We start from the raw sequence: 57,671 nt of genomic DNA, 5'->3' as shown, positions 1-57,671 counted from the left end.
CAGCGCAACCTAAACTAGGTGAATGATTATGTTAGAAATTTTCATAAACGGCGGCCCGGTCATGTACCCCTTGCTGGTATGTTCCATTTTATCCCTCACCGTCATTATTGAACGATCCATCTTTTGGTTACGGGTGGACATAAAAAAAAGCCTTCCGATGGCCGATGAAGTGCTTGATCTTTGCCGACACGGTGATTGGGAAGGAATTCGGGCCATTGTGACCGGATCGAAAAACAGCGTCATCCGGATTCTGGTAAGCGGGATTTTACATCGGGAGTTTTCCATGACAAAAGCCATGGAAGCCTCTGCCGGCGATGAAATTCAACGCATGCGGCGGTTCATGGGGGTTCTCGACACCCTCATCACGGTTGCCCCGTTGCTGGGAATCTTGGGAACCGTCGTGGGCATTATCATGTCTTTTCAAGCGCTCGGAACGAGCGGCATCGAACATCCGCAGGCGGTGACCGCGGGCATTGCTCAGGCCCTCATCACAACGGCAGCTGGTCTCAGCATCGCCATTTTGACCTTATTCCCCTATAATTATTTTAATTCGTCCATTGATAACGCTGTTTTTATCATTGAAAAATACACGACCAGTCTTGAGATTGTATATGAGAAGCGCGTCCAGGGCCGTAATGGGCAGGAAGGGAAAAACGAATGAAAATCAAAATGCCGGCCGCAAAAAAGCCTCGCATTGAGATGGTGCCCATGATTGACATTATTTTTCTGCTGCTTGTTTTTTTTATCTATGCCATGCTGTCCATGGCGGTGCATCGGGGGGTTTCGCTGAGCCTGCCGAGTTCGGATTGCACCGTGATCGATCAAAAGCTTGTTCTATCCGTATCCATTAAAGCAGACGGAAAAATTTTCCTGGACAAGATGCCGATCACGATGACGAACCTGGCTGAGGCGTTGAAAGCGAAGGCAACGGCACAACAAGACACCGGGGTGCTCCTGTTTGCGGATAAAAGCATCTCCTACCAGCAATTATTCAATGTGTTGGATCTGATTCAACAAGCCGGGCTCGAAAGAATTTCACTTCAGGCAAAGGTTTCGGACGAACCGTGAAACGACTGCTGCCGGCAGCGCTCATTGCGATCGCGATTCATGCGGTTCTATTATGCGTGAACATTTCTTGGAATAAAATAACGCCGGAAAAAGTTCTCGATCTGAAAACCATCGATGTGACGCTGACACGAGAAATCACAGTGTCTCAACAACCGCCGGTTCCCCAGACCAAAGCCATTCAACCGGCGCCAACAAAACCGGAACCCATTGCAGCACCGATTCCAAAGCCGCCCGTGAAAAAGGTGGATAAACAGCCGATTCTTAAAAAACCGGTTTTATATAAGAAAAAAATACTAACAACCGATTCAACGTCTGTAATAACACCGAAACCGGCGCCGGTGTTGACGGAAACACTTCAAAGTATATCCTCAGTTTCAAATGGACCGTCGAATTCAAAAAACGCCCAAGCGGTTTCTGCTGCTGCGAACAGCGAGCAGACCCTTCGAGTTAATGACGGCATCTCACCATCCCCGAACCCCCCCGAGGAACTATCGAATGCCACCCCCTTGTATAAAAAAAACCCGCACCCGCATTATCCACAAGTGGCCAGAAAGAGAAATTTACAAGGAACGGTGATCATTCTGGCAATAGTGAATGAAAAGGGGGAAGTGGTGAATGCCCGAGTGGATTTGTCCAGCGGGCATGCCATATTGGACAACGCAGCGCTTTCCGCAGTGAAATCCTGGGAGTTTGAACCGGGAAAGCACGGAAACACCCCCGTAAAAAGCATTGTAAGGCTGCCGATAACCTTTCAGTTAAAATAGCATGTTCGTTGATCAACAACCGCCTGGCGAGGGTGGCCACGGATGGGCACCTATCTTATCCTGACCGAATACTTCTTGAGATATTCGGATGGATGGTAAGAAAGCTTTGCCTTTCGAAGCCCGGGGTCGTCAATGTCCTGTTCCCGGTTAACGGTTAAGAACCGATTCCCCTGGCTTTTCAGAAACATCTGATTAATTGCCTGATAAATGCCCGTTATATCGGGGCTGCCTTTTTCAAAATGAATCACCACTGAGGTTTCCGTCAACGGTTCAGCAACGGTGTAAGCTGCTAATTTTGTATCGATAACAATGGCGCCGCCGATCAGTCCATTCAGTGCGTCCCAATGGGTCAGGATTCGCTCGATCGCTCTGTTTTCAGCTGCCAGGGTTTCGGAAGATTCGCAATCCCGCCACTCGCACCAATCGGTTTGCATGGAAAGCGCCTGCGTAACCAACGCTGAATCAAACGCGCTGAACGAATAATCAAACTTCTTTATAAACTGGTTCAACAGGTTCTTTTTTTTATGAAATCGATTTCCTTTTAGCGCTACCAGATCGGGAACGGAATAAATATAATCCCAATGCCCGCGCGCTTCCCCGATCTCAAGCTGAAGACCGAAAGTCCGAGTCCAAATATTTAAAAGCTGATCGGGGACTCTAGTGAAATCGGCACCATTCGGGAAGAGGGCGCTCAGTGTAGCGTACCAGTTCGCAACTTTGTCCCAAGGACCGATAGGCGCCCAATACCTTGTTTCAGGCAACGTTTGCCGAAGCCATACAAACTCTTTTCCCCATGCCCATTCCAACCCATAGGCTTCGGCCCATCCCCAAATGTTGATGAAGCTGTAATCCGAAGCGATTTGCGGGCACGCGGAGAGAATCTTCCTGTAATCATGTTGTAGGTCAAAATTCCCTTGATCTGAAACTGGTGAAAACGTCAATGGCATTTATTTTCTCCATATGAATATTCACATTCTCGCTTGTTTACCATAGCGTTTGTTACTATCGTCAACAGGGTCTGTCAAAGGATCATTTTTTTCACTATCCGGTGTGTCGGCGTTTTCAATCATAAAAACGGTCATGAAATTCAAGAATATTATGTAGTGGTTGTCTCACGGACGGCTTTATAGTATATAAACAACACCTGCAACTTTAACCAAACAATAAGATTGGAGCGCCCCGAGGAAATAATGATAAAAAACCAATTGGAATCCATAAAATCACTGATCCTGAAAGCCGCTGAAGAAGCGCGGGAGGAAACCGCTCATGAGCCTGAACCTGAATCTCCCAAAAAACAAAAATGGCCGATAAAATGCACGGTCGGCCCCGGGCTTGAGGGTGCCATCGCCTGCGAGAGCAAGGTGGGTTACGTCAACGGCGCAAAAGGGTGGTTGGTCTATCGTGGCTACAACATTTTCGATCTTTGCGCTTATTCCACTTATGAGGAAACTGCCTATCTGCTCATTCACGGCAAAATGCCCTCGATGACGGAATTAAAAGAATTCAAGGCGGATCTTTTCAACTACACGCGGATCAATGATGTTCTCAGGCAGTTAATGGGATTTCCGATCGAAAGAATGAGCGTCATGGGTGCGTTGCGGCTCGGGAGCAATTTGCTTCGCAGCCAATACAGTGACTTTGATTTGGTTGTTGCTCGCCCTTCGTCGGCAGATGCGATTGGTGCGGATGAAGATTCCATCGCGATGGAAACCAGCCCGATCGGTGAAAATCACGCCGTCTTTGAATTCAAGATGCCAACCAGACGTAAAACCGATCAGGGAAATCGTGGTTTTAATAAGATGTCCGGCATTGAAAGCAGTTATCATTTGATTGCCGGTATTTCATGTATTGCCGCCGCGACATCTCGTATTCATAATAATAAGCTTCCCTTGGAGCCTCAACCGGGTCTAAGTCATGCCGGAAACCTGATTTATATGATTACCGGCCGCGAACCCACACCCATCGAAGAACGGGTTTTGGATATCTCCTTAATCCTTCACGCGGATCATGGCTTGAATGCCAGCACCTTTGCGACCATGGTGGTTGCCTCCACACTCGCGGATATTTATTTCAGCGTCGGCGCAGGAATCGCCGCTCTTAGCGGTCCTTTGCACGGCGGCGCCAATGAAGAGGTCATGCGAAACCTCCGGCAAATCGGCGATGCATCGAATGTAACGGGCTGGCTTGAAAAAAAGTTGGCCCAAAAAAACAAGGTCAGCGGATTTGGCCATCGGGTTTATAAGGCCTATGACCCGCGGGCGCGCATATTAGGGCCTTTGGCAGGGGTACTTATTGAGGGAAAGCCTGAATTAAAGGCGTTGTATGGCATTGCTAAAACGCTTGAGAGTACCGTACTCAATACGCTTGGCAAAACGAAAAAAATTTTCCCGAATGTTGATTTTTATTCCGGCTTGGTATATAGCGCCCTCGGATTTGATGATGAACTTTTCACCCCCATGTTTGCTGCCAGTCGTGTGGCCGGGTGGACCGCAAGGGTTTTGGAATACATGGCGAACAACCGCATTTTCCGGCCCCGCGGGCTTTGTCTCGGTGATTTTAATAAAACATATGTGCCTATTGAGGCGCGATAGTGTTTTTAAGGGTGAAAGTTACAAATTCTTGCATATAAAAAAAAAAGAGGGGAGGGGTATCGTGTTACAACATACCATGTACTTGTTGCAGCAATTCATCCAGTTGATCGCCTCTAAAACAATAGTTCATTTTTAAGAACCGTTTTCGAAAACCGGCCACCTTGTCCTTTAACGGCAAGTCCTTTACGATAACATCATACATCCATTCGGCAAGCTGCTTGAAATCCGCAGGCGCCATGCCGAATCGAGTCATTTCCGCAACACCCATTCGCAAGGCACCGGACACGGTAAACCCCTCTTCCTCCGGGGTGGCCTGGTAGTTGAGAATAATGTTATTTTCTTCAAGGCGCTTGGCGATTTCAGGCGCCTTGGCATACCCCACGTTTACGACAACCTGGTGAGTCTGCGTAAAACCGATATCGGGATCACCCGCCACGTTTAGCCCGCAGGCCTTCAGGGCCTTAGCAAAGGCTTTGGCGTTTGATATAACATTTTGTTGATACTCGTCTTTAAATGCGTTCATCTCATAGGCGGCCATCAACAACCCCAATAAGGTTCCCAGATGATGATTGCTGGTGCTGCCGGGAAAGGACCGTCGTTGAATGGCTTCCCACAACTGCCAACCCAGCATATCTTTTTGGTAATTTGCGGCGATCATGCCGCGTTGCGTGCCGAAAAAGGTTTTATGGGTCGAGCCGGTGACGATATGCGCGCCTTCCTGAAAGGGCTGCTGAAAATAAGGGCCGACCAGTCCCAGTACATGGGCCATATCATACATGAGAAGGCAATCTATTTCCATGTCGGTGATAAAATCCCTGATTTCGGAAACCGGCTCCTTGTGAAGCACCATGCTTTTTCCGAAAATAATGAGTTCAGGCTTGTATCTGTCGATGAGCATGCGGGTGGCAGCGATATCCGTTTGATAGGGATTATCCGGCAATACCGGAAAATTAACAACAGCCGGCCTTTCCGTTTCGGGATCTCTGGCAACAAAATCCCGCAAAGCCCCCATGGGTTGCGAACTCAAATGCCCGCCTTTAATGATGTGATGGTTCATTATGCTGCGAATGCGGCGTTGCTCGCTCTTTCTGTCTGACCGATTTAAAAAATCGACTATCGCGCTAAATACGGTGGCATTGGCCATTTGGCCGGAGAGCACTCGGGGTTCCACTTCTGCACATTCTAAATATTTTCGAAATTCTTTAATTAAAAGCGCCTCGATTTCAGCTATAAAATCAGTTCCCTGGTAATAAAACACCTCCGCATCACAAAAAGCCTTTAACGGTTTGTGCTCCGCATACCGGCCGGCCGGATCCATGATGGACAACATTCGCACGCAATCGGATGACGTCATTTCAGACGGAATCAGGTTGATGCAGTCCTGCTGCCGCCAACGCGTGTTTTCAATGGCTTTTCGCATCAGCGCGGTGACGGTACCAGGCAAGGGGGTTGCTTTGGAATAACCGACGGGACCGATAGGGGAAAAATCATGACAGGTGATAGGCCGGGCGTAAGGCGGCGCTTCGGTTCTCAAGTGAAAGGGCACGATTCGCGCGCCAATGCGCTTTCCCCTGACTTCGACTTGGATTTCATCACCATCCTGCAATTGACTGCTCACCAAGGCAAGGCCTATGGCCCGTTTGGCTTGTTGCGGAAGCGGACGTCCGTAAATCCCCTGCTTATCGAACATCCAATAGGGCACCATGGTGCCGCTGGTAATGTATCCAGCCAAGCTTTTTCCGGCAAAGACCTTGTCCCCTGCTCGTGCGATCCCCTTGCCGGTAATTTCAACGGGTCGAATCATTTTGGGAAGATCATTTACAGATGTATAGTCCCGGTTAATTATTTTTTGCATGGCATGAAACTGACGGGTCAACGCATTTTTACCTATAAATTCAAACTTTAACGGGGACAGGCTGACTGCAACTCTGGCTATTGAGAGCGCAAAAACAGGAATCTCCCGGTTTTCAGCATCCATTCCGAGTTCATGGCCATAGAGAGGAAGGGCTGCTTCTAAGCGCAGGGTGTCTCTAGCGCCCAATCCAACCGGCGTCGCCCCTAGTGTCTCAAGTAGATTCCAGATGCGTACCGCATTGCCGGCGGGAAAGAAGAGTTCAAATCCAATCGGCTCCCCGGTATATCCGGTTCGCGCAATACGAACTTCAGTGCCGGCGATGGTCGCTATGGATAGCTGATTTCGCAATGGCTCAGGCAAGTCGCCGTCCTCCAGAATGTTGCGTAACATGTCCTTGGACGCCGGCCCCTGAAGGCTGAGCATGGCGATATCCTTCGTTTGATCGACCAAGTTCAGATTCGGGAATTGCGTGCTGAAACCTTGAAAATGAACCCAATCCTTTTCCCGATTGCCTGCGTTTACTACCAGAAAATACTCCTCTTCTATAAACCGGTATAGATAGGCGTCATCCACGGCGCCACCGGATTCAGTCGGAATAAACGTATATTGGGATTCAAGAACTTGAAGGGCCGCCGCGTTGTTTGAAAGCACATGTTGTAAAAACGCAAGCGAATCCTGTCCGGACACGGTAAATCTGCCCATATGGGATACGTCAAAAAGTCCGGCTGTTTTGCGCGTGGCCAAATGTTCCTGTAAAATGCCGGTGGCATAATGAACCGGCATTTCCCATCCCCCAAAAGAGACCATCGTTGCCCCGGCCCCTTTGTGTAACTCGTATAAAGGCGTTTTATTGAGGTTCATGAATGTCACCCCCTTCATTCTCAAAAACGGCGGGCATCAACGACATGCCCGGTTGTCATCAACCCATCGCGACAATAACGCATTGATTTATAAATTTTATTTTGCGGATTCAATGAAGTTATTATATATAACGGATAAATACAACCAAAGTCGATAAGGAATTCTTGCCGTTATGAAACTTGATGAGAACAGCATTGCGATTATCCGGCATCTTCGAGAAGGAAGAAAGTCCTTTAAGAAAATCGCGGATGAATTGTCCGTCACGGAAAATACGGTTCGGGCCCGGGTGAGAAAAATGGAGGAAGACGGCTTGTTGGAGATCGCGGGGCTAGTAGATCCGGAGACCGTACCGCGCCACCAGGTGGTCTTTGTGGGTGTCAAACTCGATACCATGGAACTGGTTAAGAAAGGGGCTGAATTCAGCAAACTCAAGGGGGTGGTTTCCGTTGGGGTCGTAACCGGCCGCTTTGATTTATTATTAACGGTTCTTTTTAAGGAAGGCTTTGGCCTTCTTGAGTTTTACACACAGGAGATGTCCAAGATTAAAGATGTGCAATCCGTGGAAACCTTCGTTGTGTACAAAGGCTATAATTTAAAGGTGCCCTACATCCATTGAATCCTACAAAACAAGCCGACAGTCGCAACGAACTCAACAGAACTAAAAGAACCCAAGGACCGCCCCATGCGATATTTACCCCATACCGATGAAGATATTGATGCGATGCTTAAAGCCATCGGCGCAAAGCACCTGGATGATCTATTTTCCTTGATTCCCGAAGACTGCAAACGACTCACCCCCGTAGATCTGCCGGCGCCTTTTTCCGAATGGGAATTAAATGATCACATGAATCGTCTGGCAAGCATGAATGCCACTTCATCCGGCTATAAGATTTTTGCCGGTGCCGGTTCCTATCATCATTTTATTCCCGAGACGGTGACCACTTTAATCGGTCGCGGTGAGTTCTCAACCGCGTACACCCCTTATCAGCCCGAAATCAGTCAAGGAACATTGCAAGCCATTTATGAATATCAAACCTATGTCACGCGCTTACTCGGAATGGATGTCGCCAATGCCTCCATGTATGACGGGGCTTCCGCGCTTGCAGAAGCACTGCTCATGGCGATTCGCATCACCAAACGACAAGCGGTCGCCATCTCCGATGCGATTCATCCCCTCTACCGGCAAGTCGTTCAAACTTATTTGGCGCCTGCTGGTTATCATATCGTGAGGCTGCCCTATCAACCGGATGGCCGAACGGATCTTTCCGCGCTAACGAATCTGTACGCCCTGGCTGCCGTTGCAATTCAGTCTCCCAACTTTTTCGGATGCATCGAGGACTTAACACAAATAGGCGTCTGTATTCATACAGACCCTCAGACCCTTTTTGTGACCGCCTTTGCCGAGCCTTTGGCATACGGCCTGATCAAAAATCCAGGTGATTCGGGCGCGGACATTGCCTGCGGGGAAGGGCAAAGCCTTGGGATTCCGCAATGCTTCGGGGGGCCTGGCCTCGGCATGTTCGCCACGAAAACGGCGAATATACGAAATTTGCCGGGAAGACTCGTCGGCAAAACAACGGACCGGAATGGACAACGCGGATTTGTTCTGACACTGGCCACTCGGGAGCAACATATTCGCCGCGAGCGGGCCACCTCCAACATTTGCTCCAATCAGGGATTATGTGCGACGGCTTCGGTCATGTACATGGCGTCTCTCGGGGGCTCCGGTATTCGCGAACTGGCGCATTTAAATTATGACAAGGCGGCGTATCTTAAAAATGCGTTCAGAAAAATCGGAGTTGGCATCGCTTTTGACAGCCCCACGTTTAATGAATTCGTGGCATTATTTCCGAGTGGCTTTGAGGCGACCTATAATGCGCTGCTTCACAAAAAAATTGTTGCCGGCATTCCGTTGAAACGATTTTATCCCGAATTGACTAATCACTATTTGTTTTGCGTCACGGAAACAACGAGTCGCGAGGATATGGATTTATTGGTTAGAGAGGTGCAATCATGAAAACGCGCATCGGCACTATCGGATTGCAATTCAACGAGCCGCTGCTCTGGGAACAAGGGGCGAAAGGCAGATGCGCTTTTTCCCTGCCGGCAAGCGATGTGGAGAGACACGTTTTGGATGAGACGCTCGCCGGAAAAGGACCGGATTTCCCCGATTTGAGTGAACTCGAAGTGGTTCGGCATTTTACCCGGCTGTCTCAATGGAATATCAGTGTGGATAGCAGCATGTACCCGTTGGGTTCCTGCACCATGAAATACAACCCCAAAACCAACGACCGTCAAGCCGCGCTTTCCGGTTTTAGCAGCGCACACCCCTTATTGCCGGCCAGCTTGTCCCAGGGAGCGCTTCATATTCTCTATTATCTGGAGCGATATCTGTCCACCATCACGGGAATGCCTGCGGTGAGTCTTCAACCGGCGGCAGGCGCTCACGGAGAATTGACGGGAATGCTTATCTTTCATGCTTATCATGCGAAAAAAGGCCGGGTGCGGCATAAGATCATCATTCCGGACACAGCTCACGGCACCAATCCGGCCAGTGCGGCCCTTTGCGGCTTTAAACCGATAACGGTAAAGTCCGACCATCGCGGCATATTGCCGGCTGAAGCCGTGGCGGCGCTTATGGATGAAGATACGGCCGGCATCATGATCACAAACCCCAACACGCTGGGTTTTTTTGAAACAGAAATTAAAAAAATCACCGGAATCGTCCATGAAAAAGGCGGGCTGGTCTACGGGGACGGTGCCAACATGAATGCGGTGATGGGAATCGTTGATATCGCCAGAATCGGCATCGATATTCTTCATCTCAATCTTCATAAAACGTTTTCCACGCCTCACGGCGGCGGCGGGCCGGGCAGCGGACCGGTTTGTGTTAGCAACGAATTGGCCCCTTTTCTGCCCAATCCGCGCGTGATCAAACAAGAGGATGGCTCCTTTTGCCTGAGTGAAAATAATTCGAGCGCGATTGGGAAGGTTCATGCCTTTTACGGTAATTTCGGAATACTGGTTCGCGCCTATAGTTATATCCGCAGCATGGGCGCGGAACATCTTAAAAAAGCAAGTCAATTGGCCGTGTTAAATGCCAACTACATTAAAGAAAACCTTAAATCGGAATACGATCTGCCGTATGACAGCGCCTGTATGCATGAATGCGTTTTTTCAGACAAACTCCAATCAGCCCATAAGGTTACCACGCTCGATATCGTCAAACGCCTGATGGAATACGGGTTTCACCCGCCGACCATATATTTTCCGCAGGTGGTGCCGGGTGCTATCATGGTGGAACCGACGGAAACGGAAAACAAAGAAACCATAGACCAGTTTATCGATGCCATGCGGTGTATTGCAGCCGAGGCCCGTGAAACCCCGGCCCGGCTTCATCAGGCACCGGAAATCACAAAGGTTCGAAGGCTGGATGAAACCGGAGCCGCGCGAAAACCGTGCTTATGCGGGTGAGCGGCAGGGGGGTCAGATAGACCAAAGGAGGCAATCATGGAGAGTCTGTGGCAAGGCAGCTTCAAAGGGCATTTGCTGATGGCCATGCCGGGAATGATGGATTTTAATTTCTCGCAATCGCTCACATTGATTTGCGAACATAACGCATCCGGTGCCATGGGCGTCATTCTCGATCGTGTCCATATCGGGTTGTATGCGAGCGATATTTTTGAAGAACTCAATATTCCGCATGAACCGCTCATGTCGAAAATACCGATCCATCACGGGGGTCCGGTTCATGTTGATGAAATCTTTGTCGTCCATGGCCCGCCTTTTTTTTGGGAAGGATGCCTGATGGTCACGCCTTCCATAGCGCTGAGCAACACGATGGATTTATTGACGGCAATTGCCGGCGAGGCCGGCCCCAGAGCCTTTCAAATTTCATTGGGGTGCGCCGGATGGGGCGAAGGCCAATTGGAAGCCGAGCTAAGGCATAATGCCTGGTTGACGTGTCCTGCCACGCCGCAGCTTGTATTTGAGATTCCAGCGGAAAAGCGGTGGGAAACCGCGATGAACAAAATGGGGGTTGATCCGAATTTGCTTTCCAATAAGCCGGGGCATGCGTAGAAGTGAGAATCACATGTTAAACATAGGGGACGGCGAATACAAAAAAACGCTTTGCCACTGATGCGTTATCCTGTTTTCTCCAGTTGGGTGTTCAATTCGTCCTTTTCTTTTGCTTTCGGCTTTTTCTTTTTAAGGCATATCTTATCCTTTCGAACAAAGGCGCAGAGCTTTGGATTGTAGTACTCTTTGCAGTTTGAGGGATTATATAAGGGACATTCAGGATGTTTTTCAGACATAACGCTCTTTTCCTCTTCAGATTTTTTTATCGGCGAAAAACGAAGATTCATGCAAATAATGCAAGCACTCAAGGCACCGGTTTGCGAAAAGTCACCTCGCATTTAGATAGAAAATAATCGGCCTTGCTTCGATAAAAAAACGTATGCGGTTACGGTATCATAAAACCCTTGCTTTTACAAGGCATTATGTAATATCTTTTTCTGAGGAGGCAATTTACAACGCCCCTTTCCCCCGCAAGTGTCGAACCTCATGGGATAACAGTGTGTTTCCGATTCGGGTGTATCGCATCTATTCCCCTGAAATTATGGATGTTCGAAGATATGTCTCTCCCATTATGGTTTTGACATTCCCGCGGGAACATGTAATAAAAACCGTCCGGTCAATGTTATCCAGTGAGGGAACTATTTATTGGATAAAGCAAAAACCCGTATCCACCGGCAAGCTCGGTACAGAATCAATCAATTGACATGACACCTAATCACACAAAGATTAAAAAAGGATTACTGGAAGCCATTCGGCAACTTTCTTTACTTTTTGCTCTGCCGCAGCAGCTCAGGGGCATTACTGTAAATGCTTTTTCCGAATGGAAAAACGTCTGTGAAATGATTTCCTGCCAACTCACCGAGGAGTTGATTCGTGTGGCGGTTGTCGGCGCCATCAAATCCGGCAAAAGTACCTTTATCAACTCCTTGCTTTTCGGAGATTATCTCAAACGCGGTGCGGGGGTGGTGACCTCCATTGTCACTAGAACCAGACCCGGCAATGCCCTGAAAGCGACGCTTTTTTTCAAGTCTTGGGACCAGGTGAATCAGGATATAGCGGAGGCGCTGGTATTATTGCCCAACTTTATGCTTTCACAGAAAGATGACAGGTTTGATATTCGTCGCAGCGCCGATCGAAAAGCGCTTTGCGGCGCCCTTGAAACCTTGGGCCCGGAACAATTGATTACACACGATAGCAGAAACGCAAACTCGGTATTGCTGAATTCCTATTTAAAAGGCTACGATCAGATTCATCAGCTTATTTCCGCTGATCCGGTGACACAGGTCTATGACGCGGACGCGTTTAATACGCATCGGGCCTTTGTGGGCGATGATGCGCTTGCCGTCTATTTGACGGATATTGAGTTAGAAATCAAATCGGATTTCATGGATGAACAGCTTGAAATAGCGGATTGTCAAGGCAGTGATTCGTCGAATCCGCTTCATTTGGCGATGATTCAGGATTATTTAAATCAGACCCATCTGATTATTTATGTAATCAGCAGCCGCACCGGCGTGAGACGGGCGGACATTCGTTTTCTGTCCATGATCAAGAAGATGGGCATTATGGACAATATTCTGTTTGTCATCAACTTCGATTTCAACGAGCATGGCTCGCTTGACGATCTATCGGCGCTCGTCAACAAAACAGTAGGGGAACTTGCTTTAATCAAGCCGAATCCGAAGGTTTTTGCGCTATCGGCATTATTCAATCTGTTTATGAAAATTGAGACAACGCTGCCTGAAAAAGATAAATATCGGCTCTCCCAATGGCAATCTGAAAAGGAGATGAGGGAATATTCCGATAGAAATAGTAACGATTTTATTTCAACCTTTCGATCCATTATAACGGAAGAACGGCAATCCGTTTTATGGAGAAATCATCTGGAGAGGTTGGAGCGTATCGTTTCCGGTATGAAACACTGGCTGAATATCAACGGAAAAATGATCTCACAGGATGAACAGAGCGCCTCTCAAATCGCGGATAGGATTCAACAATATCAGGCACGAATGAATCAAATCCGCGCCATGATGAATAACACGCTGGATGGGGCGCTCAATCAGATTAAAAAAGAAATAAAATCTCGAGCGGATCAATTTTTCGGCGGGAAATCCGATGGTGTCATCGCTGCGGTGATTCACTATATTAAATCCTATGATGTCGGGGTGAACCGCTATGTTGACGATCTGTCCACACGGGGCTTCAACGCTGCAATGTATCAGATTTTTCAGGATTTCAGACAAGCGATCGACACCTTTATGGCGGAGAGCATCACGCCTCAAATTCTCGGTTATGTCCGCGAAATGGAAAAATACATTGAAAAGGAACTGTTTTCGGTTTCCAACCCCTATGATGTGATGATTCAAGACGCCATGGCTGAATTCAGTCGCAGCATGGCGGAATTGGACATTTCCCCCCCCGGAAGCAACATGACCTCCATTGTCTTGCTCCCTGACGCCGGCACAACAAAGCGTGTCGCCGGCATATCCTTTCCTTCCGCGATGGTCACCTTGCATTATTCGGCCAAAATAAAAACGGAGGCGATTTTTCGTCTCGGTTTTTATACGGTGTTGACATTCGTGAAACAGGTTTTGAAAAAACCGCTGCGTAGCGAAAAGGAAAAAGAACTCAGCGCCCTTTCAGATGGCGTTCGGCGAATGCGGTCCGAGACCGAAAAAACGATTTCTTATCATTTCATTGATTATAAGGAAAATTTAAAGTTTCAATATCTCATCAAATTGGCGGACGCGATGTCCCGTTCGGTCAAGGAAACCCTGCTAAATCGCTTTCAATCCTATATGGACAGCTTGCTGCAAATGCGGTCGCTTGTGAGCAATAAGCAACTGGACGAGGTGCATGCAGCCAGCATTCTGGCTGAAATGTCGGTTCGTACGGAAGAAATAGAAGCCGGACTGTTTACGATGCGGGAACAACTTGGCCCAGCCGTTACGGCTGTGGGCAAAGGAGGGGTGGCATGAATCGTAAGTGCAGAATTATAGCCGTGGCAAACGAAAAAGGCGGCGTGGGGAAAACCGTAACGGTGATCAATCTCGGGGCCGCCTTGGCGCGAACGGGGAAAAAGGTGTTGATTGTGGATATGGATCCGCAATTTAACGCCACCCAGGGACTGGGCGTAACAGTTGGAGAAGGAATGCTCACAACCTATGACCTGCTTCAAAACGGGAAACCGTCTGCCACCATGGCTGTCATTCATACCGGATGGGAAGGTCTTGATCTGATCCCCGCCCATGTCGACCTGGCTGGCGCCGAACTGGAGCTGGTGGAAGAAGAGGGGCGTGAAAATCGGCTTAAAGAAGGTCTTGCCGAGCTCAACGGTGCTTATGATTTTATTTTGCTGGATACTCCGCCCACCTTATCACTGCTTACTGTCAACGTGTTCGCCTATGCCGATGAAGTGGTGGTTCCTTGTCAAACACAGCCGTACGCCTATGAGGCCTTGGCGGATCTTTTCGAAACCATTTCCGCCATTCGGGAAGATATAAACCCGGCCTTATCCATAACGGGTATTGTGGCCACTTTTTACGACCAACGCACCCGAATCAGCCGGAAAATAGCTGAAAGACTGAAGGAGACACCTCCCTACCAAGCGCTCATGTTTGACACCGTCATTCGAAATAATGTCACCATCGCAGAAAGTGCGGATGTGCGCAAACCGGTGGTGTTTTATCGACCATCCAGTATCGGATCACAGGATTATCATTGCCTGGCGGAGGAGATTCTTAAAAAAACGAGGGCATAAAAAAATAACCGCCACCAACTTCCGTCCCCATTGGAACCGGGCGGGATTATTTCTTTTTGTATAACAATAAACTATTTGTGACAACGGAAACACTGCTGAATGCCATGGCCAGTGCGGCCAGTATCGGGTGAAGCTGTCTTAAAAAAAGCGGCAATCCTTCAAAAGGATTCAACACACCGGCAGCCAGGGGAATCAGCAACAGATTATAAAAAAAAGCCCAGAAAAGATTTTGTCGAATGGTTCGCATGGTTGCGTGACTCAACGAGATAACTTTGGTTACATTCATCAAGCTGCCGCTTGACAGGATAACATCGGCCGTATCCATAGCGATATCCGTTCCGGTGCCGATGGCAATTCCGACATCCGCCTGTGCAAGGGCGGGTGCATCATTAATGCCGTCGCCCACCATCGCGACTTTTCGGCCTGTATTCTGCAAGGTTTTTATTTGGAGTGCTTTTTGATCCGGCCTTATTTCCGCGAAGACCTGATCAACGCCGATTTCCTTTCCGATCGCCTGCGCTGCGGCCATATTGTCACCGGTCAGCATGAGAACCTGTAACCCGTATCGCTTGTATTCTTTCACCGCTTCTTGGGAATCGGGTTTCAATACATCCGAAACCGCGATCAGGCCGGCAAGGGCATTCTCCCGAACCACGACCATGACGGTTTTTCCCTGATGCTGAAGGGTATCAATTTGCTCGTTAAGAGAACCTAAAGAAATCGCCGTCTCATCAAACCAGCCGGGCCGGCCGATTCGAATATGACTTCCTTCTATCCAGCCTTCCACACCGAATCCGCCATGGGCCTTAAAGTCCGTAACCGGTAAAAGCCCATCGCCGGCATCTTCGGCTTCGGCGGTAATCGCTTTTCCCAAGGGATGCTCGGAGCCTTTCTCAACTGAAGCCGACAGAATGATCAGGGCTTCTTTTGAAATGCCGGATGACGGAACGGTAACCACATCGGTGACCTTGGGTTTTCCGACGGTAAGGGTTCCTGTTTTATCCAGCACGATGGTGTCAATGCCGGCCGCAAGCTCAAGCGCCCGAGCGTTCTTAAACAGTATGCCCATTTCCGCTGCCTTCCCGGTGCCGGCCATGATGGCGGTGGGGGTGGCAAGCCCGAGGGCACAGGGACACGCGATGACCAGCACCGCCACAAAACGAATCATGGCGGGAACCAAAAGGCCGCCGGCGACCCACCAAATACCAAAGGTAGCCAAGGCGATCAGAATGATGACGGGCACAAAAATCGATGCCACGCGATCCGCGATGGATTGAATCGGGGCCTTACTGCCCTGGGCATCCTGGACCAATTGAATAATTTGTGCCAAGACGGTATCCCGGCCGATCCGGGTCGCTGTCACGGTGAGCGCGCCGTTAAGGTTCATGGTGCCGCCAACCACCGAATCTCCCCTCATTTTATCGATCGGCATCGATTCTCCGGTCAGCATGGATTCATCCACCGCGGATGATCCGGCCGATACGACGGCATCTACCGGAATTCTTTCGCCGGGTCGAATAAAAAGAAAATCCCCTTTTTGGATTTGTTCAACCGGCACCTCTTTTTCTTTTCCGTCCACCAGCCTTCGGGCTGTTTTGGGCGCGAGATCCATCAGGTTGCGAATCGCCTGACCGGTTTTCCCCTTGGTTCTGACCTCCAGAAGTTTGCCAAGCTTGATCAGCGTGATGATAACGGCGGATGTTTCAAAATAGACATGGGTTCCCATTGCCGGGAAAATCAAAACGGTCATCGAATAAAAATAGGCGGCGGATGAGCCCATTGCCACCAATACATCCATATTGGCGCCGGCATTTCGCAGGCTTTTAAATCCGTTAACATAATAATCCCATCCCGTATAAAACTGGACCGGTGTGGCAAGAATCCAGAAGAGCCAGTTGACCCAGGCGGCGTGCGCCCAGATACCGGTCAGGCCGAAATCCCGCCCCATGCTCAGCAAAAAAAGGGGAAGGGTAAACACGATACCGACCGTCAATTTAATGGTCTGCTCGCGAATCTCCGCTTTTTTGTAAAGTGCTTCGTCATTGTCCGTCCCTGCGACGGCGCCCTCCCTTGGTATATGGGCGCCAAAACCGGCGCGTTGAATGACGGCCACAATTTCTTCCGGTGTCGTGAGGGACGATATATATCTTACGGTCGCTGTTTCAACGGCGAAATTAACCGTCGCGGCCGTTATGCCTGGCAACTTATGGATGTTCCGCTCAATATTGGCGGCACAATTCGCGCATGTCATGCCGCTGATCGGTAGGGTAAGTTTTTGATCCGCCATAGGTACCTGCCTGGAAAATTCCGTATCGCCTTAATCCGGCAAAGCCGGAAGCTGGGCGGCTGGAATGCTGGGACGCTTGGAAGCTAAGAACCTTCTCCGATGAAGCACGCGCTTTCATGCGTGTTTCTGATAGCGGGTCTAATCAGCTGCCGCCGGGTAGTTTATTTTTTTAAGCAGCATTTTAATCGCCTCTAAGGAGGCCGGCGCGGACCATTGCACCTCAATCTTTTTGTTCGCAGGATCACCGGATACGCTGATGATTCCCTTCATTTCAACGAGCTCGCTTTGAATGGCATGAACACAGTGTCCGCAAGAAATATTGGGAATGGTGATAATTGATTTGGTCATGGCATTTTCCTTTCACCGTGCTTGCCCCTTAAGATAATACTAAAAGCCACGCGGTCAAACGAATGTCTTTTGGCCCCTCAATTTTTCCAGATTGATGCGGGCGAAATCAATTCCCGCATCCAATTCCAGCGCAAGTTCATAATACTGGATGGCATTGTCGGTATGGCCCATATCCCGGTAATTTGAGGCAATGTTGGCGTAATCAATGGCCGAGGAGGGGTTCAGCGCGAGCACCTTCTTGAAATTTAAAATAGCCGCCTCATGTTCTTTGAGCATGAAATGACAAAAACCCATGAGATTATATATGTCGGTACGTTCCTGATCAAAAGTTTCTCCCTGTTGAAGCACGCTGATGGCTTCCCGGTACAGGCCCATTTCTTTCAAACAAACACCAATATAAGAATATATACTGGGGATATCCTGCTCGTTCGGTTGGAGCGAAAGCGCTTTTTTAAAATAGGGCAGGGCGGCCCGCGGATCACCCAGGTTCAGCAGGCAACTTCCCATATAAAATTGAATGAAATATTTTCCCGGTAATTTGTTATCCATTTCCCTGAGCGTTTTTAATGCGAGCGCCGGCTGAGCGTTTTCATGGACAATTTTAGCACAAAACATGCCGACACTGGTACCCCGTGCCCGTTCCCTGAAATGAGCGCCGGGAATAATGGTGTAAAAGGCCGGCACCTTCAATTCCGAATGCATGGTATCTATCACGATAATCTCCATGCCGTTATCGGCCAGGGCCGCAATGCAGTTTTCAATCTCTATCCGAATATTGGGGTTTGAGATATCGGGAAGGTCTTGAATATCGACTTCTTTTCCGGGATTCATGACATAATCGGCTTCCGCAAGGGTTGAAAACTTGGGCAAGCCCGAAGCCACGTAATTGGCGGCGGTATTAAAGTCCCCGGCCAACTGGGCGACCTCCGTCAATGCCCGGCTAAGCGCTTTTTGTGGATCAGGGGTTGTTCCGGCAGTCCAGACGATTTCACTTGATTTTGGAAAGGTGGCCGGATCATACGCCAGAACCCCCACCGTAGGGATGCCGGTATCGAGCGAAAAATCCGATAGAAAGAGTTGAATTCCGGCTTGCCGATATTTACGGAACATGTCAAGCACGATCGGATCGGTAACCGATTCGGGCCGAATGGATGGCACCCTCAGCCGGTTTTGACTGATAAGGGATGAGACATGGCGCTCCATAACTTCAGATATCCCCTGCATCAATGCTTCTTCCCGGCAATTACCGGCGGACGGGCCATTGAATTCGTTGATGGCATAAAACCAGGTAAAAGGGATAAGCACTTCTTCTTGTTTGGTTAAATTATATGCCCGGGTCCATTGAAGGGGCAGGGTTTCAAAAAAACCACGGGTGATGTCAAGCTCGCCGGTGTCGTCATGAACGGATCGGGCGATAAGGTCAAAAGAAATGGCCTTGTCCCTGATAGCTTTATAGCATGCTGTAACGAAATTATTTGGCTGCTTGCAAAAACTGAAAAAGCTGAAGCGCTCGGCCAGCTCCATTACCGCACTGGCTTCTGCTTGCTGCAGGGTTGCGCCTTTTCCCATCTGCTTTTTGGTTCCGATAATGGAAAGCGCGTCTTTCCCGCATACACTGAAATAGACCGGAATGTCCAAGCGCCCGTTGTCGATTCGTTCAGCGCGGTCGAGAATATCGAGATTTAGTTGCGATAATTTGGTTTTGAGCCTTCGGACGGTTTCTTCGGGGGTTATGATCTTGTCCTGATCTAATGTAAAACCTTTGATTGCATCATTTAATATTAAGATATTGTTCATATAAAAACCTTTTCAAAATAATTTGCTTTTATCAACCGTTGACACGTTTTTAAATTGACCCCGTCCGAACAATTTGCTATATACCGGCTCACTTCGTGGGGATGTAGCTCAGTTGGGAGAGCGCAGCGTTCGCAATGCTGAGGTCAGGGGTTCGATCCCCCTCATCTCCACCACCATCCTTACCATAAACCTGCCGAACCCTTGGCAGGTTTTTTTTGTTTAAATCCATCCATTCGATTGCCTGCTTGGGGAAATGCCTCATAAGTGAAATAACGGCATTATTCGAGGGACAAGGATCTTTAGCAAGGTCACCGGAAGCGCACTGGTGAAATCGTAAGCAGCCACGTTGGGCCCGTCCACATAAGCCAAAACAACCCCGAAAAATCGATCTCCCAGAAAAAACACAAAGGTGGAAGAACGGTTTAACACCTTTGATGAAATAATATTTCCACCGCGCCCGAATTTTTCGTATCGGTTATCCCCCGTTCCGGTTTTGCCGCCAAGGGGAATGACGGTGCCGTCCGGATCCACAAATGATCTGAAGGCTCTTTGTGCCGTGCCGCTTTCAACGACCTGGCTAAGCGCATCTTTCAGCACATCGGCGATATCGGGTTCCAAGATTTTCTCCGGCGCCACCGGTGCGCCGCGCTCGAAGTGAACCTCATAAGGCGTCCCGGCCGCGAACACTAATGTTTCAATCCGGTAAAGCGGCATGCGAATTCCCCGGTTGACGATAACCCCCATCAGCTCCGCCAGCGCGGCAGGCCGGTCTCCGGAGGAACCGATCGCGGTCGCCAGGGAGGGAACCAGGCTTCCGAAGGGATAGCCGACTTGTTTCCAGGCTTGATGAATCTGAACAAAGGCTTCAATTTCCAGCATGGTGTAGATGCGCTGGTCTTGGGCTCTTTTTTGAGAAGATCGGAACAGCCATTTATATACTTCCTGCCGGACCGATGCGTTTTCCGTTAGAATTTCCTGCAAGCTTGCCTCGCGTTTATTTCGCAGAAAGTCCGCCACCCAGAGTTCAAGCGGATGCATTCTGGAAAGATACCCACGGTCTGACAGGGTAAAACGGTCCGGGTCGGATTGCCAGTAAAGCTTTTGAACCAAGTCGTCGGTTAAGGTGAACTTGGGAAGATGGGCCTTTACCTCTTCCGCAAATTCATCCAATTCCATTTCCGGCGCCAAAAAACGGCACACATAGGCGAGGCGCGCGGGGACCGGTGAAACCGACTGAAGCGCTGTGGATAAAATTTGCGACTGAGATTTTCCGGCGTATTTCCGATAAAACATTCTGACGAATTTGGTTCCCTCAAGATCGGCAAACTTTTCAAGGTAGGCCCGCCGCTGCGGATTGAGGGGGTCACGCAGATGCGCGCCAGGGCCATTTACCGGATTGTAAATATAGTACCGCACGATATCGCGCATCAAGCGGATAAAAACCATGTTGATGGAATATCGAAGCCCTTCGATAACGGTCACAGTACGATAATTGTCTTGCGGGTTAAAGTTTTCAAAGCTGTGCAGCCCGCCGCCGGTGAAAAATCCCTCAGCCGGGGAGGCCGAGTAGGTGCGCTGCATGGCGGCATTGAGCATGTGCAGCCGATTTCGCTCCTGAGTACCGATCAGATATGAAATAGCCCAGGCGGTCAGGGTGTCTCTTGGCGGTATTTCCACGGCGAGTAAATCATAGCGCGCCATTTGGCTGTAACGGTCAAACAGGGTGGACACAATCTCTAGATAGGTGACCAGGGTTCTCAGCTTGGCGGTCGAGCCCAGCTCCATTTTAACCCCTTCATTAATATTCAAGGCTTGATCATAATTGTCGGTTTGGACCCGCAGGACATTTCCCCGCGGTGTTTTTTCGTACAAGGTGAAACCGTAGGTGATTTTTTTGGGGTCACCTTTTCCCAACAGGCGATACCCGTAAAGCCCTTTTTCCGTCAAATAGGCGGGGTCATGCAGGCGCATGATTTCTTCGCTCACCGCAGTCTGAACAGTTAAATCAAGGGTACTTTTGGCTGTCAAATCCATGCGGTCAAGCTCATAGAGTTTTTTCACCCCGAGAAGCGAAAGAAGTTGAATTCGATTGGTATTCGATGCTTTTTTTTCGACCTGAGTCATGGCAGGAGATGGCGGTGGGCTCGAACGCCACGGCAGCGACTGGCCATAAGCCGAACTGCAAATAGCTTTTGAAAGAATCCCTTGACTGGAAAGAAGATCAAGGTATGTCTCGCAAAGCGCTTCCAAATCATCTCGCTTTCCGATCAGATAGTGGCTGGGACGCCTATGGGCCAAAAAGAGGCTCAACACCTGCTTGACCGCCAAGGCTTTTTTGTTGATCGAGTATCCGTTTGAAGTGGCATCGAGATCCCTGAACAGTGTCGCCACTCGGTTTAAGTCGGCCCCGAACCAGGCCCACAAACCATCTCCCAACCCGTTGACTTCCCCATAATCCGGCTGAGCGGCCAGCGGAATGGAATTAATATAATTAAGGACGATATTCTTGCGGGCTTGAAGTGTATTTTCACCATCCAGATAGCCTCTGAGTGAGGCGGAGGCCATCTGGTAAAGCTTATCCCTTGCTGTATGCGTAACGCCTTCAGGGGAATGCCTGAACTTTTCAGTTTGAGTGGCAAGTGTACTTCCACCCGCCGCGGAATGGCTGGGAACAATAAGCTGAAGGGCGTTATCAAATAACGCCTTTGCCAACCTTTCCCATGCCACTGCGGGATTCATCAAGGGCTTTTGCGGATCGAGAAGATCTCTATTTTCGATAAAAAGAAGCATCTCCACCAGCACCGGCGGAATTTCGGAAAACGATGAAAAGGTGTTCCGGGGGTACTTTCTGGCATAGATTTCCTCCCCCATCCGATCCAATAGCGTCAGCCCTGATACTGTTTTTTCATGAAAAATCGGGAAGCCCCCCCATTGGCTCCATTTCAGCATGGAATCAGACGGTCGAACCTCTCTTGAAATGACATAGCCGCTTTTTTCCATTCTGCTTTTTATATCGGGTAAGCGCGTATACCCAAAGCGCATATCGTACGGGCCAGCAGGCGCTGAAAGCGGGCGGGAAGAGGGGCCATCGGCAAGTTCAAATTGCATCCGCGAGGCCATTTGCGATAAAATGCGCGCCTGGCCCTTATAGGTATTAATCTCATCGAGGGCAAGGACCCCGCCCCAAACGCATAGACCGACGACCAGCAAAAAGAGCAAGACTATGGGCCATATTCTCCTTGTCTTTGTTTTGATTCTCTTTACCGGGCACATAGGCATTTTCTGATTTACTAAGGATAAAGGGACATTTAATCGAAACCGACCCGCCTGAGAACCTTGGTGAAGAAACCGGCCTCTCCTATGCGCGCCGGAGAAATGAGATCCACTTTGCCTAACATCTCTTTTTCCAGCATAAAGACAATTTCCCCAAGTTTTTGACCCGCCTCAACGCCCCCTTCAATTTCTTTGGGCAAATGAATTTCCTTTTTAATATCGGCTATTTTTTCCTTTATAACGGGATAGGAAAAATCAGAAGCGGTGACGGCCTGTATTGATTGCGTTTCGCCATCGGGAAGAGAAACAGCGTCTCCAAGATCCTGGCCTTTTTTAACAAGTGCCGCCATACGGTATTTTGCCATGTATTTTTTAAACTTTTCAATAGCCACGGCGTCTCTGATTTTGGCGCTCGGACCGCCCAAAACCACGACGATCAGCCTGAGTCCGTCTTTTTGAGCGGTTGCCACGACATTAAATCCTGCTTTTGAATAGAATCCCGTCTTAAACCCGTCCGTACCGGGCAGTTTGGCAATGATCTTATTGTGGTTGTGCATGATAAAAGCGCCGTCTCTGAACGGTTCGCTCCGAACGGCGGTCCATTCAAGAAGCTTCGGATAGTTGAGCAGATCCCTTGCCAACAGCACCAGATCGTGGCAGGAACTGATGTCTTCACTTTGACCGGGACCGGGCGGCAATCCATGGGCGCTGTGAAACTCGGAATCATTCATACCCAGCTTTTGCGCCTTTTTATTCATTTCTTCCGCAAAAGCCTCTTGCGTACCGGAAATGTGTTCGGCGACCGCATGAGCCGCATCGTTGCCGGAAGCAATCATGACGGCCTTCATCATTTCTTCAAGTGTGAAGCGCTCGCCCTCTTTTAAATATACCTGACTGCCGCCCATTCGGGCGGATTCCGCTGAGGTAGTAACGATCTCTGTAAGCTGAATCGCTCCGGATTGCAGTTTTTCCATGACGACACTGGCAAGCATCAGTTTGGTGACGCTGGCTAAAGGATGTTTCAGATGCGGATTAATTTCTTCAAGCACCTTGCCGGTGCTCGCCTCCATTACCATTAAGGCCTTAAAAGGAGGTTGATTTTGAGGCGACGCTTTTTGTGCTGAAGCGGCCTTTTGAGGAGTTGTTTTCCGGGGCTTTCTAGTCTCTCTCGCTAGTGTTTGCGATGCCATAACCAAAACAAGGAATAAGCAAATAAGCACTTTTTTCAAGATGTGTCATCCTTTCCGTGATCGTTTACTCTTAGTCTTTTTTTAGCAGCCTGTTTGACTGCAGCAGCATAATTCAGACCATCTTGGGTGTCAACCGATATATAGCCACAAGATAGTGTATGTTCTTATAAATAAAAAAAAGCCGCTATCAACGGCTGTGATAGGGCCTTTTTTTAATGAATTCGGTCAATTTTATGTCAACATCTTATTCTCTGCTGCCACCGAAAATACGAAGGAGCATCAAGAAAAGATTGATAAAATCAAGATATAGTGAAAGCGCGCCCAAAATAGCAGCTTTCCGTATAACCCCGGCCTCAGCGCCAACCGGTTGGCTCATGGCCATGGTTTTGATTTTCTGTGTATCATAAGCAGTTAAGCCGACAAAGACCAGCACACCGATATAGCTAATAATCATGGCCATTCCGCTGCTTTGTAAAAACATATTGACCACGGAGGCAATGATGATGCCGATCAAGCCCATGGTCATAAATCCACCCATCGATGTCAGATCCCGTTTGGTCATCCATCCATAAATGCTACATGCGCCGAAGGTGGCTGCACAGATAAAAAAAGTTGAGGTGATGGATGAACTCGTATAAACAAGAAAAATAAACGAGAGGGTCAACCCGTTTAACGCGGAATAGAGCACAAAAAGCCCCGTGGCTGTAGAGGCGGCCAATCGATTGATTCGAGCGCTGATATAAAATACCAATCCGAGTTCTGCGATGATCAGCGCAAAAAACACGAGACGATTTTGATAAATCAACTGTAGCAAGGATTCGTTATGGGCTGTAAAATACGCTACAAATCCGGTCAACGCCAATCCGACCATCATCCAGTTATAAACACTGCGGACAAATTCATTGACCCGAACCTGCGCCTGAGTGCCTTGGTAAGATACCGTCTGCATTTTTTCCTCCTGAAAGTTTTAAGTTTTAAGTTTTAAGTGTTAAGGAATGGGTGTGTTCCCGTTTTTGCAATCTTAACACTTAACACTGAGAACTTATATAAACTGAGAACTTATATAACTTGATGAATTCGATTTCATTTTAACATAATACGTATCGGGTAAATATCAAGAGAGCCCCAAACTGTCAACGAAAAGCGAACCGGCCATGAATCCCGAACAATTATTTCAGCAATTAAAGGACCTGGCTGAAAAGTTGGATATTAAGATATCCGAACAGAATTTCAAGGCCACCGGAATTCATGTTAAAAGCGGCTTTTGCAAAGTTAACGGCCAGCAACGATTCATTATTGATAAACATTTGCCCATTTCAAAAAAGAATCAGGTTCTGGCGGCGTTTCTGGGCCAGCTTCCCATCGACACCATTTTTGTCGTACCGAAGGTCAGGGAATATATCGCCAGCCAAAATTTAAAGTTTACATAATATATCTTATCAGACGTCATATCATCTAAGATTAACGGGGCGTATTAGCGGTTTGTTGGGGCGCATTACCGGTTTGTTAATGAAAACAACATCCATGGCGTCGCAATCACCGTAGGGGCGGACACACAGGTCCGCCCCTACAACGGCAATAGGCGCGCGCACAGGTTCGCCCCTACTGTTGATTCAGCCACTCTCGGCAATAAATCCACTTGGCTAAGGCCAGCATGACCGCGCCGGTTCCATCGGGAATCACTTTCTTGCGGCATTGTTCCGCTACCGTAGCCAGAATCTCTTGCCACTGCCGTGTCTGCGATTCCGGTAACATCGAATTAAAAAAAGTCATCAGCATGCCCATGCGCTCGATGGCGCGTCCGGCAGCGGCAAGATGGGCCGGATTCCCGGAATACTGAAAATATTCAAGCCGTTGAACCCAAACCCCGAATGACCAGGTCATTTCGTCGAAAAAGCCGGTTTCAACCGGCGCATTCATCAGCGGCAACCTGTCAGGATACTCATCCTTCGAAAACCGTTGCGCCCCCAGCAACCGGTACCCCCGCTCGGCCTTGCTGATATCGCAGGGCTGAACCGGAAAACCAGCAGTGAGGAGCAACGCGAGATCAAAAAGCGTCTCTGGCTTCCCGAGCATTAATTCCATCTCGATTTCAAAAATCTTATCCGTGCGCTTTTCGTCTGATATGATGGCCCGCACCAGCCCGCGGTCAAAGGCCAGTTCTATTTTCGCCTCGGCCTGATTCGATGTCAACGCACCGGCAGGTATGTACAGCAATTGCCTTGACCGCTCAAAGTCCGTGTGAAACAAAGGAATCGGTATGTCCGCACCACCCTTTACCACCCCCGGGGGCCATAACTGATGCGGAATTAAATCCGGTTGCAGGGTGTCATTCGGCAACGGCCATTCCCATTCGCCGCGATGGCTCATTCCCCCGACGACCTCGCCTGCGGTCTTCAGGGTTTGGACAAGTTGCCCCCCCTCTTCTTTTCGAACGCGCAGGGCCATTCCCCGGGAATACAGCTGAAAATCGGGCGTATCATAATAAATATTGAACAGCTGGTGCCAGCTCGCTTTTCCCACGGCAAAGCGCTTTACCAGCGGATGATTTGATATCCGGTCCTTCCAATCGTCATGGACCAACAGTTTTAATTCAATTTCCCGTCCCAACCTGGTTCCTTTCCACTACCGGCCTGCGTATCCCTGCTTTTTTTTACAAATTGAGGGCTTGTTACCCAATTTGCAAATATAATTTTGAATGGCGGGATATTCGCAACCTGACTTAGTGGCCCCTACCCTGCCTTCTCAATCGCATCTGCTGATTCGTAATTATCAGACTCGCCGCTATGTTCAAGAAAATCCGTCAATGAGTGACATCTTCGCTGTAAGGGGCACAATATCAAGCCGTCTCAACCTTTTTATGAGAATGTTATTTCGTAACTGCTCAGTAGCCAGGAGACAGAATCCAGAATTCAGAATTAAAACAACTGAAAGCAGCTGGATTAATATAGTTGAATGAAGATTCAGGTGGTTAGTGCATTATTTCGAATTCTGGCTCCTGAATTCTGTATTCCTGAGTAGTTACGTTATTTCTTGAAAAAAACCGCTAAAGAAAACCAGGCCGACTCCGATAAGGGGATTAAACGTGAAAAACTCGAATCGGAAAGGAGGTCGGGACAAAAAAAGAAAAAGCAGCAAAGATTCGGTTCAGCGTAATAACAACTAACCCACGGCAAGGACGCCGAAACCAAACACATCTTAATTTCATGGAGGAAAAACATTATGACACTATCAGTCAATACCAACATCGCTTCATTGAACGCACAGAGAAACCTCAACAGTTCCCAGGGCATGCTAAACACTTCACTGAAGCGGTTATCTTCCGGTCTTCGCATCAACAGCGCTAAAGACGACGCTGCCGGCCTTGCGATCACAAACCGGATGACCTCTCAGGTCCGCGGCTTGAATCAGGCTGCCAGAAATGCCAATGACGGCATTTCTCTTGCCCAGACGGCGGAAGGCGCCCTGCAGGAAACCACCAATATTCTGCAACGATTACGCGAATTGTCGATCCAGTCCGCAAACGACACCAACAGCTCCTCTGACCGCCAGGCGCTACAGGCAGAAGCGAGCCAGTTGATTTCAGAGATGGACCGAATCGCTGAAACCACGAAGTTCAACGGCAAGGGCCTTCTGAACGGCTCCTTTTCGACCGCCCAGTTCCAGGTCGGTGCCGATGCAAATCAAACCATTTCCTTTGGAATCACGGGGGCGAGAACAAGTGATCTCGGTTCTTATCAGGCCACGGGAACGGCGGTAACTGCGTCTGCATTTGATGGCGATGGATTTACCATCAATGGGGTAGAAGTGGGCGTCTCGGCGGCTACGAGTGCCGCAGGTGTCACCGCCGGCAGCGCCACCGCGAAAGCCACTGCCATCAATAGTGTTTTCGACCAGACCGGTGTCACCGCCACAGCAAGTAACTCACTAACCGGTGCCGCCCCGAATGCAGGGATCGGCCTGGCTAATGGGGATCTGCTAATTAATGGTATCGCGGTGGGATCCATCGCCAAAAGTACCAGTGCCGTCACCCAGGGCCGCACGGCTGCCGATGCCATCAACGCCATCTCCAATCAGACGGGCGTTACGGCAACCGCCAGCGCATCAACCGGCGCATTGACCCTGTCCACTTCAGATGGCCGCGATATTGCTTTGACAGCAGGCACCGTGGATTCTGCCACCGCTCAGAAGATTCAGAATGCGATCGGTCTGGATGTTTCTGCTGCTGGGAATGCCAGTGGAAATGAATCTAGTACGTTAACCTTTGATGCCGCTGTCGAAGGCTCAGGGACCGGTCTCACAATAACCGACCAGGTCAAAATTGACAACCTCACATACGAATTTACTGACGCTGCAGGCCAAGCTGCTGTCGAAGCCGCCGGGAACGTCGCTGTAGTGATTGTCGCCGGCGGAGCTGCGGCAGATTCGATAACCGCATTGGAAGGGGCAATTGATACCCAGAGAGCAGCGGGAAATACCACGGTGGATACCGGAGCAAAAACCGCAACTACCCTTGTCCTGACATCAACGCTTGTAGGAACAGGCACTTTGGGAATTAGCGAACCTGCAGCAACCAACGCCGGCGCACTTGCAGCTGGAGCAGCCGCTGGAGGCACTGCCGCGGCAGATGGCGACGGCGTAACCACCCGCGGCACACTGACCCTGAGCTCCGCGGAAAACTACACGCTGGGTGGTGCGGATCTGGCCTATGGTGGCGTAAGCAGCGTTTCTCCCGCCCTGAGTCAGATGAACTCAGTTGATATCTCCACGGTCGAAGGTTCCAATGCCGCCATTTCCGTCATTGACGGGGCGATTAGCCAGGTAGGCAGCATCCGTGGCGATCTTGGTGCCATTCAGAGCCGTTTTGAATCCACCATCGCCAATCTGCAAAGCGTCTCGGAGAACATCTCCGCTGCCCGTTCCCGGGTTCTGGATGCGGACTTTGCACTTGAAACCGCAAACCTGACCAAAGGGCAAATCCTGCAACAGGCAGGTATTGCCATGCTGGCACAGGCCAACCAACTGCCCCAGGCCGCGTTGAGTCTGCTTCAGTAATCGAAAGAGAATCGTGTTTCAGGGGAGTAGGAATTTTATTCCTACTCCCCACCCGATTTGAGCAAGCATCGGGAATCAGAAACCGCGATGGGAAAAAAGTTGTGCGTGGCGAATCGTAAGCCTCTATAAAAAGCCAGGAAAAGAAAGTCGCAATCAACATTAACTTGGCACACATATTGCTTAATTTTTATAGAAACAAATTAAGTTTATTGCGTTAATCGAGTTCAACGGATTTTGTTGATAAATAAGACAAGATCATCGCAATAAACCCGGGACTCACGATTGGTCACTCACAACCTTTTTTAAGAGGAGTTTTCGTCATGTCGATTTCCGTTGGCGGTCTGATGTCGGGCCTGGACACCGACAGCATTATCGAGCAGCTCGTAACCATAGAACGCCGCCCGATTCTTCAGCTTCAGAGCAAAGAAGCAGACTTTCAGCTCAAGCTTTCCGCCTACGGGAGCCTTCGGAGTGCATTGAGCAGTCTCGACTCGGCCCTTAACGGACTCGATAAGGCAGAAGATTTCACGAAATTTTCAGCGTCTTCCGCGAACACCGACATCTTCACGGTTTCAGCCTCCAGCGATGCGATTACCGGTTCTTTCAACATCACCGTCCACAACCTGGCCCAGGTGCATAAACTGACCAGCACCGGCTTTGAAGAGGAAGAAAGCGTCGGTGAGGGAACACTGACCATCCAAGTGGGCGCCGGCGCCGAAATGATGGTTGATGTGGCAGACGGCAGCACCATCCAGGATGTGGCCGATGCCGTCAATGCCAAAGAAGGAGACGTGACGGCCGGCGTTATTTATGACGGCACCCATTATTTTCTTTCGCTGACGACTGCCAAAACCGGCGAAGCGAATGTGATCAAGGTAACCGTTGATGACACCGGCGACAGCAACCATACGAACGATAGCGGCCTGTCGCGATTAGCCTATGAAAAGGGCGTGACGGAAAATCTCATTGAAAACCAGGCGGCCCTTGATGCCACCATTGATGTGGACGGGGTTTCCGGTATCAAGCGGGCTTCCAATACGCTGAATGACGTGATTACCGGCGTTACGATCGAGCTGGTAAACGCCCACGACGACCCGGACACCGAATCAACGCAACTCTCGATCGGCCGTAATAGTGCTGCTGTTGTGTCGTCGGTTGACGCCTTTATTTCGGCCTATAACGAATTGGTCGATTTTTTTACGACAAACCAGCGCTTTGATAAAACCAGCGGCACCGGCGGACCGCTATTGGGGGACGCGACGGCCAAGCTGATCCAGAGACGCCTCAGTGCCGTTCTCAATTCGAATAGCACCGGCATGGATTCGGTCGGCAGGCTTGCAGATCTGGGCATCAGCCGGGACGTGGATGGTAAACTGAAAATGACCACCGCTACGTTGACTGGCGCATTGAAAGAAAATTTTAACGGCGTTGTCCAGTTTTTCTCCCATACCAGCGATGGTGAGGAAGGCTTTTCGGTACGAATGCGTGACGAGCTGGATTCGATGCTCAATTCCATTAATGGGTCCATAACGGCCCGGCAAAAAGGAATCCAGAACAGTATCGATGGGATTCAGGAGGACGTTGATCGGATAGAAACGCGTGTTACCGCTTCAGAATCGCGTATCCGGGCGCAGTTCAACGCACTTGAATTGCTGCTGAGCGAGTATCAGACGACCGGCAACTATCTGACCCAACAGATCACCAGCCTGCAAAACCTGAACACGTCCATTGCGAATAGATAGTCTGAAATACAGTCGCCAGTCGGCAGGCCGACATAAAACAAGCGGGACTTTGATAGTAAGTGGCATTTGATAGCATATAGAAAGGGAGGGGTTTGATGTACCAGACGGGATGCAACGCATACAGGCAATCAGCAGGCAATACGATCGAAGATAACCGCGTGGTCCTTTTAAAATTGTATAACGGTACGCTTAAATTTATCGCCAACGCCAAGCGGGGACTTATTGAAAACTCTCCCAAAATTCGCGGTGAAAATATCTCCAAAGTCATGGCGATTATTACCGAACTCGATTGCGCACTGGACATGGACAAGGGCGGCGCACTATCCCTGCAATTAAGAGGCTTATACCGGTATGTGATGGCGCAGCTCACAAGCGGAAACATTCATAATGATTTGAAGTCGTTGGACCGTGCGGAAACTATTCTGCTGACCTTGAAAGAGGGGTTTGAAGCAGCCCTTCAACAGCAAAAAAATACGATCAGCGCGTCGGTGCAAACGCCCGGGCTTGAAATGCATCGTCCCATGGAGAGGGTTAGCTGTGCCATCTGACATTCATGAAACACTTTTTCTTCGGCTTAATGACATAACCACGCAGATGATGACGGCGCTGAGTGGCGAGATCGATGATGGCGCCGTGGCTTCCATGATGGCGGTGCATCAAGAGATTATGAATCAACTCGCCGGCGCTGGTGACTGCCATGACCCGTCACTGCTGCCGTTGCTGCAAAAGATCAAGTCCGGCGTGGATACCGTCGTTCAGGAACTTGAACTTAAAAAAGAGCATTATATTGAAAAAATACAAGTTTCAAAAAATAAACGAAAATTGGCAACGGCCTATGGGCCGCGGTAATCAAAACCGAGGTGCAAGATGATTAACCGAATCGACGGTGCCGGCGATATTCAAAAGGCTTTTCCGCTCCAAGAACCGGAAAAAGGAAAAATCAACAGCGCCAAATCAAACCTCCAGTCAGACTATTCCGTGTCTTTTCAAGAAGAAACATTGGCAGCTGTCACCTATACGCGTTCCGGTAAAATCGACAACGATTCGGATATTACCGGCGTAACCGACCTGCGGGATCTGGTGGTAAGGCTTCTTGAACGCCAGGGGGTCACCTGGGAAGCGGCAATGGCTGGAGCGCCGGTTGAAATAGACGATGAAACACAGGCCGAAGCCCAAGCGTTAATTGCCGATGACGGCTTTTGGGGGGTTGATCAAACATCAGACCGTATCGTTACCTTTGCGATTGCCTCAGCCGGAAGGGACGCCGGCACGCTGGATCGGATAAAGGAAGCCGTTTCAAAAGGATTTGATCAGGCCAGGGAAGCATTGGGCGGCACGCTGCCGGAAATTTCCGGAAAAACCTTTGATGCGGTCATGACAAGGTTGGATGAATGGGCCGCTAACGCTTAATACGGTTTAGTATGACAAGGAAAGTGGGGTGATACCATGTTTGAAACCATCACGCAGACTGCGTCGAAAGTGCAAAACGGAGGGGAGTTGCCCCCCCCCCACGTTGTTCCGGTAAAAGCCGCAGCAACGGCCGAAATGCCGAGCACGAACAGTTCCGCGAAACTCCCTCCAGAGCAGGCGATTCCCGTTGAGGCAGAGGAGAAGGCAAGCAAAGTTACACAGAAAATGCTGGCAGCGCTTGAGCAGGACATCGAATCCATTCATAATATCAGGATTCAGTTTTCAATGCATGATAAAACCGGCCGGACCATGATCAAAATTATGGATAAAACCACCGAAAAATTGATACGGGAAATTCCGTCCGAAGAGGTGCTGAACCTGGCCGCTAAAATTGAAGAGATGATCGGCATCTTGTTCGATAAAAAGGTGTAGACGTTATCGTGTTTCAAAAATCGGGTGCTGGTGAGAATAGTTGCTGTCGTGAAGGACGAGTTGCACCGCTTCGAACCGCTTGATATGGATCAAAAGCGGCCCAAGAAGATTGGCGGTTATCTTTTCCGGAACCCCGGCGGACGTATTAACGATCACGTAGAGTTTAATGGCTTCCAAATCCCCTTCCCAGCCGGCCTCTTTGGCCGTTTGGGACAAATTGATGGCATAATCCGCTTTAAACAAAATGGGGTCCATAATATAAAAACACAATTCCGAATCATCGATACATTGCAAACAGTAAAACGGCCATATCTCCTCTCGCTTGAGGATCACAAACCGCTTCATGCCCGGAAACCCCGGCATGCCCCCCGGCATGGTGTATATTTTTTCCGGCTCAATGACCATCGTACCGAACTGCCTTGTTTCAATCTTCAATGGTTTTCCCCTTTATTTTTTTTCCAAAGATCAGCCACCCGTTGAATATCCATAGCGGCTTTTGGGCTAGCAGCCTTCACATTCTCTTCCCGGATTCGTTCGTACACCTCAAAGCGCATGATGGAAACGTGTCCCGGCGCTTCAATACCGAGGCGAATGTTCCCGCGATTCACCTCTATCACCTGAACGATGATATCATCGCCGATCAGCAATTTCTCACCGACCTTCCGTGTCAGTACCAGCATGTGCCCTCCGTGGCAATAATGCGTTAACGTTCTTAAAAAACAAAAAAAGCCTCCCCTTAAAACAGAGGAGGCTTTGACTTTAAACCGGAAACCGATTAAATATCAAGCCATGAATCGGAGTACAGGGCTTTCCCCGTAATAATATTGACGGTTTTGGCAAAATCCTGCATTTCCTTGGTCAGGCCGGCCATATTCGGATCCACGCCATCCATCATGCCGTAGATAAGATCCACGATGTCCTGACGTTGGCCTTTTGCGATGGCGATCAGACGGTCATCGAGCGGATCGGCAATCACCGACTGCATGCCGTGCTTTTGCAGCATGACCATGTAGGTCTGGTTGATAATCGGGCGCAGGTGATCCGGCGCGCCGTTGGAAATATTGGAGAGTCCACAGGTGCTGCGCGCGCCCGGAGCCATCTCCGGAATCATCGACTGAAAGTTCATCAGACTGATAGCCTGGGGTTGCTGAATGTTAACGGGGGTAACGATACCGTCCACCCAGATTTTTTCATTGGGAATGCCGGCTTCATTGGCAAAATAGAGCAATTCGACACAGAGCGCGGCCCGCTCGTTTTCATCCCGGGGCAAGCCCTCGGGGCCCCACATCAGGGCGATAAAATCGGCATTGTATTCCGCAGCCATGGGAACCATTTTCTCATAGCGTTCCGGACGACACATAATGGAGTTGATCATGTGCGGGGTGCCACAGGGCTTGACAACTTTCAGCGCCGCTTCGATGGCAGCGATATTGGAAGTATCCAGGACCAACGGAATATCGGAAACGACTTCCTGCACCACCTGCACCACCCAGGGCATCAATTCATGGCCGTCTTTTTTGGCCGGCCCCAGGTTGATGTCAATGTAATCCATCCCTTTTTGTTTTTGAAACAGTGCTTCTTCCTGGATCGGTTTCGGATCTCTTTCTTTGAACGCCTTCCCTATTTTCTTTGAAATTACGTTCAAACTTTCGCCGATGAGTAACATATTTCCTCCTTCAATGAACATTAAGCGCCTCGGCAGGTGCCCCCACCGATCGAAAGGTTCTCAGGACCTCTTGCATTGAAAAAAGAGGCCCTGAAAAACGAGATTACAGCAAGCTCAGCGCTTATCTTGATTTAAGAAATGCCGGAAGATGCGCGGCTTCGCGCGGTCCGACCGTGATAGTCCATCCGGGGAGTTCTTCTTCCACATCGCCGGCGATCGCCGCTGCATAGCCCGGAATAATCAGCTCTTTATGTTTAACCTTGTCCATGATGCCGGACTTTTTCACAAACGCACCCACATCATCGCCGGAAAATTTGCCGGCCGCCCACGCCGTCAAAACGCTCAGCCCCTCGGAATCCTTTATGAGCAACCATGCGGGAACTTTGCTGCCTTCAATTTCACCGGAAACGATAAAATACGTCAAGGCGAAATTCGTGGTGACAAGCACCGGTGAGTTCTCATTCGGATTCCCGATCTCGTAAATGCCTTCCGTTACGGTCATGGGCCGCTGAGGATCGGTGAAAATATTGAGCCGTTCCAGAAGCAACGGGAAAACCCCTTCCGCTGCGAAATCGGACATGACGATAATGCCGCCGTACTTGGCAATCTGCATGCTGGCGATGAGCGTTTCCATGTCCAAGTTGGAGGCCATTTCACTTGCGAAATTAATGGTCGGAAAGCCCAGTGCACGATTTGCCGATTTAAGGGCCGCCCGTCGAATGACAATATTGTCTTCCAGGTTTTTCTTGATTTCTCTAGCACCTGAATCAATGACGAGATCTTTTAGCCCCAGGCCGGTCAGTTTATCGGTCAGCGGAATGAGCGCTTCCACACTGTCCGCTTTGACAGCCAACGGCAGATTATTTTCTTTGGCCAGGGCGCCGAACGCATCCACGTTGGCTGCGGTGGCTGTATACATCAACGGTTTCTTAAAGCCGGCTGCTTCAATACCGGCCTTCATTACGGCAGCGTCCTGAGTCATCAGAATCACATTGAATTCCGAGGTCTCCGCCACTGTTTTGGCTGTTTTGGCAAAGGCCGCGGCATCGCCGTTCACATCCTTTACCGCCACGAGTTCGGGTCTCAGGTTGAGCCCCACGCGCTCATACTGCAACGCGTTCCATGCGGTAAGTTTTGCTTTCAGCGCATCGGCCGCAATGTCGGAGGGTACCGTAGCAGCCAAAGCCGTCGGGTTGAAAAAGGTTTTTTCATGGCGATATAATACGGTTTCTCCGCCGGCGGTAAACGCCCGAACCCCTTTTCCGATTGCAACGGGTCGGATCGGCGGGGCGGCGGCTTCCGCCAGTTGAGCCCGGGCCTCGTCAGATACGTAAGGGCAGCTGTCCAGCTCCGCCTTGCCGGATGCCAGGTTCATGGCAAAGGCCAGACATGTGGGAACGCCGCATTCCTTGCAATTTGTTTTCGGCAGGAGTTTGAATATCTGAATTCCGGTTAATGCCATTTTTGTCTCCTTATATTGTTACGCGCAGCGTATCACCGCCGGACCGGTAAGCGCATCCGGCGGTGTTTTTTATATGCCCGCGTTTGTTGTTAAGTCCTTATACATCATCCGTCAATTTCCACGCAGTGGGCTGGCGCGAAGGACCGTCCGCTTGCCCGTGCCGGCCGATTAACCGATGATCGAAGGCATGGAAAGTGCGGGATGTCCCTTTTCCTGCAGGAACGCCAACACTTCTTCCTCTGTCGTTCCGACCGTTTCATCCGCAATTTTGTCGAACAGATCCGGAACACCCATTTCTTCTCCGCGTTTAATCAAGCGGTCTTTAAGCTCGTCTTTAAGGATTTTGGGCATCCAGACCATGCGCAGCAATCCGCCGTCTCCGATGATAAACTTCCGCTGCGTGATATTGTATTTTGAGTGGCCCACGAACCCGGGAGAAGAGGCCCCGCCGCCCATAACACCGGCCAGCGTCGTAAACTTCATCCCGCAGGGCGTTTCGCCGGCATAATCACGGCTGACGGTCATAACGCCATTACAGGACGGCAGCATGGCCGCGATACATTCACAACACCCACAGGTCGTCATGGGATCAACAACCATGGAGTAGAAATTATAATGCGTAACAGCGCCGCGGGAGGCTTTTTGAATAAAGTCATTAACACCTTTCCACTGGCCGAGTTTCGGATCGATACATTCACCCTTTTCAATGGGCTGGTTCGGGCCGGTCGGATTGATTTCGAAAGAGGCCTTGCAGTCCATCCAGTTATAGGCACCGCAAAGACCGGTCCGCTCGGGACTGACCGAACAAACATGGCTCGGCGCAAAGGACTGGCACAGCGTACAAGAATAATAAGTCTCGACATCCTCGTCCGTCATCTTTTCCACCCGCTCATCCCGCAGCTTATATTCCCCGCGGGCCCTGGCGGTTAGTTTGTCCACATCCTCTTGTTTTGTGAAGAGCGTGACCTGTACTTTGTCGACGATCTTCTGGAAATCCTGATGGAATTTGGCATGCAGCACCTTACCGATATGTTTCAGGCTGAATCCTTTTTCCATGGCAGATTTACTAATCCGAATCCAGGAGATATCGCGCTGACCGGCATGCATGACGCCCTGAATGTAGTTGACCAGGTGGTGAATCTGACGTTCGAGAATCGGTTCGAAATCCGTCTGAAATTCCCGGCCCGCGATCTGAACGTAGATACCCATCGGGAAGGTGGCGCCCTCTTTAAGTTCCGTAACATCGGGTCCGATGATCTCCACCTTGCCGTCCTCGATTTCATTCATTTCGGCCATCTTCGCAAGCTCCGTACACTGGGTCTTGCTGCCGCATTGCGCATACAGATCCTTGCCGCGAACCCGTTCCCCTTCATAGGCGGGGCCGAACGCCAGCGGAATGTCGATCTGAGATACCGTGACCTTTAGACCGCGAACCTCGACCGAGCGCTGGCACATTTCAGCATGCGGAACATTGGCGACCACATGTTCATAGGTACAGATACCCGTAGGAAGAATCTCGGGAATATCCGTATCCGCGAGCGTCGGAAAGCCCCAGTTCACACAACCGGCTGCCGCAGCGCCCCATTCGGTGCCTACATCACCCAACGCGTTTACAAAGGCAAAGATTCTGTCCTTATTATATAGCAGCATTTTTTTGTAATCACCCGGCTGCACACCACCAAAGGCCATGGCGGCGCGGTTGGCGAACCCGAGCGCGAAAATGGCGGAGGAGATATCCGGGCCAAAGGGAACAATACGGGTATTCCAGCCGATTTGAACGCCGGCTTCCAGCAACTGCTGAGCAACTGTGGTGCCGTTATGATTGGCTGCCAGAAAGATGTAAAGGCTTCGTTTCTGATAGTCTTCAACAATCAATTTGGCGATTTCGGGATTCGGTGCTGCTCCAACAATCGCGGCAAACCCGGGGGCCGAGCCATCGACAAATTCCACGCCGCGTTTACGGAAAACCGTATCGTCCGCAGCGCCCAGCCAGATTTTGCCGGCGTCTTCATCGATATCTTCCGAGTGGAGATAAAAATCCGGTTGGTTCAGATACCGGATGGCTTCCTTGATTTCAAAAGCCAGCAATGCCGCCATACCGGCATCCAAAAGGGGGCCGAGGTACGGCAGGTGATTGGCGCCTTTAACATGGGGCGGTAACAGCTTGCGGGCAAATTCCAACGGCTTTTTCATGTCTTCCAGGGTTTCAACTTTAATTCCCAGAAGGGAGTAAATCACCGGCAGATAATAAGCGGTGTTGGGAAACCCGACTTTTGTGGAGGCGTCAAAGGTCTCCAGGGCTTTCTGGTATTCTCCTTCGACTTTGGAAACGATATTGTAGCCACCTTGTATAGCGGCAAATGCGACTAATTTGGACATTTTTTCCTCCTTCGTTGAGGATTGATGATTCAGTGTTCAGTCAAAGACAATTAACGGCTTCCAGCCGAAATTATATTGCCTCCAATTTTTGCCGGTCGGCCATATCCATCAGAACGCGCTCTCTGGCTTTGTCGATGCCGAGGGCTTTACGCTTTTTGTCGATATGGGCGATCATCTTGTGTGCATGTTTGATCGGGTCAATTTCAAAATCCCACATGCCGCCATAAGTCTTTTCCAGGTCTTTGAACAGATAGTTTTCAAAGACGGGAGCGCCGCTACTCGGGAAGGTGACGCCGAATACGGTATAGACGCCTGAGGTGACAAAATAATGTCCGATGGAAATGGCTTTTTCACTCATCCACTCCGGCGCGCTGCCGGCCACCGGTAGATCGGATATGTCTTTTCCAAGACCGCCCGCCTTCACCACTTCGGTTGCCGCCAGCAGAATTCGGCTGTTATCCACACAGGAGCCCATGTGCAGAACCGGCGGAATGCCGACGGTCTCGCAGACTTCTCTCAGACCAGGGCCACAGAATACCGCAGCGGTTTCCGGCGTCAACAGTCCTTCCATGGCGCAGGCAATGCCGTTGCATCCCGTGGTGAGAACAACGACGTCATTTTTGATCAATTCCTTGACCACCAGAATATGCCCCTCATTATGACGGGTTCTGGCGTTGTTGCAACCGACAACACCGGCAATGCCGCGAATCCGGCCGTTGATAATATTGTCATTGAGCGTGTAATAGCTACCCCTGAAGGTGCCACCCAGATGGTATTTAATGGATTCAACCCCAAACCCAGCAATCTGTGTCGCTTTCTGGCGGGGAATCATGACCTCTGTGCGGCGGTTTTTAAAATTTTCGATGGACATGCGGACGATCCGCTTGGCGTCATCCATGGCATGATGCTCATCAAATTCAATATGAATCACATTGTCCTGCTCCATACGGGCAATGGGATGCGTGGTGATCAATTTGGTGTGGAAGCATTTAGCGACATTGGCCAGGTTCTGAAAAATACACTGAATATCGACCACCATGGCATCGCAGGCGCCGGTGATGATGGCAAGTTCCTGCTGAAGGAAGGTGCCTGCCGGCGGCACGCCGTGGCGCTGCAACATTTCGTTTCCAGTACAACAGATGCCGCCCAACTGAATGCCCTTGGCCCCCATGCTCTTGGCGTAATCAACCATTTCCTTGGATTGAGCAGCAGCCACGATCATCTCGGAAAGAACCGGCTCATGACCATGAATGATAATGTTGACATGATCTTCCTTCATGATGCCCAGGTTCGCTTCGGACTGTATCGGATACGGGGTTCCGAACAAAACATCCTGAAGGTCGGTCGCCAGCATGGAGCCACCCCATCCATCCGCCAGCGCGGCGCGCGTACACTGCTTGACGATATTCTTATAATCCTGATCAACCCCCATATGGGTGCGATGCATGATTTCAACGATTTCCCGATCGATATTTCGGGGAAGAACGCCGGCTTTTTTCCATTTTTCGTAAAGCGGTTGCGGTGCCCGTTTCATATAAAGCAACTCGCCTTCCGGTTTGCCCCATTCGGCCAGCGCTATTTCGGCTACTTCCAAAGCGATCTCATCCATATCCCGATCCGCTTCGGTACCGTCATCAGTTTTCACTGTGATGGCAACGCCCAAGGCCTCAGCTACCGCCAGAAGTTTCTGCGTGTCTTTGATCTTATAATCCGCGGACTCTTTTCGCGCCACAGCCATAAATACTTCGGCCACGCAACGGCCATGATCCGAGTGTGCGGAGGCGCCGCCGGCCACCATGCGGGCAAAGTTTCTTGCGGCAATGGTGTTCGCTGTTGCGCCGCAGAGGCCTTTGCGTTCATCCGGCCCGTCTCCGACGGATTTGGTTAAGGGCAACCGGCAGGGACCCATTGAACAATTTTTGCAGCAGGTGCCCTGAACCCCAATGTTACAGGGCTTCATGCTTTCAGCTCTGTCAAAAACGGTTTCAACACCGAGTTCCTGAGCGCGTGCGATCATAATCTGGGTCGCAAGATCCATAGAAGCCTTTACCGGATCGGCTTTCTTGGCTTCTTTTTCAGCCTTTTTTTCAATTTTATCTGTCACTTGTGGTTCCTCCACATGTTTGTGTGTCATTATCTCATATCATAAATGTCGCAAAGGCGGCCCGGCTATTACCGGCTGTCGTCTTTGCCACATGGGGTCCATAAGCCCTATGCAACGCGTCGGTGAACGCGATCGAGCCTGGCAAGAATTTTATCCAGTTCTGATTGTTGCTGCGCTGCAGCCGTCAAGGACACAGCCTTCTTCTCGCCGGGTTGCCGTTGAGCCATCCGTTCATCACGTTCTTTGGCGCGTTTTTCGCGGACGGCATTTTCTTCGGCGTCCAATTTGGCCTTAACGTCTGCGGCGGCTTTGGCTTCCGCCTCCGCTTTGGCTTTTGCCTCGGCAGCCGCTTTTGCCTTGGCATCCGCTTCGGCTTTGGCTTTGGCGTCCGCCTCCGCTTTTGCCTTGGCATCAGCGGCAGCTTTGGCGGCGGCCTCTTCAGCGGCCTTGTCGACGACAGGAACAGCAGCAGGCTTGGCTTCCACGACTGGCGCGGGTGCTGCCTTTACTTCCGCTTTAGGTGCCGGGGCTGCAGCCTTGGGGGCTTCCTTCTTGGGCGCTTCGGCTGCTTTGGGTGCCGCCGGGGCTTCTTTTTTAGCAGGCGCCGCCTTTTTATCTTCGGCAATCGTCAAATCCGGCGCCGGTGCCAATACGGCAAAGTCGATATCCACATCATCCAACTGTTTTTTGGCCCCTGCCACGCTCAACGCACTGCCACCATCCGATACCAGGTCGATGAATGAACGGACCATCCGAATCGCTTCCGGATGACGCATAATCAAAATATTGGATCCGGCCATCAGGTAACTGACCGCCGCAACGGACTCCATCAGAATACCTCGTTTTTCCGGGTCACCCAGGGACGGGGCGTCTTGCACGGTCTGTTTGACTTCCTTGCACTTCCAAACCTCGTTGGCCACGTTATTGATCAGCGGCAGCTGCAACTTGTCGTCCCCTTGTGCCAGTGCCGCCATTCTGAGTCGTTCCATGACCGAATAGGAATACTCAAGGCCATAACCCAAACCGCCGGTCGTGGGATCGACAATCATACGATCCAGCGGCATACCGAGGTTTTCCAACAGAATATTCACCTGTTTGGCAAGGTTTACATCGATCGGTGAGGAGGAAATGACCGTGTGGCCATAGCCCATGGCCGCAGCACCGATGGCTTTGTGGTTTTTGTCTTCCACCGGTCCCAGCACCAATTTTTTTCCATCAAACTTCTCGGCAAGTGCTTTTAAAACGACTTCATCTTTTTTGGTGTTCGCAGACCCCCAGATGATCAACGGCACCTTGACGGCGGCTAAGACTTTTTGAATCGTTGCCGCGGCGTCATCAGCGCTGGCGTCTTTGCCGTTCGGGTCCGTGCTTTTGAGTTGTAAAACGATCATTTGTGCGCCGTACTGATCCACGCATTTTTTAGCCCAGGCAGCCGCATCGCCCAGCACGTCCTTAAAAGGCGCCTTGGCGGATTCCGGCCATTCTTCCCCGGGGTCCATGTCCCAAACTTCCATAGCGATTCTGGGTTTATTCGGCATGCTCCCTTCAAATTGATAAAAGGGGTAGCATGACTCGCCGCCAATCGTGACGGCTTTTTCCCCTTGTCCGATGGATATCTCCTTTATGCCGCCCGCATAGGATTCCTTGAAAATTTCAAAGCCCAATTTTACCTCCTTTGAATAAAACCCGTTAATAAGCTGAGGTGTCAGAAATAAACCGCCGGCATTCCCCAACAAAAAAGGGGGCCGGCCTGTATCCCCTAAAGATGATCAATCCCTCCCTTCTGATATGTTTTTTTATAATCTTCTACCGCAGTAGTTTGCTCACTTGGTGTCATCAGCTGCCTCCGCGCAGCAAATCTGATAGAATCATTAATCTTTTGAACCGAAACGGGGCATCGGCCGCCGGGTTCTCCCGGCAAGGCCAAATGACCGGGATGTGCGTATATTAGCAGAAAAAAAATCCTTATCTGATCAAACTGGCTTTGTCAATAGATGAGAACCTAAAAAAAATAGCCAGCTTAGGTGCTAAATAGGAATGACGAAGGCAAAGTGGTCATTTCGCCCGAACCGGTTCGGCTTACCGAATCCGATTCATTGTAATAACAAATGGATATATGCTATTGCCAACCGAAGGGGTGCCCCTTGTAAAACAACACCGCCTCCGCGCATGCACCTTTTTGGATGGTCTCGGTCGCAAGAGGCGGATACTATTCTAAAAAGGTAGGAATCGAATCAGCTTTGAAAGGATCGTCGCAAATCCAGCCGTTTTTTCAATCTGGGGAAAAGATTGATATCCGTATGCGGCAAAAAAAGCGCCGCAATATAGTGATCCATGAAGGACCGTGTTTCCGACAATTCAAAATTGGTCATCTTGTTTCGCACGCCGGAAACATCCTTGCGGATTCGATTGGTCAATGAACTCATACGGGCCCCCATGAGCGAGCCGTTGCCGATGAAGGTCACTTTCTCCGGGTCCGTTTCGGGCAACAAGCCGATGGTCATGGCTTTTTCCAAATCCACATAACTGCCGAAGCCACCGGCGAGAATAATATGATCAATATCCTCCATTCGCAGCCCGACCTCCTCCAATAATGTCTGGCACCCCGAGTACATGGCGCCTTTGGCGCGAATCAGGTTATCAATATCCGGCTCGGTCAGCACCACATCCCGGTCAATCTGGCTTTCAGCCGCCCATGCCAGCACATATTCATAAATCCCCTCTTTTTCGCGTATTCTCGGCGTATTCAGATCGCGGTTGAATTTCCCCCGGTTGTCGATAACCCCGACTTCAAAAAGGGTAGCGACAATGATAATCAACCCCGAGCCGCAGATGCCCTTGGGCCGCACGCGACCAATGGTAATGTTCATGGGCTCCAGGGTGACCGGATCAATGGAAAAGTCTTCGATAGCCCCTTTTGTCGCCCGCATACCGAGTTTGATCCCCCCCCCTTCAAAGGCCGGGCCGGCCGAGCAGGCAGCACAGGCTAACCAGTCCTTGTTTCCAATCACAATCTCGGCATTGGTTCCGATATCCATATAGAGGGTAATGGCATCGGATAAGTACATGCCCGAACCCATCACGCCGGCCACGATATCACCGCCCACATAACTGGAAACCTGAGGATAGACAAGTGCCGTGACATGATCTCCCAGGTCAAGGCCCAATTCCGAAGCATTGAAAGGCGGGTATAGCGCCGTCGCCGGAACATAGGGTGAGCGCCGTATATACCGAGTATCCACCTTTAACCACAACTGCGTCATGGTCGTATTGCCGGATAGCGTGATGGTGGAAATATCGTCCTTGTCCACCTTTGCCTTTCTGACAATTTTATAAATCACATTATTCATGGTTTCATTAACGACATCGCTCAATTTTTCCAACCCGCCCGGCTTTTCGGCAAAAACCATTCGGCTGATGACATCCTCGCCATAACTGATCTGGCCGTTAAAATCGCCGTATTCGGCCAGAACCTCTCCGGAAACCAGATCAATTAACTGGCCATAGATGGTGGTTGTTCCGATATCCATGGCGATGGCGTAGTTGCGTTCGGTGGTATCCCCTGCCTGCACATTGATGATGCGGCTTTTGCCGACTTCCCGGACCGGCCTGGCTAGAGTGACAGTCACTTTGAAATCGGCCTCTCTGATAATTTGGGGTATTTTCCTAATGACCGAAAGATCAACCTCCAGCCGATGCTCGCCATGCTCGATGTTTAAAAAATTAACGATGCGCGAAATATCGGATTGGTTATCCTGTGCGTCGGGCGCGGGAAGCACCAGATATCTTTTTTCGACGGGAGGAACAAACAGCCCCCGCTCTTTCAGGTCATCAAAATTCGGCTGCTTGATGCGAGCGGTTTTTCTTGGTGTGCTTTGCATATTCAGCACACTGGCATCAATCTCCGACTCGATGGGAATTCTAACGACCAGATCACTCTTAACCGTTGCCAGACAAGCCTGACGATATCCTTTTTCCTGGTCCTCCGGGGACAGATGCGCGGTAATACCGCCTGCCACCTCTCCGGATTCAATAATAACGCGACATTTTCCACAAACGCCTTCGCCGCCGCAGGACGCATTGATGTGGACGCCGGCTTCCATGGCGGCGCGAATCAAATTTTCCCCGTCGGGTACTTCAACTGTTTTGTTGTGCGGTAAAAATAAAATATGGTGCATATTCATGATCGGCTCCTGTATCATCTTCCGCGCCGCTAATCGATCGCCAGCAAAAACGCACTAAAGTTTAATTTAAAAAAACAACACCGACGTACAAAATATTGGGTGTCATCATATGCGAAGACAAAATGGGAATCAAGCGATAGCCATATTTTAAAACATAAAAAATCATTCCTTTTATAATGGACGTCCCCCCGCTTGCAGTGAACGTTCTTTTTATATGTTCTTTTTATATCGACAAATTATTTCCAATCATATAATCTGCAACCAAATTTCATGTCAGTCATTTTATTTCCGGCCCTTTTTAACCATCAATCGGAGGTTTCGGTGTTACGTCTACGATCCTTGCTAGTTCTTATACTGATAATCATGTCATACTGTTTTTCACCCTTTTCTCCGCTCTACGCGCAGGATTCGTCAGAAGATGATGTCGAGGAAACGGCTCAAGTAGTTGAAGAAACGGATGACGCTTCATATCTGCTTAATATTTTCGAAAATAAATATAATGAGATGACAGAGAAGGTCCATCAGGGGCAGCTACCAGCCACCGTATCGGAAGAAGCCGCACGAATTCGAATGGATTTAAAAAAGTTTATCATCAGCAGAAATGCCGAACTGGAAATTCTGAAGCTGGAAGTTCTCGAAGGATCTAAGCAAAACAGCAAGGCCGCGCTGGAACAGATGAGCAACCTCGTCGCCGACACGGAACGAAATAAAATGCTCTATATTCAAAAGCTCTCCGCACTATCCCCCGGATCCGGATCGGAGCATGTCGCGACGATGCCAGCTCAAGGCGCTCAATCCGGCGAATCGCTTTTGAGCACATCCAAAAAATCGTCTGCCACCCGAAAGAAATCCAAGAAAAAACAGGAGGAAGACTCCATTTGGGAAACGAAAGACTTTAACAAACGAATGCAGATCGCTCCCGAGGATCTTTCAATGGGTAGAATACAATAGGCGGTTACCGTTTTCAGTTGAGCCAGTTTCAAAACGCCCCATTTCGGCCGATCTCTGCGTTGCGCTCAAATTTCAATCCTCAAAATACTTAATGTATTCCTCCGGTTGAAATTTTCGCGCGCCTTGACCTCGACCGAACTGAAACGTTTTGAAAATAGCTCAGTTATTTAAAGCTTTGCCTCAACGGTTCGCACCTTTTCCGTCATTCGGCCGCCCTGCCCTCTTTTGCAGTCCATTTTCAAATTGATTAAAATCCGGCCGCAATCGGCATTCAGGTCTTCATAGCACCGGGTTACCACGTTTATTATCTCTTCCCATTCGCCCTCGATGGTGGTTCCCATGGCTTCGAGCCTGTAAGGCAAGCCGCTTTTTTGAATAATACGCAACGCCCGTGCGACATATCCGCTCAAATGGTCACCTTTATCCATCGGAAAAATCGAAAAATGCACCAACACACTCATATCACACCTCCTATCCGTTCCCCGAAACATACGTTTTTGCGGCCATGATCATGGTTTCGGCCACGCCAGGGTGTTTTTTCCAGACCGGCAGGAACTCGCTGTCGCTTAAACAGCCTGCCGCTCTTCTAAAAACACCCTGGGGCGGCCTCTCTACCGTAGGGACTTGGCCGAAAAGATGATCAAGGCCGTTTTGGCCTTGACCGAATGAACTTAATACATTATATGAACACGCTTCTGCAACTAAAAGACAGGTTATTCACATGGGAATACAGCAAAGAAAAGAGCGGGAAAAAGAACGGCGCAGGCAACAAATTCTGGTGGCAGCAAAGCGAGTGTTTCTATACAAAGGGTTTTCTCGCACCACCATTGAGGATATCGCCAATGAAGCTGAACTGAGCGCCGGCACGCTGTATCTTTATTTCAAAAACAAGGAGGAATTGTTTGCATCCTTATCGTTGAGGATCCTTCAGTACCTGGTCATTCGGCTGGAAGAGGTCAAAGCGGTAATGGAAAACAGCTCGAACGATAGGCTCGAAATCCTCAAATCCGCCATGTATGATGTGTATGATTTTGATACCGCCTCTATCATCAACATGTTTCATCTCCAATCCAGCGAAGCATTAAGAAACTTATCGGAACAGTTATTGTCTGAATTCCATGAACTGGTCGGAAAATCCATGCGGGTGCTTACCGATATTTTCCGCGACGGCATTAACGCCGGATACTTTATCAACTCCGCTCCGGAATCATTGGCAAACACCTATTGGTGCCTTTTCTCAGGGGTAGTGCTGTGGGAAGCCAGCAAAGAATTCATGGAAGAAAGAAAAATTGACATCAAAGAAGCACTCAATTTTGCTTTCGATCTTTTTAAGCGGGGCGTTCTGAATAATCCCGTGCGGTAACGGTGACCGACGAAAAATATCCGCCTTATCACCTTTTTTGCGCTTCTTTTTGCGGCCAAGCGCAACGTTTTGCTTCGTTTTACGATTAAACTACGCCCATATCCGCCAACAGAACATCCCCCCCAAAGTTATTTCAATCGACCTTCAACCGTTTTGGTATTGAAAACAAACAGCCAATTGTATAATATCATGAACATGACACATATCGGTCAAGCACTACGGCTTTAATGGTTTTATGGCTAATTATTTATAACGAACAGATATGTTTACAGGTTTTGAAAAAATTGTTGAAGAACGAATTATGCAGGCCCAGCGCACCGGGCAATTTGACAACCTGCCGGGTGCCGGAAAACCGCTTGTATTTGCCGATGACCAATTCATCCCGGAAGATTTACGACTGGCATACAAAATTTTAAAGAATGCGGATTGTACGCCACCTGAAATCGAAACCAAAAAAGAGATTATTCAAACAGAAACCCTGTTGGCTGGCATGAAAGACACGGTTCAAGCGTACCGGTTACTGAAAAAATTAAATTTTTTGATCATGAAATTCAACGCGATGCGAAACGGCAATGCACAATTTGAAATGCCGCAGCAATATAGGGAAAAGCTCTCCGAGCGATTCGGCTCCCTTGCGAAGGAAAAAAAGTAGGCTGCTAAACCGTTTTACGCGACATGGGTTGATGGTATTAAAGGCAATAAGAATGACTACGGTAACAAAAAAGGAGACCGGCTTGTTCAAAGGCGTGATGCTGGCCTACTTTATATTGATTTTACATGTTATTTTAATCGCAGCAATGGGAATGCTGGTGATATTCTTTCGAGGCATCGTAGCCTATATGCCTTGGATTTTCATTGGCGGATGCGCCCTCCTTCTTGGCTCCGGTTATTATTTTTACCGACGAATCAAGGCCCAGGGAAAGTCATTGCGTGAAACCCTGAATTCTCCCTTGTTACAAGGAAAATCATTTGAAATAAGTCTTATGGGGGGGCTTGCGTCATTCAAAGTGGGCCAGCACGATGCGAATCCACCCATTGTTATTTCAGCCGGTGACAACCGCCCGCAATTGGAAGACCCGTCGGCAGCACGCCTGCGCGAGCTTACCGAACTCGCCAATTTGCTTGAAAAGGATTTGATCACACCCGATGAATATAACCGCTTTAAGCGCAACTTGTTTAAAATTTAAGTTCATTAGGCATCATAGGCCACGGGTTCGGCACCAATGACAATTCAGCGGCATACATCTTCAGCACTTAAACCAACCACCTGCGTTGACACAAAGAAATAACGATTTCATGGACAAGTTGAATTTGGCTTTGATCTGCGGCGGTACCTCGACGGAGCGACAGGTTTCTCTGAAAAGCGCCGCTCAGGTTCAGGACGCGTTGGATAAAGAAAAATATAATATCCTGCGCTTTGACTCCAAAACGGATTTGGACAAACTGGTGTCGAATGCCCACCGGATCGATATTGCACTGATTATCCTGCACGGCCCGATGGGAGAGGATGGCACCATTCAGGGTTTGCTCGAGCTTCTGGGCATACCGTACCAGGGCAGCGGCGTTCTTGGCAGCGCGCTTGCCATGAACAAGGCCGCTTCCAAGCAACTGTACGAATTCGCAGGCTTGCTGGTTCCCGCCTATGAGGTTGTCAGAAAAGGGGACCCGCTTCAAGTTGAAGCGTGGATATGCCGCCTGGGGTTGCCGATCGTGGTGAAACCCGCTTCCAGCGGTTCAAGTATCGGCATGTCCATTGTCAAATCACAGGATGGTTTGACGGAGGCGATCGCCAAGGCTTTTGCCAATGATCGAACCGTTCTGCTGGAAGCCTTTATCAAAGGGGTGGAATTAACCTGTTCCGTCATTGGAAACGAAGACCTCAAAGCCTTGCCGCTGGTTGAGATCATCCCCGATAAAATGCACGACTTTTTTGATTACGAAGCCAAGTACACGCCGGGACACACGCAGGAAATATGCCCGGCTCGTATTGATGACGCGCTGACGGAAAAGGCGCAACAATACGGCAAAATGGCCCATCGCGCACTATACTGCAAGGGCTACAGCCGTACCGATATGATATTAAAAGATAGGGAGATTTATATTATTGAAACCAACACGATACCGGGAATGACCCCTACAAGCCTGTTACCGATATCCGCCCGTGCTGCGGGCATGAGTTTTGCTCATCTATTGGATGAATTAATAAGGTTAAGTCTTGAAAATCATATAAAAATATAGCGACTGTATCGCTTGAACGGGGGGGGAGAAAGGGTCTACTGAATTTTCTCGGACAGCCATAGGCCCTTTATCAGAAACACGCACGAAAAAGCGTGCATCATCAAAGAAGGTCGTTGGCTGCCAAGCAGTCCAGCCGCCAAGCTTCCGGCTTTGCCGGATTAGAATAATTAACAATGCATGGAGGAGGCGCATGAAAGTACTGGTTATTGGCGGTGGCGGTAGGGAACACGCGTTGGTGTGGAAGATATCCCAAAGTCCTCGCGTAAAAAAAATTTATTGCGCCCCCGGCAATGCCGGAATTGCGTCCTTGGCCGTTTGTGTTCCGATAGGCACTGAAGAGAATGACCAGTTGCTTGCGTTCGCCAAAAAGGAAAAAATCGATCTGACCGTGGTCGGACCGGAGGGACCGCTCTCAACCGGCATTGTGGATGCATTTGAAGCCGAAGGATTGAGAATTTTCGGCGCCTCTCAAAAAGCAGCGCAAATCGAGGCCAGCAAATCATTCGCCAAAGAATTGATGAAAACATACGGCATTCCCACTGCCGCCGGATGCAGCTTTACCAGCTACAAACAGGCGGAAGCCTATGTCCGTAACACCGGTGCGCCGCTTGTCGTAAAGGCGGACGGGTTGGCCGCCGGAAAGGGCGTCATGGTTTGCAAGACCATTCATGAAGCCCTCGCGGCGCTTCAGGATATTATGGTTAACAAGGCTTTCGGGGATGCCGGTCAAAAAGTCTTAATTGAAGAATGTCTGTCCGGCGAAGAAGCATCTTTTTTAGCTTTTACGGACGGCAAAACGATCCTTCCCCTTCCCTCTTCACAAGATCATAAAGCGGTTTTTGATCAAGACGAGGGACCCAACACGGGCGGTATGGGCGCGTACAGTCCCGCGCCCATCGTTGACAGGCAATTGCATGAAAAAATAATGAAAGAAATCATGTACCCCACGGTGAAGGCCATGGCCGCTGAGGGCAGACCCTATAAAGGCGTTTTGTATGCGGGGTTGATGATCGATAAGGATAAGATTAACGTTCTGGAATTTAACGGGCGCTTCGGAGATCCGGAAGCCCAACCCCTGCTGATCCGCTTAAAAAGCGATATCGTGGACATCATGGACGCGGTCATTGAAGGGCGGCTGGACCGGCTTAAACTGGATATTGATCCACGGGCTTCGGTTTGCGTGGTCCTGGCTTCGGGCGGCTATCCCGGAAATTATAAAAAAGGCGCACCCATAGCCGGACTCGATGCGGCAAAACGAATGAAGGACGTGGTCGTCTTCCATGCGGGCACCAGCACACGGGAGAAAACTGTCGTGACCAGTGGCGGCAGGGTATTGGGGGTTACGGCGCTTGGGGATACCGTTCAATCCGCCATTAAGAAAGCGTATCAGGCTGTATCTAAAATCAATTGGCCGGATATGCATTATCGAAAAGATATCGGTGAAAAAGCGAGCTTGCGAATGCGCATCAAACCAAGAATCAGCATCGTCATGGGCAGTGATTCGGACCTGCCGGTCATGGATGAGGCGGCCGCCATTCTTAAAAAATTTGACATTCCCTTTGAAATGACGGTTGCATCGGCGCACCGTACGCCTGAACGTGCCATGGAGCTGGCCGCCACGGCACGCAGCCGAGGGATTCAGGTTATTATCGCCGGCGCCGGACACGCGGCTCATTTGGCCGGTGTCTTGGCAGCGCACACTACCTTGCCCGTCATCGGTGTTCCCATCGACTCCTCTTGCCTTCAGGGGCTCGATTCCCTTTTGTCTACGGTCCAGATGCCCCCCGGCGTGCCGGTTGCAACCGTATCCATCGGTAAATCGGGGGCACGAAATGCCGCGATACTGGCCGCCCAAATTCTATCGCTTGCGGATGAAACCGTCGCTAGGGAATTAGTGGGCTTCAAGCTGGAAATGGCTGAATCCGTAAATAAAAAGGCGGCAGCGTTGGCGAGTTTTTAAGCCGAATTCGCTTATCTGACCGGTGCGCATGCCAGAATCCAACATCATAACCATTGACCCGGAGAGGCCCGAAGCGGACCACATTCGAATCGGTGCGGAAAAGATTCGCGGCGGTGGCGTTATTGTGTTCCCGACTCAGTGCCTTTATGGCTTGGGAGCGGATGCCTTTAATACGGATGCTATTGATCAGGTGTTTAAGTTGAAACGCCGGCCACTCGAAAGTCCGCTTCTGATTTTGATTCCGAGCAGAAAGGATTTACTCAACATCACGAATCACATTTCTCCTGCAGCCGAACGAATAATGGATATTTTTTGGCCCGGCAGCGTGACGATTATTTTTGAGGCCAATTCTATGTTGCCGGTCGGTTTGACGGCCGGCACCGGAAAAATAGGCGTTCGACTGCCGCTTCATCCGGTCGCGAAACAGTTGGTCCGTGAAGCAGGACGCCCGATAACCGGAACCAGCGCCAATATATCCGGAGAACCGGGCTGTAAGCAAATTTCAGAGATTTCACAGAGTATTATTCGGTCGGCTGATCTTGTCATCAATGCGGGGCGCCTCAAAGGCGGCATCGGTTCAACCGTCGTTGATGTGACGGTTGAGCCGCCACACATTCTTCGGGAAGGAATTATTCCAGTCAAGGCAATAATGGCAGCTATTCCAGGGCTCCGTCAAAGTCGCGCAAGTGTAAGAAATCAGAAGGCCACGAAATAGCGCTGACTTTTTGAGTTCGAATTTGTTAAGTTGCTTTTATAAGCAACTTAAAAATTTCGCCTTCAACCAGCCCACCCCGCTTTGTTTTACGTCCCGTCCGACGCGACGAGATGGATCGTTGGCGTACATTGATGCGCCAGTACCACTATCTCGGCTTTGAGCGGATCGTAGGAAAATCCCTTTGCTATGTTGCCACCACTAATGAAACCCAATGGGTAGCCCTTCTTGGCTGGGGCTCTGCGGCACTTAAGTGTGCTGCCCGGGATCAATGGATTGGATGGGACCGGGCGTTGCAGTTCAAACGGTTGCATTTGATTGCCAACAATGTTCGTTTTTTGATCCTGCCCGATTGGCGCATCCCCAATTTGGCCTCACACCTATTGGCATTGAACCTCAAGCGCCTGAGCCAAGACTGGCAGCTTTACCATGGGCATCCCCTTTTGCTGGCAGAAACCTTTGTCGATAGTGCCCGCTTTGCCGGTACGTGCTACCGGGCCGCCGGTTGGCAAGTGCTCGGTTCAACGCAAGGCTATTCCAAAAGCAACAAGGGCTACTGGCATAACGGCCAACCAAAGCTTTTATTGGTGCGCCCTTTGGTGGCCGATGCCTCCCGGCATTTACGCGCCCCGTTTTTGACTTCTGTTGGCGCACCTGGAAAGGAGTGCACCGCGATGATCGACATCAATCAACTGCCCCTGCAAGGTCATGGTGGACTGATGGATCTGCTAAAAACTGTGGCCGACCCCCGAAAGCCACGCGGAGTGCGCCATCCGGTAGTCACTGTCGTGGCAATTGCCATCTGCGCCTCGCTGTCCGGAGCACGCAGTTTTACCGCCATCGCTGAATGGGCCGAAACGTTGAGCCGTGAGGCGCTGCGTAAGCTTGGCTCCAAACGGCCCAAACCACCCTCGGAACCCACCATCCGGCGCGTTTTACAGTCTCTGAATGCTGATCTGTGGGACTCCCAAATCGGCAATTGGATAGTGCAACACTGCCCTTTGGCCGGACGTGCGGTGGCCGCTGATGGCAAAACACTGCGCGGAGCCCATGATGCGGGCCAGCGACCTGTCCACCTGCTCAGCGCCATTTTGCACCAAGAGGCCCTGGTAATCGGCCAAATGGCTGTCAAAGAAAAAACAAACGAAATTCCCCAACTGCCCGAACTTCTTGCGCCTCTGCCCCTGCAAGGTGCGGTCGTAACCGCCGATGCGCTGCACACTCAGCACGATACGGCCCGTTATATCGTAGAAAAAAAGCGGGCCGATTACCTGTTTATTGTCAAAGAGAATCAACCCACCCTGCGCAATGACATCGCGACGCTGAATCTCAGCGCTTTTCCCCCCTGCACACACCACCATCTATAAAGCCCATGGCCGCTTGGAGCTGCGCCATGTTTGGACCAACACTGAACTCAATAATTATCTTGCTTTCCCGCATGTCGCACAATGTTTTTGCATCCAACGCGACATCACAAAATTGGTCAACGGCAAACAACACACCGAAACCGTCTATGGGGTTACCAGTCTTACCCCTGATCGTGCCGAGCCGGAGCGCCTATTGAATTTGGCTCGTGGTCATTGGGCAATCGAAAACCGCCTGCATTGGGTCCGAGACGTCACCTTTGACGAGGACCGTAGTCAAGTCCGAAAAGGCAACGGAGCCCAAATTATGACCAGTTTGCGCAATATAGCCATCTCGTTGCTGCGTATGGCGGGTGTCCCCCACATTGCGCCCGCCCTGCGTGCTTGCGCAAGACTTGGCCAAGGCGTCCTACGCCTCATCGGCGTTCCGGATTAACTTTGACCTGACCCTGGTTGGCAGCTATTCCTTATTGACAATCGCTTCCAACTTGGCATATAGAGGGTCAACTTTATTGCCGGAGTGGTGAAACTGGTAGACGCACGGGACTCAAAATCCCGCGGGGGCAACTCCATGTCGGTTCGATTCCGACCTCCGGTACCATAAAAAAAAGGGGTTACAGCGGAAACAAGCTGTAGCCCCTTTTAAGTTTTTGGACTGTGTAAGCACATTGTAATCAGAGTAAAAAAAATCGGGCAACAAAAAAACCGCCTCGAAGAGGCGGTCATTGTCTCAAGATCGGACACCCGGGAAGATCCGGGCCCTAGGATCCAAATTATCGAACAACCCCGCACTCACAATCCGACATGCCGCAAAGCGCCTTGCACACTCGCCTGTAACGCTGCAATTCGGACTGTGTGTGATCAGTGGAATAAGCCATTGCCTGAATCCATCCCCACGCATCCGCCGGATCGGTTATGCGTTTAGGAACATGAACGATCACCTGTGTGTTGTTAGCGGCGGCATGAAAATGTATCAAAAATGGCGGGTTGAAAATGCCACCACGATTTAATGCGGGACATAGCAGCCGGAACCGGTTTTCCCGATTCCGGCGCTATGCTAAAAGCTGCTTTCAATTTTCGATTTTATCTTTCATGCGATAACTTTTCCCTTCCACAAGCACGGTTTCAGCGTAATGCAACAACCTGTCCAGGATAGCGGAGGTCAGGGTGCTGTCGTTGTTAAAGATCTCTGGCCGGTCGTTATAGGCACGGTTGGATGTGATTACCATTGCCCCTCGCTCATAACGCAGACTGATTACCTGGAAGAGAAGATCCGCGCCGGCCTTGTCCATGGGTAAAAAACCAAGCTCGTCCATGACGAGAAGTGCCGGTTGGGTGTATTTTTTCAACGCTTCCTTGATGCGTCCGGCAGCTTGGGCTGCCGCGAGGGTGTTGACGATGTCAACGGCCGTGGTAAATAAAACCTTATACCCTTTCAGACAGGCGTTATAGCCCAAGGCTGAGGCCAAGTGGGTTTCCGAGCCCCACGCCGCCGAGAAAGATAATATTGGACTTGCCTTGGACAAACTGAAGCCGAAAGAGGTTTTGAACCTGGAGACGATTAATGCTTTTCGGCCAGCTCCAGTTGAACTGATCCAGGGTTTTGATGACCGGGAAGCGCGCCATGCGGAGCCGATGCCGGGTGGCGCGGTCTTGGCGCAATGCCGCTTCTCCATCGGCAAGCTTTTCAAGATACCCAAGATCCGCGATTGGCTTTATGTGAAGTGGTTTTTTGGCCGAGTTGGGTAAAAAAATCTTCCAAAACGGTCTGCTGACGCTCTGCGTACCCATTATTTTACAGAAAAACAGCTTGCTTCATTTAGTAAATCGCATTTATGGCGCCATTTGGACAAGCCTCTTCCCCCCGGATTACTTGCTGGTGTATATATCGGCTTGTCTTTATCCGGTTGCAAACTGCCAACTTTTCAACCGTATCTGCGAAAATAGGCCTCGCAATCGCCGTCTCACCTTCAGCCATACTTCTCGTCCATGGAAAACTATCTTTCCCGCTGTTCCGTATAATTTCCAACGCAGCGTTTGCACCTGATGACGGTGCCAAGTTTTGTCCAATGTCTTCAGAACAAATAGCCGACCGACATTATATGCCAATACGCCGATGCGAAAAAATACCGCATTGGCCTCAAACTGACCGCACGGCATCCTTTCCATCCCAAAGCCGATCTTGAGTTCCTTGATCCGATTCTCGCTGCACTGACCTCGCTGATTGTACCACTGCACTACCTGCTCAGGATCTTCGCTCCGATTGGTCGCTATCACAGTATATCTTTCCTTTTCCCCGGTTTCATCAAACAATTTGCCCTGGATCGGCCGCCAGATCACTATCAGGCGAAACGCCTTCCGGGTCTTGTTCATGCAGTGCACCGTTTCGGCGATAGATCCATTCTGATAAGTCCTCCAATCATTGGCCCCAAGGCTTTTAATCAAACTTACCAACGCCTTATCAAGATCTGCGCCAATCGCAAACTCTATATCATTTGAATTGCAATAGTTAATTATATCAGCCTGATAAGCTGCGCTATCCGCCCTAACCGCTTTGACATGTTTGCCCTTGGGTAATTGTTTCTCACAGTATTTTATAAATTCAAGGTTCCCGGCTGCGGGGCCTGGTTTCCTTCACGAAATTCATCGCCTATAACCAGACCGTTTTCCGCCAAATGGCCCACGATGGGCATGTAGCCAAAAGATCCTTTGTAAGTCATCTTGGCCAATTCCTTCTCCGCCTCAATCCCCGTTGCATCGATATCCAACGTATATCCTTTGATCCCGTCGTACTTGAGCCCGCGCTTTATCACCTTACGGTTGACCTCGCCAAGCTTTCCAAGAGAACCGTTTGTGCCACTTCTTCGCAGCCAGTCACCGGCAGCATCAGATGATGGCATCCGTCTCAATCCTATGACTTCACGCAAGCCCTTGTCATCTCTGATCTGCCGCAAATCTTCCAGGCTTCGGCCACCTCCGCTTAGCATCAGTATCAGTGGAAATATATGTTCACTCGAACGGTATCCAACGCTACTGCCCGGCGCCGGCAAATGATTGTCCAGGGCTTCTAACAATCCCAAGCCCACCACAAATTCCCCTAAAAGCGCCAGGCCGGCATTTGACGTGATCAGATCCTTCGTTTCTTCAAGCTTGAATGGGAGCACGGTTTGTTTTATCATTAGCCTCACCTCGTTGGTTCGGTTGTTATGTCGTCTTGTCAACACATATCTACCTGAATCAACGAGGTTTTTCAATAGATTTCCCCACAAAATAACTGTTAATCGCGGATCTTGGGAGCTTTTAGCATAGCAGCCGAAATCGGAAAAACCGGCTCCGGCTGCTATGTCCCGTATTAAATCGAGGCGGCATTTTCAACCCGCCATTTTTGATACATTTTCACGCCGCCGCTAACATTCCCTGGTTGGTGCTCGATAGATGGCGTGAAATATTTGACTGAAACCGATCAAATCAAAAAAATTTGATCATCGCTAAAAGCCCGCCAAATGGGCTTAGCTGCTCGCTGCACGTCTCGTGTGGCGTTGAAACGTTGATTTTTCTGGCCCTGCCGCCACTTTTGTTGAATCCTTTGTCCTTGCGGTTTTGCCGCTTTTTTGATTTACTCTCTTTTACCATTTGGGTAACTCCTGTCTTTAAGGTGGGAGGCTCTCACCTCCCTTTATAACAGGATTCCCAGATGGTTTCCGCTTTCTTTGTGCCTTAATGTGCAAAATTCAGGTAATAACCTTCATATTTTGGGATATAATGATATGTGCTGATCATTTCATTCTGTGGTAGACCACGATGACCCGCCAGCGGTAGCCTCGAACAACTGTATCACATTTCGATCCTGGTCAAAAAAAGTGAAAGTTCTACCAATAGTGGTACAAGGCCAGACATAATCGGTCGTTGTCTCAAAGCCTGCCCCCCTCACTTTTTTAAACCAAGAATCAATATCCGTAACCGAAAGGGCGAGTTCCCTGATACCGGTATATCCATACCCCAGATATTCATTCGGTGTCTTTTTCACTTCCGGTATTACGGTTTGCTGCAATTCTATTAAAGCCCCTTCCGGGGATGATAGCAGCACCATATTCGACCTGGCTGCCCTATGGCCGAAGACATCGTCCATAGCCTGAGGGTATATGAGGGTGTTCGGCCCGGGTTCAGGTTGATTTGGAATCGTTATTTCAATGTCGATCTTGAACCCCAATACATCCCGCCATAACCGCACAGCTTTGCTCAAATCACTAACAATGAGGCACATATGATGAAATTGCATACCCGTCTCCTTTCTCTGGCTTTTTCCGGTTTTCTGAGTAAAGAATCTCTTTTCAGTGTAAAGAACCTCGTGCTTCCGTACGGGGCATTAAAAATCAATTTCCAACTGTATCTGTGCGGGATCTTTTTACTTATGCTTATGATAACGTATGTACTTCATGATTGTATCGCTTCAACTTGGTTATCTATCGTTATTTCGATGTATAGTCAACCCTTCTCCGCTTTTCCCAGCGATTCTCGGTGAAGAGGTGGCAAGGTCATTTTGGGGTCGGTTTCGGCATGGGCACTGCTATTTTATCACGGCGAGCTTGAAATGTAAGCGTCCGGTAAACCCCATCTTCACAGCCTGGAAAAATCCTGGCATGATAGTCCCCAGAATGGAGGACAAATCATGTCAGGTGATGCGGTTCGAATTATTGGAATAAAAAATGGCAGATCAACAGGGCGTGCTGGTCAGGGCGTCTTTATCGATATACTGCGGCAAAAGGGCTCGGTAA

At 49.8% G+C, this 57,671-nt stretch carries 45 protein-coding genes, 2 tRNA genes and 2 pseudogenes; 27 read left to right on the top strand and 22 right to left on the bottom strand.

The window, feature by feature from the left end; all coding sequences use genetic code 11:
* Positions 1-28: 28 nt before the first annotated feature.
* Genes RBT11_03920 through RBT11_03910 form a run of 3 tightly spaced genes read left to right on the top strand, consistent with a single transcriptional unit; the run spans position 29 to position 1,832 of the window.
* The gene (locus tag RBT11_03920) at positions 29-661 is read left to right on the top strand and encodes a MotA/TolQ/ExbB proton channel family protein (protein MDX9785895.1); all 633 of its coding nucleotides are present in this window, start codon (positions 29-31) and stop codon (positions 659-661) included.
* A complete protein-coding gene (locus tag RBT11_03915; protein ID MDX9785894.1) occupies positions 658-1,068 on the top strand; it encodes a biopolymer transporter ExbD in 411 nt (136 codons plus the stop codon). The genes RBT11_03920 and RBT11_03915 overlap by 4 nt, the downstream gene beginning before the upstream one ends.
* Entirely contained in the window at positions 1,065-1,832 is a 768-nt protein-coding gene (locus tag RBT11_03910; protein MDX9785893.1) for an energy transducer TonB, read from the top strand. The genes RBT11_03915 and RBT11_03910 overlap by 4 nt, the downstream gene beginning before the upstream one ends.
* Positions 1,833-1,882: 50 nt before the next feature.
* On the opposite strand, the gene RBT11_03905 is transcribed toward RBT11_03910, so the two are convergent.
* Positions 1,883-2,779 (bottom strand): phosphatidylglycerol lysyltransferase domain-containing protein, encoded by an 897-nt coding sequence (locus tag RBT11_03905; protein MDX9785892.1) that lies wholly within the window; start codon positions 2,777-2,779, stop codon positions 1,883-1,885.
* A 243-nt stretch (positions 2,780-3,022) separates the two neighbouring features.
* On the opposite strand from RBT11_03905, the gene RBT11_03900 reads away from it, so the two are divergent.
* On the top strand, positions 3,023-4,423 hold the full coding sequence (locus RBT11_03900; GenBank protein ID MDX9785891.1) for a citrate/2-methylcitrate synthase: 1,401 nt from the start codon (positions 3,023-3,025) through the stop codon (positions 4,421-4,423).
* Between the two features lie 64 nt (positions 4,424-4,487).
* On the opposite strand, the gene gcvT is transcribed toward RBT11_03900, so the two are convergent.
* Positions 4,488-7,139, bottom strand: a complete 2,652-nt coding sequence (gcvT, locus tag RBT11_03895; GenBank protein ID MDX9785890.1) for a glycine cleavage system aminomethyltransferase GcvT — start codon at positions 7,137-7,139, stop codon at positions 4,488-4,490.
* 172 nt (positions 7,140-7,311) lie between these two features.
* Here gcvT and RBT11_03890 point away from each other — a divergent pair, with 172 nt between their 5' ends.
* The 4 genes from RBT11_03890 (at position 7,312) to RBT11_03875 (ending at position 11,219) form a co-directional block, all read left to right on the top strand.
* Positions 7,312-7,755 (top strand): Lrp/AsnC family transcriptional regulator, encoded by a 444-nt coding sequence (locus tag RBT11_03890; protein ID MDX9785889.1) that lies wholly within the window; start codon positions 7,312-7,314, stop codon positions 7,753-7,755.
* A gap of 66 nt (positions 7,756-7,821) precedes the next feature.
* Positions 7,822-9,156: an aminomethyl-transferring glycine dehydrogenase subunit GcvPA gene (gene gcvPA / locus RBT11_03885; protein MDX9785888.1), complete on the top strand. Its 1,335-nt coding sequence runs from the start codon at positions 7,822-7,824 to the stop codon at positions 9,154-9,156.
* Positions 9,153-10,613 carry an aminomethyl-transferring glycine dehydrogenase subunit GcvPB gene (gcvPB, locus tag RBT11_03880; protein ID MDX9785887.1) on the top strand — a complete coding sequence of 487 codons (1,461 nt, stop codon included), beginning with the start codon at positions 9,153-9,155 and terminating at the stop codon, positions 10,611-10,613. Before gcvPA ends, gcvPB begins: the two co-directional genes overlap by 4 nt.
* A gap of 36 nt (positions 10,614-10,649) precedes the next feature.
* Positions 10,650-11,219: a YqgE/AlgH family protein gene (locus RBT11_03875; GenBank protein MDX9785886.1), complete on the top strand. Its 570-nt coding sequence runs from the start codon at positions 10,650-10,652 to the stop codon at positions 11,217-11,219.
* 65 nt (positions 11,220-11,284) lie between these two features.
* On the opposite strand, the gene RBT11_03870 is transcribed toward RBT11_03875, so the two are convergent.
* Entirely contained in the window at positions 11,285-11,455 is a 171-nt protein-coding gene (locus tag RBT11_03870) for a hypothetical protein (GenBank protein MDX9785885.1), read from the bottom strand.
* A 468-nt stretch (positions 11,456-11,923) separates the two neighbouring features.
* Between RBT11_03870 and RBT11_03865 the strand changes: the two genes are divergently transcribed.
* Positions 11,924-14,197 (top strand): dynamin family protein, encoded by a 2,274-nt coding sequence (locus RBT11_03865; GenBank protein MDX9785884.1) that lies wholly within the window; start codon positions 11,924-11,926, stop codon positions 14,195-14,197.
* Positions 14,194-14,979: an AAA family ATPase gene (locus RBT11_03860; protein MDX9785883.1), complete on the top strand. Its 786-nt coding sequence runs from the start codon at positions 14,194-14,196 to the stop codon at positions 14,977-14,979. Before RBT11_03865 ends, RBT11_03860 begins: the two co-directional genes overlap by 4 nt.
* Before the next feature lie 46 nt (positions 14,980-15,025).
* Here RBT11_03860 and RBT11_03855 read toward each other — a convergent pair whose 3' ends face one another.
* From RBT11_03855 to RBT11_03845, 3 genes are all read right to left on the bottom strand, one after another.
* Positions 15,026-17,266 (bottom strand): heavy metal translocating P-type ATPase, encoded by a 2,241-nt coding sequence (locus RBT11_03855; protein MDX9785882.1) that lies wholly within the window; start codon positions 17,264-17,266, stop codon positions 15,026-15,028.
* A 138-nt stretch (positions 17,267-17,404) separates the two neighbouring features.
* Entirely contained in the window at positions 17,405-17,614 is a 210-nt protein-coding gene (locus RBT11_03850; protein MDX9785881.1) for a heavy metal-associated domain-containing protein, read from the bottom strand.
* A gap of 54 nt (positions 17,615-17,668) precedes the next feature.
* The gene (locus RBT11_03845; protein ID MDX9785880.1) at positions 17,669-19,411 is read right to left on the bottom strand and encodes a YcaO-like family protein; all 1,743 of its coding nucleotides are present in this window, start codon (positions 19,409-19,411) and stop codon (positions 17,669-17,671) included.
* A 97-nt stretch (positions 19,412-19,508) separates the two neighbouring features.
* Here RBT11_03845 and RBT11_03840 point away from each other — a divergent pair.
* Positions 19,509-19,584: transfer RNA gene (locus tag RBT11_03840), tRNA-Ala, on the top strand.
* A gap of 85 nt (positions 19,585-19,669) precedes the next feature.
* Here the strand turns inward: RBT11_03840 and RBT11_03835 are convergent.
* The 3 genes from RBT11_03835 to RBT11_03825 all read right to left on the bottom strand — a co-directional run bounded on the left by RBT11_03835 (position 19,670) and on the right by RBT11_03825 (position 24,823).
* Positions 19,670-22,684, bottom strand: coding sequence for a transglycosylase domain-containing protein (locus RBT11_03835; GenBank protein ID MDX9785879.1), 3,015 nt, complete (start codon positions 22,682-22,684; stop codon positions 19,670-19,672).
* A 35-nt stretch (positions 22,685-22,719) separates the two neighbouring features.
* On the bottom strand, positions 22,720-23,760 hold the full coding sequence (locus RBT11_03830; protein ID MDX9785878.1) for a D-alanyl-D-alanine carboxypeptidase family protein: 1,041 nt from the start codon (positions 23,758-23,760) through the stop codon (positions 22,720-22,722).
* A 358-nt stretch (positions 23,761-24,118) separates the two neighbouring features.
* On the bottom strand, positions 24,119-24,823 hold the full coding sequence (locus tag RBT11_03825) for a Bax inhibitor-1/YccA family protein (GenBank protein ID MDX9785877.1): 705 nt from the start codon (positions 24,821-24,823) through the stop codon (positions 24,119-24,121).
* A gap of 205 nt (positions 24,824-25,028) precedes the next feature.
* Here RBT11_03825 and RBT11_03820 point away from each other — a divergent pair, with 205 nt between their 5' ends.
* On the top strand, positions 25,029-25,304 hold the full coding sequence (locus RBT11_03820) for a hypothetical protein (GenBank protein MDX9785876.1): 276 nt from the start codon (positions 25,029-25,031) through the stop codon (positions 25,302-25,304).
* Between the two features lie 172 nt (positions 25,305-25,476).
* Here RBT11_03820 and RBT11_03815 read toward each other — a convergent pair whose 3' ends face one another.
* Positions 25,477-26,484, bottom strand: coding sequence for a CYTH domain-containing protein (locus tag RBT11_03815; protein MDX9785875.1), 1,008 nt, complete (start codon positions 26,482-26,484; stop codon positions 25,477-25,479).
* A 612-nt stretch (positions 26,485-27,096) separates the two neighbouring features.
* Here RBT11_03815 and RBT11_03810 point away from each other — a divergent pair.
* From RBT11_03810 to RBT11_03785, 6 genes are all read left to right on the top strand, one after another.
* Positions 27,097-28,929, top strand: coding sequence for a flagellin (locus RBT11_03810; GenBank protein ID MDX9785874.1), 1,833 nt, complete (start codon positions 27,097-27,099; stop codon positions 28,927-28,929).
* Between the two features lie 320 nt (positions 28,930-29,249).
* On the top strand, positions 29,250-30,671 hold the full coding sequence (gene fliD / locus RBT11_03805) for a flagellar filament capping protein FliD (protein MDX9785873.1): 1,422 nt from the start codon (positions 29,250-29,252) through the stop codon (positions 30,669-30,671).
* A gap of 95 nt (positions 30,672-30,766) precedes the next feature.
* Positions 30,767-31,219 (top strand): flagellar export chaperone FliS, encoded by a 453-nt coding sequence (fliS, locus tag RBT11_03800; protein ID MDX9785872.1) that lies wholly within the window; start codon positions 30,767-30,769, stop codon positions 31,217-31,219.
* On the top strand, positions 31,209-31,520 hold the full coding sequence (locus RBT11_03795) for a hypothetical protein (GenBank protein MDX9785871.1): 312 nt from the start codon (positions 31,209-31,211) through the stop codon (positions 31,518-31,520). Before fliS ends, RBT11_03795 begins: the two co-directional genes overlap by 11 nt.
* Before the next feature lie 18 nt (positions 31,521-31,538).
* Positions 31,539-32,081, top strand: coding sequence for a hypothetical protein (locus RBT11_03790; protein ID MDX9785870.1), 543 nt, complete (start codon positions 31,539-31,541; stop codon positions 32,079-32,081).
* 36 nt (positions 32,082-32,117) lie between these two features.
* Positions 32,118-32,513 carry a flagellar protein FlaG gene (locus RBT11_03785; protein MDX9785869.1) on the top strand — a complete coding sequence of 132 codons (396 nt, stop codon included), beginning with the start codon at positions 32,118-32,120 and terminating at the stop codon, positions 32,511-32,513.
* A 3-nt stretch (positions 32,514-32,516) separates the two neighbouring features.
* Here RBT11_03785 and fliW read toward each other — a convergent pair whose 3' ends face one another.
* The 8 genes from fliW to RBT11_03745 all read right to left on the bottom strand — a co-directional run bounded on the left by fliW (position 32,517) and on the right by RBT11_03745 (position 44,308).
* Positions 32,517-32,948, bottom strand: coding sequence for a flagellar assembly protein FliW (gene fliW / locus RBT11_03780; protein ID MDX9785868.1), 432 nt, complete (start codon positions 32,946-32,948; stop codon positions 32,517-32,519).
* Complete coding sequence (csrA, locus tag RBT11_03775) at positions 32,945-33,193, bottom strand: carbon storage regulator CsrA (GenBank protein MDX9785867.1); 249 nt, start codon at positions 33,191-33,193, stop codon at positions 32,945-32,947. Before csrA ends, fliW begins: the two co-directional genes overlap by 4 nt.
* Positions 33,194-33,288: 95 nt before the next feature.
* A complete protein-coding gene (locus tag RBT11_03770; GenBank protein MDX9785866.1) occupies positions 33,289-34,179 on the bottom strand; it encodes a dihydropteroate synthase in 891 nt (296 codons plus the stop codon).
* 121 nt (positions 34,180-34,300) lie between these two features.
* Positions 34,301-35,641, bottom strand: a complete 1,341-nt coding sequence (gene acsC, locus RBT11_03765) for an acetyl-CoA decarbonylase/synthase complex subunit gamma (protein ID MDX9785865.1) — start codon at positions 35,639-35,641, stop codon at positions 34,301-34,303.
* Between the two features lie 168 nt (positions 35,642-35,809).
* On the bottom strand, positions 35,810-38,020 hold the full coding sequence (gene acsB, locus RBT11_03760; GenBank protein ID MDX9785864.1) for an acetyl-CoA decarbonylase/synthase complex subunit alpha/beta: 2,211 nt from the start codon (positions 38,018-38,020) through the stop codon (positions 35,810-35,812).
* Between the two features lie 70 nt (positions 38,021-38,090).
* Positions 38,091-40,058, bottom strand: a complete 1,968-nt coding sequence (gene cooS / locus RBT11_03755) for an anaerobic carbon-monoxide dehydrogenase catalytic subunit (protein MDX9785863.1) — start codon at positions 40,056-40,058, stop codon at positions 38,091-38,093.
* A 173-nt stretch (positions 40,059-40,231) separates the two neighbouring features.
* Entirely contained in the window at positions 40,232-41,788 is a 1,557-nt protein-coding gene (locus tag RBT11_03750; protein MDX9785862.1) for an acetyl-CoA decarbonylase/synthase complex subunit delta, read from the bottom strand.
* Positions 41,789-42,358: 570 nt separating this feature from the next.
* Positions 42,359-44,308, bottom strand: coding sequence for an ASKHA domain-containing protein (locus tag RBT11_03745; GenBank protein MDX9785861.1), 1,950 nt, complete (start codon positions 44,306-44,308; stop codon positions 42,359-42,361).
* A gap of 363 nt (positions 44,309-44,671) precedes the next feature.
* Between RBT11_03745 and RBT11_03740 the strand changes: the two genes are divergently transcribed.
* Positions 44,672-45,259 (top strand): hypothetical protein, encoded by a 588-nt coding sequence (locus RBT11_03740; GenBank protein MDX9785860.1) that lies wholly within the window; start codon positions 44,672-44,674, stop codon positions 45,257-45,259.
* A 167-nt stretch (positions 45,260-45,426) separates the two neighbouring features.
* Here the strand turns inward: RBT11_03740 and RBT11_03735 are convergent, their stop codons facing one another.
* Complete coding sequence (locus tag RBT11_03735) at positions 45,427-45,720, bottom strand: MTH1187 family thiamine-binding protein (protein MDX9785859.1); 294 nt, start codon at positions 45,718-45,720, stop codon at positions 45,427-45,429.
* A gap of 260 nt (positions 45,721-45,980) precedes the next feature.
* Between RBT11_03735 and RBT11_03730 the strand changes: the two genes are divergently transcribed.
* The 8 genes from RBT11_03730 (at position 45,981) to RBT11_03695 (ending at position 53,497) form a co-directional block, all read left to right on the top strand.
* Positions 45,981-46,622 carry a TetR/AcrR family transcriptional regulator gene (locus tag RBT11_03730; GenBank protein ID MDX9785858.1) on the top strand — a complete coding sequence of 214 codons (642 nt, stop codon included), beginning with the start codon at positions 45,981-45,983 and terminating at the stop codon, positions 46,620-46,622.
* A 262-nt stretch (positions 46,623-46,884) separates the two neighbouring features.
* On the top strand, positions 46,885-47,274 hold the full coding sequence (locus tag RBT11_03725; protein ID MDX9785857.1) for a DUF1992 domain-containing protein: 390 nt from the start codon (positions 46,885-46,887) through the stop codon (positions 47,272-47,274).
* An 82-nt stretch (positions 47,275-47,356) separates the two neighbouring features.
* Positions 47,357-47,809 carry a hypothetical protein gene (locus RBT11_03720; GenBank protein MDX9785856.1) on the top strand — a complete coding sequence of 151 codons (453 nt, stop codon included), beginning with the start codon at positions 47,357-47,359 and terminating at the stop codon, positions 47,807-47,809.
* Positions 47,810-47,918: 109 nt separating this feature from the next.
* Entirely contained in the window at positions 47,919-48,860 is a 942-nt protein-coding gene (locus RBT11_03715; GenBank protein MDX9785855.1) for a D-alanine--D-alanine ligase, read from the top strand.
* 190 nt (positions 48,861-49,050) lie between these two features.
* Positions 49,051-50,820: a phosphoribosylamine--glycine ligase gene (purD, locus tag RBT11_03710; GenBank protein MDX9785854.1), complete on the top strand. Its 1,770-nt coding sequence runs from the start codon at positions 49,051-49,053 to the stop codon at positions 50,818-50,820.
* A gap of 28 nt (positions 50,821-50,848) precedes the next feature.
* Positions 50,849-51,535: an L-threonylcarbamoyladenylate synthase gene (locus RBT11_03705; GenBank protein ID MDX9785853.1), complete on the top strand. Its 687-nt coding sequence runs from the start codon at positions 50,849-50,851 to the stop codon at positions 51,533-51,535.
* A gap of 38 nt (positions 51,536-51,573) precedes the next feature.
* Positions 51,574-52,899 (top strand): ISAs1 family transposase, encoded by a 1,326-nt coding sequence (locus RBT11_03700; GenBank protein ID MDX9785852.1) that lies wholly within the window; start codon positions 51,574-51,576, stop codon positions 52,897-52,899.
* Between the two features lie 511 nt (positions 52,900-53,410).
* Positions 53,411-53,497 (top strand) — tRNA-Leu (locus RBT11_03695).
* A 469-nt stretch (positions 53,498-53,966) separates the two neighbouring features.
* Here the strand turns inward: RBT11_03695 and istB are convergent.
* The 3 genes and pseudogenes from istB to RBT11_03680 form a co-directional block, all read right to left on the bottom strand.
* Positions 53,967-54,687: pseudogene (istB, locus tag RBT11_03690) on the bottom strand (IS21-like element helper ATPase IstB).
* Between the two features lie 108 nt (positions 54,688-54,795).
* Positions 54,796-56,150 (bottom strand): annotated as a pseudogene (locus RBT11_03685) (IS1380 family transposase).
* 527 nt (positions 56,151-56,677) lie between these two features.
* Positions 56,678-57,175, bottom strand: coding sequence for a VOC family protein (locus RBT11_03680; GenBank protein MDX9785851.1), 498 nt, complete (start codon positions 57,173-57,175; stop codon positions 56,678-56,680).
* Positions 57,176-57,671 lie beyond the last annotated feature (496 nt).

The organism is Desulfobacterales bacterium (assembly GCA_034003325.1).
In the GTDB taxonomy this organism is placed as follows: domain Bacteria; phylum Desulfobacterota; class Desulfobacteria; order Desulfobacterales; family JAFDDL01; genus JAVEYW01.
The sequence above is the reverse complement of the archived record's forward strand: the minus strand, read 5'-3'. Positions and strand labels throughout refer to the sequence as shown.

Excerpts from the sequence above, each read along its gene's own strand:
- acsB (MDX9785864.1), bottom strand. The coding sequence starts at position 38,020 with ATGTCCAAATTAGTCGCATTTGCCGCTATACAAGGTGGCTACAATATC.
- RBT11_03865 (MDX9785884.1), top strand. The coding sequence starts at position 11,924 with ATGACACCTAATCACACAAAGATTAAAAAAGGATTACTGGAAGCCATT.
- RBT11_03785 (MDX9785869.1), top strand. The coding sequence starts at position 32,118 with ATGTTTGAAACCATCACGCAGACTGCGTCGAAAGTGCAAAACGGAGGG.
- purD (MDX9785854.1), top strand. The coding sequence starts at position 49,051 with ATGAAAGTACTGGTTATTGGCGGTGGCGGTAGGGAACACGCGTTGGTG.
- fliD (MDX9785873.1), top strand. The coding sequence starts at position 29,250 with ATGTCGATTTCCGTTGGCGGTCTGATGTCGGGCCTGGACACCGACAGC.
- acsC (MDX9785865.1), bottom strand. The coding sequence starts at position 35,641 with ATGGCATTAACCGGAATTCAGATATTCAAACTCCTGCCGAAAACAAAT.
- RBT11_03875 (MDX9785886.1), top strand. The coding sequence starts at position 10,650 with ATGGAGAGTCTGTGGCAAGGCAGCTTCAAAGGGCATTTGCTGATGGCC.
- gcvPB (MDX9785887.1), top strand. The coding sequence starts at position 9,153 with ATGAAAACGCGCATCGGCACTATCGGATTGCAATTCAACGAGCCGCTG.
- RBT11_03825 (MDX9785877.1), bottom strand. The coding sequence starts at position 24,823 with ATGCAGACGGTATCTTACCAAGGCACTCAGGCGCAGGTTCGGGTCAAT.
- RBT11_03835 (MDX9785879.1), bottom strand. The coding sequence starts at position 22,684 with ATGTGCCCGGTAAAGAGAATCAAAACAAAGACAAGGAGAATATGGCCC.
- RBT11_03855 (MDX9785882.1), bottom strand. The coding sequence starts at position 17,266 with ATGGCGGATCAAAAACTTACCCTACCGATCAGCGGCATGACATGCGCG.
- RBT11_03770 (MDX9785866.1), bottom strand. The coding sequence starts at position 34,179 with ATGTTACTCATCGGCGAAAGTTTGAACGTAATTTCAAAGAAAATAGGG.
- RBT11_03715 (MDX9785855.1), top strand. The coding sequence starts at position 47,919 with ATGGACAAGTTGAATTTGGCTTTGATCTGCGGCGGTACCTCGACGGAG.
- csrA (MDX9785867.1), bottom strand. The coding sequence starts at position 33,193 with ATGCTGGTACTGACACGGAAGGTCGGTGAGAAATTGCTGATCGGCGAT.
- fliS (MDX9785872.1), top strand. The coding sequence starts at position 30,767 with ATGTACCAGACGGGATGCAACGCATACAGGCAATCAGCAGGCAATACG.
- RBT11_03905 (MDX9785892.1), bottom strand. The coding sequence starts at position 2,779 with ATGCCATTGACGTTTTCACCAGTTTCAGATCAAGGGAATTTTGACCTA.
- RBT11_03830 (MDX9785878.1), bottom strand. The coding sequence starts at position 23,760 with ATGGTAATGGAGGCGAGCACCGGCAAGGTGCTTGAAGAAATTAATCCG.
- RBT11_03810 (MDX9785874.1), top strand. The coding sequence starts at position 27,097 with ATGACACTATCAGTCAATACCAACATCGCTTCATTGAACGCACAGAGA.
- RBT11_03920 (MDX9785895.1), top strand. The coding sequence starts at position 29 with ATGTTAGAAATTTTCATAAACGGCGGCCCGGTCATGTACCCCTTGCTG.
- gcvPA (MDX9785888.1), top strand. The coding sequence starts at position 7,822 with ATGCGATATTTACCCCATACCGATGAAGATATTGATGCGATGCTTAAA.
- RBT11_03740 (MDX9785860.1), top strand. The coding sequence starts at position 44,672 with ATGTCATACTGTTTTTCACCCTTTTCTCCGCTCTACGCGCAGGATTCG.
- RBT11_03850 (MDX9785881.1), bottom strand. The coding sequence starts at position 17,614 with ATGACCAAATCAATTATCACCATTCCCAATATTTCTTGCGGACACTGT.
- RBT11_03745 (MDX9785861.1), bottom strand. The coding sequence starts at position 44,308 with ATGAATATGCACCATATTTTATTTTTACCGCACAACAAAACAGTTGAA.
- gcvT (MDX9785890.1), bottom strand. The coding sequence starts at position 7,139 with ATGAACCTCAATAAAACGCCTTTATACGAGTTACACAAAGGGGCCGGG.
- RBT11_03790 (MDX9785870.1), top strand. The coding sequence starts at position 31,539 with ATGATTAACCGAATCGACGGTGCCGGCGATATTCAAAAGGCTTTTCCG.
- RBT11_03870 (MDX9785885.1), bottom strand. The coding sequence starts at position 11,455 with ATGTCTGAAAAACATCCTGAATGTCCCTTATATAATCCCTCAAACTGC.
- RBT11_03680 (MDX9785851.1), bottom strand. The coding sequence starts at position 57,175 with ATGCAATTTCATCATATGTGCCTCATTGTTAGTGATTTGAGCAAAGCT.
- RBT11_03900 (MDX9785891.1), top strand. The coding sequence starts at position 3,023 with ATGATAAAAAACCAATTGGAATCCATAAAATCACTGATCCTGAAAGCC.
- RBT11_03735 (MDX9785859.1), bottom strand. The coding sequence starts at position 45,720 with ATGAGTGTGTTGGTGCATTTTTCGATTTTTCCGATGGATAAAGGTGAC.
- RBT11_03730 (MDX9785858.1), top strand. The coding sequence starts at position 45,981 with ATGGGAATACAGCAAAGAAAAGAGCGGGAAAAAGAACGGCGCAGGCAA.
- RBT11_03915 (MDX9785894.1), top strand. The coding sequence starts at position 658 with ATGAAAATCAAAATGCCGGCCGCAAAAAAGCCTCGCATTGAGATGGTG.
- RBT11_03705 (MDX9785853.1), top strand. The coding sequence starts at position 50,849 with ATGCCAGAATCCAACATCATAACCATTGACCCGGAGAGGCCCGAAGCG.
- RBT11_03845 (MDX9785880.1), bottom strand. The coding sequence starts at position 19,411 with ATGAACAATATCTTAATATTAAATGATGCAATCAAAGGTTTTACATTA.
- RBT11_03890 (MDX9785889.1), top strand. The coding sequence starts at position 7,312 with ATGAAACTTGATGAGAACAGCATTGCGATTATCCGGCATCTTCGAGAA.
- RBT11_03860 (MDX9785883.1), top strand. The coding sequence starts at position 14,194 with ATGAATCGTAAGTGCAGAATTATAGCCGTGGCAAACGAAAAAGGCGGC.
- cooS (MDX9785863.1), bottom strand. The coding sequence starts at position 40,058 with ATGGATCTTGCGACCCAGATTATGATCGCACGCGCTCAGGAACTCGGT.
- RBT11_03820 (MDX9785876.1), top strand. The coding sequence starts at position 25,029 with ATGAATCCCGAACAATTATTTCAGCAATTAAAGGACCTGGCTGAAAAG.
- RBT11_03725 (MDX9785857.1), top strand. The coding sequence starts at position 46,885 with ATGTTTACAGGTTTTGAAAAAATTGTTGAAGAACGAATTATGCAGGCC.